Raw genomic sequence first — 57,671 nt, forward strand, 5'->3', positions numbered from 1 at the left:
TTTTGGTGAAAGCTTATCCACACCTTTATATTCAACTGCTTGTAAGGCAATCACGCATTCGATTGCAATGACACGTCGTGCATTTTCAATCATTTGGTAACCATGTCTTGAAGCAATTGTTCCCATTGAGACGTGATCTTCTTGGTTAGCTGAAGACGGTATAGAATCGACACTCGCTGGGTGGGCGAGGGTTTTATTTTCAGAAACGAGACTGGCTGCAGCATATTGCATAATCATCGCACCACTTTGTAAACCTGGCTCCGGACTTAAAAATGCTGGCAAATCACCATTCAATTGTGGATTAATCAAACGTTCTAAACGACGCTCAGCAACGTTTGCTAACTCACTGACGCCCAATTTCAAATGATCTAATGCGAGGGCGACAGGTTGACCATGGAAATTACCTCCTGAAATGACTAATGTCTCGTCATCTTCATCGAAAATGAGAGGATTATCATTCGCAGCGTTCATTTCAAATTCCAATTTCTCTCTTACATAATTGAAAACTTGGAAGCTTCGCCATGAATTTGTGGAATACAACGTAAACTGTATGCATCTTGAACACGTAATTCTGCTTGGCGTGTTGTAAGTTGTGAATCTTCAAGCCAATGTCGCATACGTGCCGCCACATCAACTTGCTCTTGAATATTACGTACTTTATGGACGTTGTGATTATAAGCGTCAGTGATTCCGTTTAAAGCTTGATGTGTAAGTGACGCAATCCACTCAACTTGATAGCCTAAGTCTTCCGCTTCAATGTAATTGATAACACCTTGAGCTGTCATGGCTTGTGTACCGTTGATAAGTGCCAAGCCTTCTTTCGCTTGTAGCTTTAATGGCTGACGTCCTAATTCATTTAATACGTGGCGACTATCGACTTGTTCATTTTCATAATAAACATCCCCTTCACCGATAAGCGCAAGCACTAAATGGGATAATGGCGCCAAATCACCAGAAGCTCCTAATGACCCTTGTTGCGGGATGACCGGAATAATGCGCTCATTAATAAAGAACTTCAATTGATCTACTAATTCTAAAGTTACTCCAGAGTGGCCTTTCAATAATGTATTTAAACGTAGTACCATCATCACTAATGCCACTTCTTCTGAAAATGGTTTCCCAATACCACATGCATGGGAACGAATGAGGTTAACTTGTAATTCGTTGTATTGACTTGGATCGATTAATACATCACTAAATAAACCGAAGCCTGTCGTTATTCCATAAATGGTCTCTTTGTTCTCTATAATGCGTTCAACAACTTGGCGACTCTTCTTCACACGTTCAATGGCATCTTCTGAAATATCAATTTGTAAATCTTGATTTAGAAGTTTCTTAATTTCTTTAATCGTTAATGATTCCCCGTTTAAGAATAATGTCATTTGAACAACCCCTTTGTTTAAATTTTAGCTCCATTACAGGAAAGTATACGTTTTCATTTTTATAATCACAACACTTTTTGAAATTTTTATAATGCATTATCAATTTAATATTTTAATTAGTTAAAGTATTTGGATGCGTTACTTTTATTTCTCAAAGAAAATTGGATTATGACATTTTTTAGATTTTAAACAGAGGGATGACTTCGTTTTTTTAATTCTGAAATACCTATTGACGAAAGTGATTTACAGGTATAGTATTTTCTATTGTATTTAAAAGAGAATGAGCAATTTTAATGGGTCTTCAACTTCTTGAAAATAACTGTACACATCGCGTTATAAAGTGATTTTAAGACGGTAGGGCGTCTTGTGTATGGTAAACGGGAAGTAACTTTTTAATGGAGGTTATGTCATTATGGAAACGTTAGATTCTGTTAATATTCCTATAAGAAAAGACGAAACACATAAAGGCGATTACGGTAAAATCTTGCTAATCGGCGGTTCTGCTAACATGGGCGGCGCAATCATGCTTGCTGCACGTGCATGTGTATATAGTGGAAGTGGTTTAATCACTGTTGCAACACATCCTACCAATCACGCAGCGTTACATTCTCGTTGTCCGGAAGCGATGGTCATTGATATCAATGATACGAAGATGTTAACGAAAATGATTGAAGCTACAGATAGTATCTTGATTGGTCCTGGTCTTGGTGTTGATTTCAAAGGTAATAATGCGATTACGTTCTTACTTCAAAATATTCAACCACATCAAAATCTCATTGTAGATGGCGATGCGATTACAATATTTAGTAAATTGAAACCGCAAATTCCAACGTGTCGTGTCATTTTCACGCCACATCAAAAAGAATGGGAGCGTTTAAGTGGTATTCCAATAGAAGAACAAACGTATGAACGTAATATAGAGGCGGTTAACCGTCTTGATGCGACAGTGGTCTTAAAGCAACATGGTACTGAGATTTACTTTAAAGATGATGCTTATAAATTAGCTATAGGTACACCAGCAATGGCTACTGGTGGTATGGGTGATACGCTTGCCGGCATGATTACGAGCTTTGTCGGTCAATTTGATAGTTTGAAAGACGCTGTTACAAGTGCCACTTACATTCATAGTTATATCGGAGAGAAATTATCTGATACTATGTACGTCGTGCCACCTTCTCGTTTAATTAGCGAGATTCCATATGTTATGAAACAATTAGAAGGTTAATCAAATCTTATATTGCTATAAAAAAATCAGGTTCTTACTCTATATAGAGCGAGAACCTGATTTTTTCATATATTATTATTCATTGTCGTCTTCGTTATCTGAAGCACTTTCAATATCTTCATTTACACGATCCATAAAGTCTTGACGCACATCGATTCTATCATCGTTGTCATCTGTTTCAACTTCGGATGTCTCTTCTTCTACTTCTGTATGAATCGCATTACCTGGTGTTTGGTCATCTACAACTTCTTCCGTTGCTGTTTCAGAAGAGGTTGTTTCATCTGAGTCCTCTTTGTCCTCATCATTTTCATCTTCTTCTTTGACTTTAGCAACTGTTGAAACAAATTGACCTTCGCCTAATTTCATCAAGCGAACACCTTGAGCGGCACGACCATTTTGAGAAATATCTTCCACATCAAGGCGAATGATAACACCTGCGTTTGTTACAACCATTAAGTCTTCTTCACCTGTCACTGTAGTGATACATACGATATTACCATTACGTTCAGTAATTGTTGCTGTTTTGATACCTTTACCGCCACGGTTTGATAATCTATATTCACTTACTGGTGTACGTTTACCGTAACCATTTTCAGTAACAACTAAGACTTCATCTTCACTTTCAGCATGAGCCACATCAAGTCCTACAACTACATCGCCTTCACGTAATGTAATACCTTTCACACCTGCAGCAGTACGACCTAATGGACGCAATGCTGATTCAGGGAAGCGAATTAGTGATGCATGAGACGTACCGATAAGGATGTCTTCATTACCTGTAGTTAAACGAACCGCAATTAATTCATCGTCTTCTTTAAAGCTGATTGCAATCTTACCGTTCTTATTAATACGTGAGAAGTTGCTAAGTGCTGAACGTTTAACAATACCACTTTTCGTAGCAAACACAAGATAATCATCTTCACTTTCAAGGTTTCGAACCGCAATCATCGTACTGATTGTTTCATCATTCTCAAGCTCAATGGCATTAACGATTGGAATACCTTTCGATTGACGAGAGAGCTCAGGTACTTCGTAACCTTTAAGTTTATACACACGACCTTTATTCGTGAAGAATAAAACATTATCATGTGTACTTAAAGTAACTAACTGACTCACAAAGTCTTCTTCAAGCGTATTCATACCTTGCACACCACGTCCACCACGGTTTTGTGAACGGTATGTAGAAACAGGTAATCGTTTAATGTAATTATTGTGGCTTAATGTAATCACAATTTGTTCTTCAGGGATTAAATCTTCATCTTCTAAATCATCTAATCCACCTAATTGAATTTCAGTGCGACGTTCATCTCCGAAGCGTTCTTTAATTTCTGAAAGTTCGTCACGAACTAATTGTAATAATACTTCTTCATCAGCAAGAATTTCTTCTAATTCTTTAATATATTCAAGAAGTTCGTTATATTCTGATTCAATTTTATCGCGTTCCAATCCTGTTAAACGTCTTAAACGCATATCTAAGATCGCTTGCGCTTGACGTTCAGATAGCTTAAAGCGTTCTTGCAAGCTTTCCATTGCGACTTTATCAGTTTCAGATTCACGAATTGTTGTAATAATTTCGTCAATGTGATCTAACGCAATTCGTAAACCTTCTAGAATATGTGCGCGATCTTTGGCCTTTCTTAAATTATATTCAGTGCGTCGTCTTACTACTACTTTCTGATGCTCTAAATAGTGAATTAACGCTTCTTTTAAATTAATTAATTTAGGTCTGCCATTGACTAAGGCAATCATATTCACACCAAATGATGTTTGTAATGGTGTTTGTTTATATAAATTGTTTAGAATTACGCTCGCATTGGCATCTTTACGTACATCAATAACGATTCTAACCCCTGTACGTAAACTTGTTTCATCACGTAAATCTGTAATTCCATCAATTTTCTTATCTCTTACAAGTTCTGCGATTTTCTCAATCATACGTGCTTTATTGACTTGGAAAGGTATTTCAGTCACGACGATACGTTGACGTCCGCCACCTCGTTCTTCAATTTCCGCACGTGAACGCATTTGAATTGAACCACGTCCTGTTTCATATGCGCGACGGATGCCACTTTTCCCTAAAATTAAACCTGCAGTTGGAAAATCTGGACCTTGAATATCTTCCATCAATTCATTAATCGTAATATCTGGATTCTTACTTAAACTTAATACACCATCAATTACTTCTGTTAAATTGTGAGGAGGAATGTTAGTCGCCATACCTACAGCAATCCCAGCAGCACCGTTCACTAAAAGGTTAGGGAAACGTGCAGGTAAGACTGACGGCTCTCTTTCATTACCATCATAGTTGTCGATAAAATCAATGGTATCTTTATTGATATCACGTAGAAGTTCTAACGTAATCTTAGTCATACGTGCCTCTGTGTAACGCATTGCTGCTGCGCCATCACCATCCATAGAACCAAAGTTACCTTGTCCATCTACAAGAGGGTAACGGTAACTGAAATCTTGGGCCATTCTAACCATCGCTTCGTAGATTGAAGAGTCACCATGTGGGTGATATTTACCCATAACGTCCCCAACGATACGCGCAGATTTCTTATACGGTTTATCTGGTGTCATGCCTTGTTCATTTAGACCATATAAGATACGACGATGTACAGGCTTTAATCCATCTCTAACGTCAGGTAATGCACGAGAAACAATAACACTCATGGCATAGTCTAAGAATGATTCACGCATTTCACTGGTTATATTTCGTTCATTAATTCTTGATTGAGGTAATTCAGCCATCAAGAGATCCTCCTTCAAAAGTTCAGTTCATAGTGCTTAGAAATCTAGGTTGGCGTAAACTGCATTATCTTCGATAAATTGTCTACGATTTTCTACAACGTCACCCATTAACATTTCAAATGTTTGGTCTGCATCAATTGCGTCTTCAAGTCTCACTTGCAACATTGAGCGGTGCTCTGGATTCATAGTCGTTTCCCATAATTGATCGGCATTCATCTCTCCAAGACCTTTGTAACGAGAGATAGACCATTTAGGTGTAGGATTTAATTCCGCTTTAAGTTTATCTAATTCTCTATCGTTGAATACGTAATACTTCTGCTTACCTTGTGTCAATTTATATAAAGGTGGCTGAGCAATGTAGACATATCCCGCTTCAATTAACGGTCTCATGAAACGATAGAAGAATGTAAGTAATAGTGTACGAATATGTGCACCATCGACATCCGCATCTGTCATAATAACAATTTTATGATAACGTGCTTTTGAAATATCGAATTCTCCACCGATACCTGTACCAAACGCAGTAATCATTTGACGGATTTCATTGTTATTTAGAATACGATCTAGACGTGCCTTTTCAACATTTAAGATTTTACCTCTTAACGGTAAAATCGCTTGCGTTCTTGAGTCACGACCTGATTTAGTAGACCCCCCGGCAGAGTCACCCTCTACTAAGAAGATCTCACTTTCATCAGGATTTTTACTAGAACAATCTGCTAATTTACCTGGTAAACTTGAAACATCTAATGCTGATTTACGACGTGTTACTTCACGTGCTTTTTTAGCTGCAACACGTGCTCTAGATGCCATAATACCCTTTTCAACAATAATACGACCCACAGAAGGATTCTCGTATAAAAAGCGTTCAAAGTGTTCTGAGAATAATTTATCTACGACTTGACGTACTTCAGAGTTACCTAACTTCGTCTTCGTTTGTCCTTCGAATTGAGGGTCACCATGTTTAATTGAGATAATAGCTGTTAAACCTTCACGCGTATCTTCACCTGAAAGTCTATCTTTATCTTCTTTGATAATTTTACTTTGAGTTCCATAACTATTTAATACACGTGTTAATGCACGTTTGAAGCCGTCTTCATGCGTACCGCCTTCGTAAGTGTGGATATTATTTGCGTAAGTTAATAAGTTTGTTGCATAGCCACTGTTATATTGGATGGCAATTTCTACTTCGATATCGTCTTTAGTTTGATGTATGTAGATAGGCTCTTGATGAATCGGTTCTTTGTTCTCATTTAGCAATTCTACATAAGACTTAATACCACCTTCATAGTGATAGGAGTCTTCGCGTACTTCTTCTTCACGCTCATCTCTTAAAGTGATTTGAATACCTTTATTTAAGAATGCAAGTTCACGTATACGTTGTTGTAACGTTTCGTAATTATAAACCGTTGTCTCAGTAAAGATATCGCCGTCAGCTTTAAAGCGGATAGCTGTACCTGTTTGATCCGTTTCACCAATTTCTTTCAAGTCAAATTGAGGTACACCTTTTTTGTAGGCTTGGTGATAAATCGTTTCATTTCGATATACGTATACTTCAAGATCTTGGGAAAGCGCATTAACTACGGATGAACCTACACCATGAAGTCCACCGGATACTTTATATCCGCCACCACCAAATTTACCTCCTGCATGGAGTACAGTTAAGATAACTTCGACAGCAGGACGTCCCATTTTCTCTTGAATATCAACAGGAATTCCACGACCATTGTCAGTAACTTTAATCCAATTGTCTTTCTCAATGATGACCTCTATTTGATCAGCATAACCTGCTAATGCTTCGTCAATACTATTATCAACAATTTCCCATACTAAATGGTGCAATCCTCTTTCGGAAGTTGAACCAATATACATACCTGGTCTTTTACGTACCGCTTCAAGACCTTCTAATACTTGTATCTGTCCAGCACCATAATTATCTGTGTTGTTTACATCTGACAATGTATTCACCATCACTTTCTTGTTACTTTAGTAATTCGCCTTGACTTATACGGTATAACTTAGCGTTATTCATGATTTCATGATCTATACCGTCCACAGACGTTGTAGTTACGAATGTTTGTACTTTATGTTGAATCGTACTTAAGAGATGCGTTTGTCGTGAATCATCAAGTTCACTAAGCACATCGTCTAATAGCAAAATTGGATATTCTCCAACCTCAATATTCATTAATTCAATTTCTGCTAGCTTAATTGACAATGCAGTGGTTCGTTGTTGGCCTTGTGAACCATATATTTGAGCATCCATGCCATTAACATTGAATCCTAAATCATCACGATGTGGTCCGTATAGACACACACCTCTCTCTTTTTCTCGCTTCAAGTTATCGTTTAATAACGTCATCACTTCATCTAGCAATTCTGACTCTTCTTTTTCATAGTCGCTTAACTTTAAGCTAGGTAAATATTTAAGTGCTAATTTCTCGCGCGCATTAGTAATGCCTGAATGAATGGGTTGTGCGAGTTCTTCTAGTTCCTTTATAAAATGCTCACGACGTAACGTAACCTTTAAAGCATATTGAGCAAATTGTTGGTTTAAAACTTCTAACATCGTCGTATCCGTCTTCTGTCCAATTTGTAATTGCTTCAAATAGTTATTCTTTTGTTTAAGAATACGTTGATATTGAGCTAAATCATTTAAGTAAACGGCTGAAATTTGTCCCAACTCCATATCTATGAAACGACGACGTATTTGCGGAGAACCTTTAACAATATTTAAATCCTCCGGTGCAAAAAGCACGACGTTCAAGTGTCCCACATATTGAGTCAGTCTACTTTGTTCAAGGTGATTCACTTTAACTTGTTTACCTTTTTTAGTTATAAACATTGTAAGTGGCATTGTGCCATGTCTATAACTCAGCTCACCTTCTATTTTAGCATAATCAGAGTTAAAACGTATGAGTTCCTTATCATTGGAAGTACGATGACTTTTAGCAAGTGATAGAGTATAAATTGATTCAAGTAAATTCGTCTTCCCTTGCGCATTCTCACCTATGAGAATATTCACTTCTGGATGACAATCTAATGTAACCTCTTCATAGTTACGATAATTCTCTAATTGGAGTGTATTGAGTTTCATTGTTCACCTTGATGAATGATTAGAAAAGAACCTGTATCCTCAGGTAAATCTGTGATATCAATTCTGTCGTTGTGTTCTAATTTCTTACCACGACGCGTTTCACGTTGGCCATTGATTAAAACTTGAAAATCTTGTAGAAACCATTTGGCTTGTCCACCAGATTCAATAATGCCTTCAGTTTTAAGAAATTGGCCTAAAGTAATGTTTCCTTCTACAACAACTTCTTGAACCAAAATGATCACTCCATTTCTTTATATGTCATTAATATATTATACCTTTTTTCGCCTTAGATTTCATGTAAAACAAAGAATGAAATCACTTAACTCGATATATATTTTTATTCCTAAAAAATTACGTTACCTCTCATACATTTTTAGCGGTTTATAAATTAGTGAAATTTTAATTACCTATGCATGTGTATTTTGATTTTTGAGAGGCATTTTACTTAATTTTAACAAATAGGATGATTACCTCTCGAATTTTATTATCGTTTCACAGAACGTCTCTCAGTATCCTTAAAATAAATCTAAACCAACTAAAAAGAGATTGTCACTCGGACAACCTCTACGTTAAATATATAACAGGTTTAGCTTTTCTATAATTATCTCATTCATTATAACAAACTAATATGTTCTGATAGGTAAAATTAATTGTGTTACAGAATCGTCATCTTTTGGTTTTAAAATAAATGGCTTCATCGTTCCAAAGAATTCAACTTCAACTTCATCATTATCGATTGCTTTTAGAGCATCCATCATATATTTAGAGTTGAAAGAAATTTTTAAGTTTCCACCTTCAACATCATTTGCATTAACTTCTTCTTTAACTGTACCAATTTCAGGAGATGTTGAAGATAATTCTACTAATTCATTTCCAGTACTTAGTTTGATGACATTATTTCCACCTTCACGCGCTAATAAAGAAGCACGATCGATTGCATGATAGAAATCACCGTTATTAATTCCTAATTTGATTTCATAGTTTTCTGGGAATAAACGAGTTGTATCAGGATAGTGACCTTCAAGTAAACGTGAAATAAAGTTAACATTTCCAACTCTGAATAGAACTTGGTTAGATGCAAAGAAGATATCAATATCTTCATCACTGTCACTCATAATCTTATTTAATTCAGATAATGCTTTACCTGGAATGATGACATTTTTATTTTCTGAAGCATCTTCCAATTGTAACTTTCTTACAGCCAAGCGGTGTGAGTCAGTCGCTGTGCATATTAATTCATTATCTTGTATAAGCCAGTTCACACCTGTTAATACTGGGCGTGTTTCTGAGGTGGACACTGCGAAGTTTGTTTGCGCGATAATGTTTTTTAGCACTTTAACTGATAATTGAATGGCATCATCTCTTGATACTTCTGGTAATAGTGGATATTGATCTGGATCTAATCCGCTTAAGTTAAATTCAGAATGTCCTGAAGTGATTAACGTTTGGAATTGTTCATTTGTAGATAATTTAACATCTTTACCAGGTAACTTTTTAATAATATCTACGAAGAAACGACCAGGGAGTACAACTGATCCTGTTTCTGAGATATCAACGATGTCTTCACCGTCAATTTGTTTAGGAATTGTAATTTCAATTGAGATTTCTGAATCTGAACCAGTTAAAATCACTTCATTATCTTTAGCATCGATTTTAATACCAGTTAAAATAGGTAGTGTCGTTCTTGGTGAAATTGCTTTAAGTGTGTCATTAAGTTGATTAATAAAATAATCTCTTTTAATTGTGAATTCCATCATTAATTTCTAAACTCCTTCCAGTCGTTTATATATAATTATATAGGTTTTAAATTCATAGTAATAGTAGTAGGGGCTGTGGATTGGTGGATAAGTCCTAAAAAGTTTGTAATCGCCCAGTTATTCACATGTGGATAAACTGTGTATGCTGTGTATTACTTTTAAACATTATCCACAATTTCTCAAATTATTAACTTCATGCCTCAACCTTTTCAAGAAATTTAATATGCTTTTTTTCGTTGTAATTATTCCCGAAATATATATTTTTAAATCTCTGTCTTAGTAATTTGCTACTTGTCACACTATTTCCCGCTACTGATTTCTAATTTCTTTTTCTAAATTTTCGACTTCTTGTTTAAATGTTGGATCTGCTTTAATGTCATTTACAATTTTTTCGTGTGCGTGAATCACAGTGGTATGGTCACGCCCCCCGAATTCTTCACCAATTTTTGGTAAAGAAAAATCAGTAAGTTCTCTAGATAAATACATTGCGATTTGACGAGGATACGCAATTGATTTTGTACGTTTTTTAGCGCTGAAATCTTCAATTCGCACACTGTAGTATTGACCTACGACTTTCTGGATATCTTGAATTGTAATTTTTTTAGATTTTGGTGCTTGAATAATATCTTTAAGTGCTTCTGCAGTTAATTCAGTTGTAATGGGTTTACCTTGTAATTTTGAATAAGCTAATAATCTTGTTAGCGCGCCTTCAAGTTCACGGATATTAGATTGAATTTGATTAGCGATGTAGTTAAGTGCTTCAGGCGGTATATCAAGATTTTCTTCTTCTATTTTCTTTTGCAAGATTGCCATTCTTGTTTCGTAATCTGGTGGTGTGATGTCAACGATGAGTCCCCATTCGAAACGTGAACGTAATCGATCTTCTAATTTAGCTATTTCTTTAGGTGGTCGATCACTTGAAATGACGATTTGCTTGTTATTTTGATGCAATTCATTAAATGTATGGAAGAATTCTTCTTGAGTTTGTTCTTTATTTTGAATGAATTGAATATCATCAATAAGTAGCACGTCTATGTTTCGATACTTTTCACGGAAAGCTTCAGTTTCATTATCACGAATTGATTTAATAAATTCATTAGTGAATTTCTCACTTGATGTATAAATGACTTTCGCATTCGGTTGGTTACTAAGGACATGGTGACCAATTGCATGCATTAAGTGAGTTTTACCTAAACCTACGCCTCCGTATATAAATAGAGGATTGTATGCTTCGGCTGGTGCTTCAGCTACTGCTAAACTTGCTGCGTGTGGGAAGCGGTTCCCCGGTCCAATTACGAAAGTATCGAATGTGTTATGCGTATTAAATTGTTCTTTTCCCCAATTATTTTCATCATGGGTTGGAGCAGCAGTTTGAGGTTCTTGAGTTGCGTGAGATGTCGCATTACTGTAGTTAGCAAGCTCATCTTCTGTAATAAAATGGGGTTTCACTTCATAACCAATGACATCATATATAATAGCCTGCATAATTTCGGAGTATCTTTGATTTAGCCAACTCGCATTAAATGGCAGACTTGTTAAAATAATGGCTTCGTCATTTTTAAGTGAGTAGAGTTGCGTATCTTTGATAAACGTATGATAGCTGGTATGTGAAATTCTTTCTTGGGCAATGTCTAAAACTTTGTCCCAAATTTCCTTCTCTGACATAAATAACTCCATCTTTCTTAAAATTTTAGACTTATACACAGAAATAACACCGGTGGATAAAAATAATCACAGCATGTTAATAATTATCCACAAGTTAATCACAGATAGTGGATAACTAATACAATACTATGATTTATTCACAGTGTTTATGTATATAAATTTGATAAATAAATCCTTATAAAATCACAATTTGAACGACTTATCCACATAATTATACTTTTTAACTTCGACAGATGTCAAATGGGTGTGAATATGTTTCTAAAAATTGTATAACCGTGTGAATGAAGAATACTTTATCCACAAAAAATACTAACATTTTTGTGAATAAGTGGATAACTTTATAAATTCTTCATTTTCTCTTAATAATCGTTTGGGAAATAATTTATAATACGTGTATGAAAAATGTATAATGCAGAAAATGAGAGTCATATTTTGAATGCTATTAATTTAAAATCACATAATGTAGGTGAAAGTTGTGCGATACGTCATAAAATCATCTTGCTTTATAAAAGGGATTTTGTTATATTGTAGTAGTTGCTTGAATTATGACTAGATAATAATGAGCTAAATAAGATATTTATTTATAGCAGACACAATAAGAGAGCAATTGCTCAAAAAAGTATCTCAGTACTATAGGCTGAGCATACTTTGATAATTTATCTATGTATATGAGCCAGTTTCTAGGTATGAAATTGGAGATATTAGATAATTGAATACAGATGGAGGTGTTTTGCATGGTAAAACGTACTTATCAACCAAATAAACGTAAACATAGTAAAGTTCATGGTTTCAGAAAACGCATGAGCACTAAAAATGGCCGTAAAGTTTTAGCGCGCCGTCGTCGTAAAGGCCGTAAAGTTTTATCAGCATAAGATCACTGACTCATCAGTGGTCTTTTTTTTCGTTTTAATATAGTGAAAGATTCATTTGAAATAAAAATATTCATATAATGGATAATTGAATAAGCGAGTGATGTTATGTGGAAAAAGCATATCGTATAAAGAAGAATTCAGATTTCCAAACGATATATAAAAAGGGAAAATCTGTCGCAAATAGACAATTTGTTGTATACACCTATAATAATAGTGAAAATAAACATTTTCGATTAGGCATTAGTGTTTCAAAAAAATTAGGAAATGCTGTAACACGAAATAGAATTAAAAGAGCGATTAGAGAAAATTTTAAAGTGCATAAAGATGACATTATTGCTAGAGACATTATTGTGATTGCTAGGCAGCCTGCAAAAGATATGACAACACTTGAAATACAAGGTAGCTTAGAACATGTCCTTAAAATAGCAAAAGTCTTCAATAAAAAGATTAAATAGGGTAGGGGACGGGTTTGTCAACACTAACCGAAGTCTTACCGCAGACAAACGTAAGACTAACCTACAATGATGTTTAAACAGTATATTAGCTTTTTATAATGAAACAATTTACAATGTTATAATGAATTTTTACTTGAATAAGGAGGCGAGACTCTTATGGATTTTGATACGATTACAAGTATTTCAACTCCTATGGGTGAAGGAGCTATTGGCATCGTACGCCTTTCAGGTCCACAAGCAATTGAAATTGGAGACACCCTTTATAAAGGAAAGAAAAAATTAGCAGAAGTGGATACACATACGATTAATTATGGGCACATTGTTGATCCTGAAACGAATGAAACAGTAGAAGAAGTAATGATTTCAGTATTACGTGCACCTAAAACATTTACTAGAGAAGATATTATTGAAATCAATTGTCATGGTGGTATCTTAACGATTAATCGTATTTTAGAACTAACGATGACATATGGTGCAAGAATGGCAGAACCTGGTGAATATACGAAGCGTGCATTCTTAAATGGTCGTATTGACTTATCACAAGCAGAGGCTGTCATGGATTTTATTCGTTCTAAAACAGACCGTGCATCTAAAGTAGCAATGAATCAAATTGAAGGTCGTTTAAGTGATTTAATCAAAGGTCAACGACAATCCATATTAGAGATTCTCGCTCAAGTCGAAGTAAATATTGATTATCCAGAGTACGATGATGTTGAAGATGCGACAACTGAGTTTCTACTCGAACAGTCTAAGAATATTAAAGAAGAAATTAATCGACTGTTAGAAACAGGCACGCAAGGTAAGATTATGCGTGAAGGACTATCTACTGTCATCGTTGGTCGTCCTAACGTAGGTAAATCTTCAATGTTGAATAATCTTATTCAAGATAATAAAGCAATCGTTACTGAAGTAGCTGGTACGACAAGAGACGTGCTTGAGGAATATGTCAATGTAAGAGGTGTACCACTTAGATTAGTCGATACGGCAGGTATTCGTGACACAGAAGATATTGTTGAAAAAATCGGTGTCGAACGCTCACGCAAAGCATTAAGTGAAGCGGATTTAATACTATTTGTGTTGAATAATAACGAACCTCTTACAGAGGATGATCAAACATTATATGAAGTGATTAAAAACGAAGATGTTATAGTCATTATTAATAAAACAGATTTAGAACAACGTTTAGATATGAATGAAGTAAAAGAAATGATTGGCGATATGCCATTAATTCAAACGTCTATGCTTAAACAAGAAGGTATAGATGAATTAGAAATTCAAATTCGAGATTTATTCTTTGGCGGAGAAGTACAAAATCAAGATATGACTTATGTGTCTAATTCACGTCACATTTCGTTGCTAAAACAAGCGAGACATTCAATTCAAGATGCTATTGATGCAGCTGAATCAGGTGTACCTATGGATATGGTTCAAATTGATTTGACACGTACTTGGGAAATACTTGGTGAAATCATTGGAGAATCAGCTAGTGATGAACTCATTGATCAGTTGTTTAGTCAATTCTGCTTAGGTAAATAATGATGTGAGAAACGTGATAAATAAGACGGTAGGAAGTCTTCATTTTCAAGGAAATAAGGATACAGAATACGAGGAGGTAAAAAAGTGGTTCAAGAATATGATGTAATTGTCATCGGTGCTGGGCATGCAGGTATCGAAGCAGGTTTAGCTTCGGCAAGACGTGGTGCGAAAACGTTAATGTTAACAATTAATTTAGATAATATCGCATTTATGCCATGTAACCCATCAGTGGGTGGTCCTGCTAAAGGTATTGTTGTACGTGAAATTGATGCGTTAGGTGGACAAATGGCGAAGACAATTGATAAGACACATATCCAAATGCGTATGTTGAATACTGGTAAAGGGCCAGCTGTAAGAGCATTGCGTGCACAAGCGGATAAAGTGTTATATCAACAAGAGATGAAACGTGTGATTGAGGACGAAGATAACTTAGATATTATGCAAGGCATGGTGGACGAGTTAATTATTGAAGATAATGAAGTTAAAGGTGTACGTACAAATATTGGAACGGAATACCGTGCTAAAGCCGTAGTTATCACAACAGGTACATTCCTACGCGGAGAAATCATCTTAGGAAATATGAAATATTCAAGTGGTCCAAATCATCAATTACCATCAATTACATTGGCAGATAACTTGAGAGAACTTGGCTTTGATGTAGTCAGATTTAAGACAGGTACGCCTCCACGTGTGAACGCGAAAACGATTGATTATTCTAAAACTGAAATCCAACCTGGTGATGATGTAGGTCGTGCATTTAGTTATGAAACGACTGAGTATATTCTAGATCAACTACCTTGTTGGTTAACGTATACGAATGGCGAAACGCATAAAGTGATTGATGACAATCTTCATTTATCTGCGATGTATTCAGGAATGATTAAAGGTACTGGACCTAGATATTGTCCTTCAATTGAAGACAAATTTGTTCGCTTTAACGATAAACCTAGACACCAACTTTTCCTAGAACCTGAAGGACGCAATACGAATGAGGTGTATGTTCAAGGGTTATCTACAAGTCTTCCTGAACATGTTCAACGTCAAATGTTAGAGACAATTCCAGGTCTCGAAAAGGCTGACATGATGCGCGCAGGCTATGCGATTGAATATGATGCGATTGTGCCTACGCAATTATGGCCAACACTTGAGACGAAAGCAATTAAAAATCTATATACTGCAGGTCAAATCAACGGTACATCAGGTTACGAAGAAGCAGCTGGACAAGGTATCATGGCAGGTATTAATGCAGCAGGTAATGTATTAGGTACTGGAGAGAAAATCTTAAGTCGTTCTGATGCATACATTGGTGTGTTAATCGATGACTTAGTGACTAAAGGTACGAATGAACCATATCGATTATTGACTTCTCGTGCTGAATATCGTTTATTATTACGTCATGATAATGCAGATTTACGTTTAACTGATGTAGGTTATGAATTAGGTATGATTTCTGAAGAACGTTATGCGCGCTTTAATGAGAAACGCCAACAAATTCAAGATGAAATTCAACGTTTAACAGATATTCGTATTAAACCGAATGATCATACACAATCAGTGATTGAATCTAAAGGCGGTTCACGCTTGAAAGATGGTATCTTAGCCATTGATTTATTACGCCGTCCAGAAATGACTTATGACACAATTCTAGAAATCTTAGAAGAAGAACATCGCTTACCTGAAGCGGTTGAAGAACAAGTTGAAATTCAAACGAAATATGAAGGTTATATCAATAAATCTTTACAACAAGTTGAAAAAGTTAAACGCATGGAAGAGAAGAAAATTCCTGAAGACTTGGATTACAGTAAAGTAGATAGTTTAGCTTCTGAAGCTAGAGAAAAATTAGCAGAAGTCAAACCTTTAAACATTGCTCAAGCATCTCGTATTTCAGGTGTAAATCCAGCTGATATTTCAATCTTACTTGTTTATTTAGAACAAGGAAAACTTCAAAGGGTGAATCAATCATGAGTGTAGAATGGCTATCTGAGAAATTAAGTGAACATGGTATCGAATTGTCTCAAACGCAAAAAGAACAATTCCAAACGTACTATCAATTACTTGTTGAGTGGAATGAAAAGATGAACTTAACAAGTATTACAGAAGAACATGATGTATACTTAAAACACTTCTATGATTCAATTACACCTAGTTTCTATTATGATTTCGATGGAGATAAGAGTATTTGCGATGTTGGAGCTGGTGCAGGCTTCCCAAGTATTCCTTTGAAAATTGTTTTTCCTGAATTAAAGGTAACGATTGTGGATTCATTGAATAAACGAATTCAGTTTCTCAATCATTTAGCTGCTGAGCTCGGTCTCCAAGATGTAAGTTTTGTACATGATCGTGCGGAATCATATGGCAAGGGAGACTACAGGGAGTCTTATGATATTGTTACAGCTCGTGCCGTTGCACGTCTCACAGTATTAAGTGAATTGTGCTTACCTTTAGTTAAAAAAGGTGGACAATTCATCGCACTTAAATCTTCAAAAGGTGAAGAAGAATTGCAAGAAGCGAAGTTTGCTATTAATATTTTAGGTGGAAATGTGAGAGAAACATATACATTTGAATTACCTGAAGATGCTGGCGAAAGACAAATGATTGTGATTGATAAACGTAGACAGACTTCTAAGAAATATCCTAGAAAACCAGGTACGCCAAATAAATCTCCACTACTTGAAAGTTAAGATTTAACATCATTCATATACAAATAATTGAGAGGGAGAGAATGGATATGAAGAAACCTTTTTCAAAATTATTTGGTTTAAAAAATAAAGATGACATCGTTGGTTATACTGAAGAAGAACGCAATAATAATGTAGAATCCATTCATATTGAACGTATCGTACCCAATCGTTATCAACCAAGACAAGTATTTGAGCCAAATAAGATAAAAGAATTAGCTGAATCAATTGAAGAACATGGTTTGTTACAACCTATTGTTGTACGCCCGATTGAAGAAGACATGTTTGAAATTATTGCTGGTGAGCGTCGATTCAGAGCATTGCAATCTTTGCATAAACCACAAGCTGAAGTAATCATTCGCCATATGAATGATGAAGAAACCGCAGTAGTTGCGTTAATTGAGAATATTCAACGTGAGAATTTATCTGTGGTAGAAGAAGCGGAAGCATACAAGAAATTGCTTGAAATTGGAGATACAACACAAAGTGAATTGGCTAAAAGTTTAGGTAAAAGCCAAAGTTTTATCGCTAATAAACTGCGCTTGTTAAAGCTTGCTCCTAATGTGATTAAACGATTACGAGAAGGTAAGATTACTGAAAGACATGCGCGTGCTGTCTTAGTCTTATCGGAAGAAGAGCAAGAGGAATTAATTGAGCAAGTTTTTATTCTAAAATTGAATGTGAAACAAACTGAAGATAAAGTACGTCAAAAGACAGGTCCTGAAAAGGTTAAGGCACAGACGTTCCAATTCTCTCAAGATGTGACTCAAGCGAGAGATGAAGTTGGTAAGAGTATTCAAGCCATCGAGCAGTCTGGCTTACGTGTTGAACATAAAGATAAAGACCATGATGACTATTATGAAATAAAGATTAGAATATATAAGAAATAGTAAGAAGAGAAAACGAGTTAATGCAATATAGGGTTGCACTTACTCGTTTTTTTGTGTTTATTGAAGGTTTTTATTTAATTTTTAAATCATTTAAAAGTTTAATTCAGTAACATTATTGATGATAAACGTTGGATCTTCGGATTTTAGTTCATCTTCGCTATGTGTGCCCCAAGTTACTGCACATGAGGATACGTTTGCGCTATTGGCCATTTGCATATCAAATATGGCATCACCGATATAGATCGTTTCTTTATTATTGAGGTGATACTTTTTTAAGATGTAGTTGATACCATCGGGAGCAGGTTTGTAATTGTCAACCTTGTCAGAACTAATGACTTCGGTGAAGAGATGATCTATTTTTAATATTTCTAGATTACGAATCAGTACATCTGTCTTTTTACTCGATACGACAAACAAACTTTTGTCTTCAGCAAGCATGCTAAGTTGTTTAGACATCCCTTTATAAAGTTGTAGATAAGATGCCTCTTCGTCTTTGTAATTCTTTCTAAATGTAGTGATGATTTCTTCTAATTGTAAATCGTCTAATGGTGTTGGACTCATTAATCTAAAGGACCTTTCAATAGGAATGCCCATATAATATTCAATATCTTTCACTGTAGGTTCTGTCATACCTTTATCTCGAAAGGTCTTCTGTGTAGCTACTACACTACATTGCTTAGAATCTGCAATTGTTCCGTCAAAATCAAAGATTAAATTCTTATACATAGATGATTAGCCTCACTTGTTTGAAATTAATTTGATAAAACTTTAACACAAAAATATTAAGTAATAAAATTCGCATCAATATATTTGAAATCACTCAATTTATTAGAGGGAAGGCAGTCTTAGGAGAATAGTATAAATGATTGTCCCCGTGTTATTACTTCTATCGTCAATAAGAAATATATTAATACAATTTATTACAAAAAAGAAGAAGTCGAGTTAATTTCTTATCTCTCAACTTCTTCTTATTTAATTTCTAAATTGATTTAGATTTTCGTCTTCGTCTGCCTAATAAAATAAGGCTACCCAATCCAGCGAATATTGTAGCGAACAATGTTTTATCGTTATTCTTATCAGAAATGCCAGTATCCGGAAGTGAAGCTACTTTATGCACCTCATTATATTTATTAAATTTAGTTTCTTTCATTAATTCAATTTCTTTATTATATTTCGCCTTTTTATCGTATTCAACTTTATGTTCAGATGTTTTTTGAGGTTTTGGCACAGGAACTTTATTTGGTGTTGGCGTTTTTACTGGCGTGAACGTATTATTAAACTCAATATCTGCTGGCAATTCAGTTTTACTTACTAAAATATGGCCTTCTTTTGTAATTGTGATTTTTACTTTAGCTTTCATATGATCGTAAGTAATATTTGAATCATTGCCTTGAAGTTCTTCTACTGTATAAGTATACGTACCAATATCGTTATTTTTGAAAGAAATATTATTGAAAATGACTTTACCATCAATCGTGTTTTTAGTACGCGCCACTTCTTTACCTTGTTCATCTTTAAGTACAAAGTCGAATTCATGAGCTTTTAGAGGTCGACCGATTAACTTTTTAGAGAAATCAAGACTTAAAGAAACGGGACTCACATAATAGTTATTAAATTCAGTGTCATTAGGATTAACAATCACAGCTTCGTAATTTCCAGAAAGATGATTTTTAACTACATTTACTGTAACAGTCGCCACCATAGGATCATAATCAATATTCGTATCTGTTCCTTGCAATTCTTTAATTGTGTACGTATGACTACCTTCAGAATCATAAGTTAAATGATCGAATATCACTTTACCATTTTGATTAGACACTGTTTGAAGCACGTGGTCACCTTCAGAAAGGGTAAATTGGAACTCGCCATTCGATAAAGGTTTACCAGTAAGAACATTATTAAATTCAAGTTTAGCTATTGCTGGTAAAGGAATATAAGTGTTATTGAACTCAGTATCCGCCGGCAATTCAGTTTTACTTTGCAGTATATGTCCTTCTTTTGTAATAGAAATTTTCACATTAGCCTTCATACTATCGTAGGTAATATTCGGATTATTTCTTTGTAGTTCTTCTACTGTATAAGTGTGCGTACCTACATCACTATTTTTGAAAGTAATGTTATTGAAAATAACTTTACCATCAATCGTATTTTTAGTACGTGCGACTTCCTTACCTTGTTCATTTTTCAGTACAAAGTCGAATTCATCAGCTTTTAAAGGTCGACCAAGTAATTCTTTTGAGAAATCAAAGCTTAAAGCAATTGGATTTACATAATAGTTAGTAAATTTAGTGTCATCAGGATTAACGATCACAGCCTCATAATTACCAGTAACTGGACTTTTAGTTACATTTACCGTAACAGTCGCCACCGCAGAATCATAATCAATATTCGTGTCTGTTCCTGGGACTTCTTTAACTATGTACGTATGGCTAACTTCAGAGTTATAAGTTAAATGATCGAAAGTGACTTTGCCATTCTGATTTGTCGCTGTTTGAAGTACATGGTCGCCTTCAGAAAGGGTGAATTGGAACTCGCCATCAGTTAAAGGTTTGCCAGTAAGAAGAATATTATTAAATTCAAGTTTAGCTGTTGCTGGTAATGGAATGTAAGTATTATTGAACTCAGTATCCGTTGGTAATTCAGTTTTACTTTGTAAAATATGGTCTTCTTTAGAAATTGAAATTTTCACAATAGCTTTCATATTATCGTAAGTAATGTTTGGATCATTACTTTGGAGTTCTTCTACTGTATAACTATGTGTACCCACGTCACTATTTTTGAAAGTAATATTGTTGAACATCACTTTACCATCAATCGTATTTTTAGTACGTGCGACTTCTACACCTTGTTCATTTTTCAATGTAAATTCGAATTCATCAGCTTTTAAAGGTCGATTAAGTAATTTTTTCGAGAAATCAAAGCTTAAAGCAATTGGACTTACAAAATAATTATTAAATTCAGTGTCATTAGGATTAACAATCGTAGCTTCGTAATTACCAGTAACTGGATTTTTAGTTACATTTACTGTAACAGTCGCCACCATCGGATCATAATCAATATTCGTATCTGTTCCCGGTACTTCTTTAACCGTATACGTATGACTACCAACAGAATTATAAGTTAAATGATCGAACGTGACTTTGCCATTCTGATTAGACACTGTTTGAAGCACGTGGTCACCTTCTGAGAGGGTAAATTGGAACTCACCATCAGTTAAAGGTTTGCCATCAAGAACATTAGTGAATTCAAGTTTGGCTGTTGCTGGTAATGGCGTGTAAGTATTATTAAATTCTGTATCTAATGGTGCGATTGATGTAACGGTAAGTGTATGTAGTTCTGTATTTTCAAATTTAAGTACATTAACGGAGATTACGGCTTTCATCGGATCACTTGTCATACGTTCCTCGTTACTCGGAACTTCTTCTACATTATATTTAAATGTATGTCCAACATCTGCATTGGTATACGTAGGGCGTTTACCGTCTAAGAAGGTGAAGTTAATTGCGCCTTGAGCATCATTGACACCTGTAGCAAGGACTTCTCCCTTATCATTTTTTAAAGCAAAATGAAACTCTCCATCTTTTAAATTACGTCCTGTTAAAGATTTAGTGAAAGGAATATTTAAATCAAAAGGTTGGGGTTCAACGTAATAATTTGTGAATGCCTGGTTACCATCATTATCCCCATCGTAACTATAAACCACATTTGCTTTTAACATCTCGTCTTCTTCAATAACAGTTATTGTAGCAGTTACTCGCAAGGGTTCAGCATCATAATTAGGATTTAAATTTGTTTTATTTTCAGTAATTGTATAAGTATAGGTACCTGGCTTAGTAAACGCAATTTTATCAAATGTTACTGAACCATCCTCTGCATTCGTTTTTGATTGTGAAGCATCTGGAATTGCTGGTGAATGAGGGCCTGCCTCTATATTAAAGGAGAATTCACCTGGAGTTTGATTATGATCGCCCTTAATTATATTATGCACTTTTAACGTTACTTCAACTGGATCAAGCGTAGTATAGTAATAGTCTGCTGGTTTGATTCTTGCTAAAAAGTTTTGTAAGTGGAAGTTACCTCCAGAACCAACTTGAACCCCGTTAATGACTTGTTTAGGTGCGAAAAGCATACCTGCAGCGTCACCTTCACTTGCTGGTTGTATTTTAAATGGTTTCGGATAACCAGGTATATCAATGTATTCGCCTAGATGTTCCATGTTTCTTTCGCCAGGCTTTAACGTTTCTGCATAAACTCTGACGTAGTTAGTAGTGTCCAGACCAGTTGATTTAGCGGATTCTGACATATGGTCGATGGATAGCGTCCAAATTTCAACACGCGTTGTGCCGTCTTCGCCTACTACCTCTTTGATACGTTTGATACCACCATTACTATTTGTAGCATCTACATATCTTAATCCTACTGGGTATGCAGATATCAATGTACCAGACATGTTATCAGGACTCACAGTTTGATATAATTTGTAGCCTTTAAATCTACGAACATTCGAAGCGGTGTATGTTTGTCCTCCCATACCTTGAATTGTATAATGAGCTAATTCTTGTTCAGTATGACCTGGCTCATAAGTTTGTGTATTGACGTCGTTTTTATCAGCTTGGAATGTAGGATTATTTTTATTTATTACACGATAGTGCGTTGTTAGAGAAGCGGTTATCGGAATAAAATACTGAGGATCAGGAGATGTATTTCCTTCATTCGCACTATTATAAACGTCAAAAATTCTTAGACTCGTACGTTGATTACCAAGATTACCATTTTTATCACTTTTGAATTGCACTTTAATCGCTGGCACAGTTTGTTTAAATTGATTTAGAGTATGTAGAAACGTGAAATCTAGTAAGGCATATTTAGCTTTGTTAGGGTCTTGAGTTGCTACAACATGTGCCAAACTATTTTCTCCAAACGTTACTACACCATCTGCGTTGATTGATTTTGTTTCAACAATAGAATTATTTACACCGTCTACCAATTGAATAGTGATATCATCAGAGTCGTCATACGGTTTTGATAAACGATAATAATATTTTGTATGGTATGTAGTATTAAAATTTGTAAGATCTGTGATAGCAATGGTGTATTGATTAGGGTCAGGATTTGCTTCAAATACTACATTTGGCGTTGGTGTTGTATTTGAATTTTTAGGCTGTGGAGTGACGACCTCTCTATTTTTAACTGTCGCACCATTTGGATTATCCATATTAGGCGTAGCGATAGTTGCGTGATCAGTTAATACACCTTCTGAAGTAATAGGTGACGTTGCAGAACGTCGTACACGAGTATGTACTTTTTGTTTGTTCGTAGTAGACGAAGATGCAGTTGTTTGTGCATTCGTATTATCTGTTATTTGTTTAGGTTTTTCGCTAGTAATGTGAGAATCAGTTTCTTTAGTGTTAGAAGTGTTTTCAGATTGAGTCGTGTTAGTTGTTGGAGTTTGGGTTGATATTTCTGAATTTGATGACTTAGTCACTTCATTTTCCAAAGGTTGTGGTTTAGAAGTCGTATCACCTAATTGAGTTGACGTGTTATTGTGGATTTCATCTGCATGAGCTACATCTTGAAAGCCTACGAATAAAAAGGCACCTAGTAATACAGAGCCTGTTCCTATTGAAAATTTTCTGATAGAGAATCGATATTTTGTTTTTAATTTCATAGCTTGATGTCCTTTCTTAGATGAATTAAATAATTTCTTTAATTTAATTATAAAATATATAAAATGGAAAACAACATTGTGTCTAAATTGTCATAAATATAATATAAATAGCAAAACGTGGTTTATAGATAATGAGATTTTGTTATTTATAATTAATTACTCTCTTTTTCTTCATGACGTTTTAGTGCATAATCGTTTTTCAGTAAGCCGAATTTCACGCATCTAAAAAAGTTCACAATACTACGTAAAATAAAGATAATTATTACTAACCTCAAAACTTTCAATTCGACGAACGCACTTTTAAACTTAGTAAATTTTCTTTCATATTCAATAATTTGAATCACTGTTTAACGTGAAACAATGAATATTTGTATTTTTAGAAAATTAGGTATTTTAAACGATATGTTTACAACAACCTTTAATCGATTTAAACTAAAAGTAAACGAAACGTTTCGTTTAATAATTAATTGATAAGAAGGGTTATTGTGTTTGGAATATCGATTTCTAGTGCTATTCTTCATTTCGTTATAGGTGGCCTCGCTGTCGCACTGGCATCAGTGATAGCAGACAAAGTTGGCGGTAAATTAGGTGGCATTATTGCAACTATGCCGGCAGTCTACCTGGCCGCTGTCATTGCTTTAGCTATAGACCATAGAGGACATCAACTTATTCAAATGTCTATACATTTAAGTACAGGCGCTGTAGTTGGAATTGTATCTTGTATCATTACTGTCTTTTTAACTTCTTTATTTATAGGTAAGAGAAATTATAAGAGCGGAACGATATTTGCAATTGTATGTTGGTTAGTCATATCTGTAGCAATATTTGTAGTCAAACATATTTAATGATGGAGGCATTTAAGTAATGAAATTAGTGTTAATAAAATTTCTTGTAGGTGGATTTGCGGTATTGATTAGTTATATCGTCTCAGTCGTATTACCGTGGAAAGAGTTTGGAGGTATTTTCGCAACCTTTCCAGCTGTGTTCTTAGTTTCAATGTTTATCACTGGTATGCAATTTGGCGATAAGGTTGCGATGCACGTGAGTAGAGGGGCAGTCTTTGGCATGATAGGCGTACTCTTTAGTATTTTAGCTACTTGGGGTCTTCTTCAAGCCACTCAAATGTGGTTAGTTAGTATTATTGGCGGATTTGTTGTATGGTTTGTAAGTGCATTAGTAATTTTTGAAATGGTTGAATTTATTTTCCGTAAAAGAAGGGATAAACATGGCTGGAAGACCGAAAGATCCAACGATAAATAAGAAAATTTATGATGAAATTAATCGTTTACTAGAAACAACGCACTTTAGAGACATTACAATTGACCAGATTTCGGAAAATACAGGCATCTCTAAAGCAACGATTTATCGCAGATGGAAAGATAAAGCTTCAATTATTATGGATATGTTTGTTGAACAATCTCACAAAATATTTATAGACGATAATGGCGATTTATATGAAGATTTGTTTCAATTTCTAGTGAAAATTAAAGATATTTATAAAACAAAATTAGGTAGCGCAGTTATTGAAATACTTGTCAGTCACCAACAAATCGAAGCACGTGAAATGTTCATGACGAATTATTTCAATAACAATCGTAAAACATTAAAAAAGATTATTAGCAATCATATTAAAGATGAAGAACAAGATTTATTTATAGATCTCATCTTCTCACCCATTTACTTTAATATATTAATTAAACCTGATTCTTTAGATGAAAATTACATTGAAAAGATGTTGAAAAAGATTATTCAGGCATATAAGCCAAATTAAAGAAGTTAGAGTTATAGGAATTTTGTGAGAAAGCATGAAGGTAAGTGAATTAGGATGTCAATCCTATGAAATGGAGTTAAAAAATGAGAGGGTATATTGAAAATTTAAATAATAATATTAGATATAAAATTTTAAAGAGTGATAGAGAAGTATATTTAATTGATTTACAACAATATTTAATCTCTTATTTTTTCCCAATGATTAATTGGTCAAATATCAATGGTTATAAATTAAGTGAAAAAGAATATAATGATTTAATTAATCCTAACCAATCAAAAAAAGCTAATAAAAAATATTCGCCTATTGTTGCAGGGTTGACGATACTCATTGCTGTATTATTGAGCCCTTTAATTCAAATTGCAGGAATACCTATTCATTTTATTTCTGCAATATCAATAGTTATTATCACATTTTCAATAATTACTCTATTGCATTATTTTCTAAGAAATAAAAATAAAATCAGAATGTTAAATACGAAAGAAAATAGTCATAAGATTTTGGTAACACCAACCTTTAAACATATATGTGCAATAGTCACTTTATATATTATTCTAACCTTAACTTTGTATATAGGAATAAATATGTTATTTATTCAAACGGAAATAAATTATATCGTTTACATGTTTTGGGTTTTGTTAATGGTTTTTCAAAGTTTTTTAAATACGATGACATTTAACCTTGGTAAAGTTAAATATAAAATTTATAAACAGCATGGTTGAGTTATAGTAATTCTAAATCAATGTTTAAATTTAAATAGAATTGGTGAGAACGAATGGAACAGGTATATACAATATATAAAAATCCTAGATATAAAATCATTCAAAAAGATAATCAATATTTAATGATCGATTTAGAACAAAATTGGTATTCTTACCTGTGTCCTATGCTGAATTGGTTTATACCTATTAAATACACAAAACTTACTTACCAAGAGTTTAATAATTTAAATATATTTTCAAATGGAAGTAATTCTAGTTATGGAATGATAGCTGGTGGTATAGGTGTCACAATTAGTGTACTTTTAAGAAGTATAGTGGGTTTAATGGACATTAATATTAGTCGAATATGGATGCTAGTCATGTTTTTAATTGGATTTTTTGCTGTGGTCGGGCTTCGTTTAGCTATACGAAAGAAGTTGAAACATCCATCGTTCAATAAGAACAGTAAACAAAAAGTAATACTGATTCCATCATTCAAAAATTTCGCGCTTGTGGTATTTTGTTATTTTATGACATTATTTTTGTCAATTGCACCTACTCAAATGATTTTTGATGACAGTCAAAATATTATAGGTTATGTAGGTTGGTTAGTCGTTTTCTTTATGTTTACTACTTTAAATATATTTTCAATTTTGGATAGAAAAGTGCATGTCAAAATAATGAATTGAATATGTAAGTCTAACTACAAAATTATATTAGAAGTAAAGTTCTAAACATATGAAAATAATAATCTAGAAAAAATTTAAAAATTTAGAGCCATGTAAATCTGAGACAATTAATTAGGCATTCCTTGTTAAGAAGGGGAGCATTTTTATGCGAGGAGTCTAGAAAGAAGTGTAATTAAAGGTATTTGTTACTCTAGTATCTAATGGTAATGTTTAAAATTAGTGAGAAATTAAAAATTTATTAGATTTATTAGAAATAGCGAAAAACTTTGGAGAAGCGGTATAAACCTAACTATAAGGGAAATATCCAATGAAATTGAAAATACAAAGAAAAAGTAGCAAATGAAGTTGGGCAGTCTGTTGATAAAGAAAAAATAGTGTTAATTCAATGGAATGGAGTTGGTGAAATGGTTCAAGGAACTATTCAATCGATAGGACAAATCCAATCGCTATAAATTAATTGTATATAGCGGTAGCTTTTATATTTTAGATATCGAAAAAAATATATTTACTTACTTTTTTCCATTTATTAATTATTTATTTCCTAGATGCCTTCGAGAAATAGAACAAATGACTGCAGAAAAATTAATGACTAAACAGAGATCCAAAGTAAAAAAGTCCAATTATGTTTTTCCTATATGTTTATCCATAATAATAAGTACTTTACTCAGAACGGTTGTACATCAGTTCGACATATCAGTTAACTCAATTTTTTTGTTATTTTCAGTTATAACATCGATTTTTTCAGTTTTGCTTTTGAGGCTATGGTTAAGTTATTTAACAATAAGCATATAGAAATTAAATATAGTAATCATAAAATTAAAGCTTTGTTAATTCCGCCACGTAAATACATTTTTAAAAGTATAGGAATATTTTGTTACTTTAGTATATTGTATTGTTTGGGAATGTATGCATTTATAGTATCTAATAAATTTAATTTACTAATACTAATAGCGGGAATGATATTAGTATTCATAATAACTTTAACAAATTATTTCTTGTATCCTATGGAGGAAGAAAATGTTGAAATCCATGAAATAAAATCTTCTTTTACTAAGTCACTAAAATAAGACGCTTTTGCAGTTTGCATTTGATTTTATTGTTAACTAATTAGCATGACGAAGGTCCATAGTCGTTAAGGGAATCTAAAAACGTTAAAAATAGCTCCGAATATAGTAGTAACAAAGCAAAAAAAGTCGAACATAATGTTGGAGAAGCCGTCAATAAAATCAAAAAAGTAGTAAATCCAATGAAATGGAGCGAACATATACATAATGGAACTGGTATATACAATCTATAAAAATCCTAGATATAAAATTATTCAAAAAGATAATCAATATTTAATGGTCGATTTAGAACAAAATTGGTGTTCTTATCTATTTCCTATGTTGAATTGGTTTATACCTATTAAATATACAAAACTTACTTACCAAGAATTTAATAATTTAGATATATTTTCAAATGGTAGTGGTGCTAGTCAAGGTATGATAACTGGTGGGATAGGTGTCATAATTAGTGTATTGTTAAGAAGTATAGTGGGTTTAATGGATATAAATATTAGTCGAATATGGACTCTAATCATGTTTTTAATTGGATTTGTTACTGTGGTTGGGCTTCGTTTAGCTTTAAGAAAGAAGTTGAAACATCCATCGTTCAATAAGAATAGTAAACAAAAAGTAAGACTGATTCCATCATTCAAAAATTTCGTGCTTATGGTATTTTGTTATGTTGTTGCAATTTACTTAATAGTGGGATTATTTTATATGATGGTTATTGATAATATACAAAATATTATGATTTATATTTGCTGGCTAGGAATATTTTTGGCATTTTCATTTATGAATATAGCTTCAATTTCTGATAGAAAAGTGCATGCCAAAATAATAAATTGAATGTGTAAATCTAACTACATAATAATATTAGAAGTAAAGTTCTAAACATATGAAAATAATAAACTAAAAAGAATTGTAGAGCTTTATGAACTTGAGACGATTAAGTAGACGTTCCTTATTGAGAAGGAGCGTTTTTTTATGCGGGTTGTCTAGAGGGGAGTGTAAGAACATTAAGTATCCGCGATGTCAAAGGATTTTAACAACAAAAAGGATGAAGTTGTAAAAGAACTTTGGTAGTTTTTATTTAAGACACACGTTTCAATTTAATTATCACTTTTAAATAAAGTGAATGATTTATGAAAGATCGTTATAAAAACAATTAGGGGTTAAAAATATGGATATTAGTAATCAAATTAAAAAATTTAGACAAAGAGATGGTTATTCACAAGAATTTCTGGCTGAAAAAATGTTTGTTTCAAGACAAACGATATCTAACTGGGAAAATAATAAGAGCTATCCTGATATTCATAATTTACTCATGATGTGTAACCTGTTTCATGTTTCTTTAGACGATCTTGTAAAAGGAGACGTGGAGAAATTGGAATTAACAAGAGATAAAAAGGAATTAAATTTTTGGTCGTGGATGATGATTCTATCATTTTTAGCTAGTGCAATTTTGATAGGTCCTCTTATTCATTATCTAAGTTGGTGGGGCTTAGGAATTGATTACTTTATAATTTTAATAGGTATATTTGCGTCTAGTAAAGTAGAGAGAATTAAGAAAAAAAATGATATAGAAACTTATGATAGAATAGTAGCTTTTATGAATGGTAAAGATCCAAATGAAATAAAATCTACGAAACTTAGAGATGTGTTTACATCATTTATGTCACTTATCTCTTTTGTGGGAGTCTTAGTATTAATAGGTTACTTAAGTATATTATTGACTGATAAATTTCTATAACATAGTTGAACTCCAGTAAGTTTTCAATTTACTGGAGTTCAACTCGTAGTTAGAATTATTTTTTCTTTTTCTCATTCAAGCTAATAATAATCGGTAACATACCACAACAAATGATTATCAATAATATTAATCCTGAGTTCATTTTTGTACCTCTTGTGATTATTTAGTGTTCATATTTGGCATTGATTGACCAGAAGCTCCACTTATTAATCCAAATCCAACTAATAAAACTAAAGCAACGATGCCTAATATGATTGATGTTTTCTTGGATAAACGACTTGTTGAATAGTAGACTACACCTGTTAAAAATGCTTTTAATACATTAGTTAAACTAATAGCCATAAGGTACTTATTATCTTTAGCAAAGATATTTAAGCTATCTAATTTATATTCAAAAATACTTAATCCAAATAATGCTTGAATAATAGTAATAATAAGTGAGAAAGTATCAATTATTATCGCGTATGAAAGTGCAGCAGAAAAAATACTACTACCTTTAGCATCAGATTTAAATATTTTAGAAATAACTAAGAAAATCACAAAAATTATTGCTGTATTAAAAAGAATACCGAAGAAACCGGTGAATAATGAAATTATCAAGTATAATCCTGAATTCATTTGACCGTTAGATTGTGATATTACAGTATCTTTCGTAGCCAAGTAACTTACGAATGCAGTTATTAATGCTAAAACTATTAGAATTAATAACTTCACTAACCACTTTGGATTTTCTCTTAATTTACTAAAGTGACTTACAAATGGAACGCTTGAATTCTCTAGTTGGTTATTTTCAATGTTTTGATTTTCCATATTATGTATATCTCCTTTGTTTAATTGTGATAGTAAAAGGTTAACATTTTATTCTATTTAATAAAATACGCAATTTAAATTTTTGATTAAAATTACTTGTAAGTACTAAATCATTTTAACTAAATAATGTTTTTTTAATTTTAACTATTCTAAGATTTTGTAAATTTCTCTTAAATAAAATATTACTAATATTACGAGTATGTTATCATTCCAATTGTAATTAATTATTAAGGAGAAATAGATATGAAAAAGAAAACATTGTGGATCATCATAGGAATTGCAATCATCCTATTATTAATTATCGCTGCTTTTATCGTGAAACAAGTGAATGGTTCAGGTAAAAAAGACAGTGAAGGTTACGATACATATACAGTTAAAAAAGAAACACCTATCAGTTTGGAGGGGAAAGCTTCTCCTAAATCTGTAAAAACATACAACAATAACAGTTCAATTGGAACATTCTTAAGTGCATCTGTAGATGATGGACAGAAGGTTAAACAAGGGGATCGTTTAATTAATTATGATACGAATGCTAGTAAACGTGAACAATTAGCCAATAAAGTGAATCAAGCACAAAGCCAAGTGAATGATGATTATCAAAAGATTAATCAAAGTCCGAATAATAGCCAATTACAATCTAAGCTTACGCAAGACCAAAGTTCATTAAATGAGGCTCAACAATCACTTGCACAACACGACAGACAAGTGAATGACAGTATGTATGCTACTTTCGATGGTAAAGTAAATATGAAAAATGATTCAGATGTCGGCGATGGACAACCGATTTTACAGTTGATTTCAGATAACCCTCAAATCAATGCGACTGTTACAGAATTTGATATTAATAAAATCAAAGAAGGCGATAAAGTCGATGTCACTGTAAATAGTACCGGTAAAAAAGGCGAAGGTAAGATTCTAAAAATCGATGAACTTCCTACAAGTTTTGATGCTGGTAGTGAAAGCGAGGCCTCTGGTGGTGCTCAAGCAGGTGGTGAAGAAGGTGAAGGCGCTCAAGCTTCTAATCCAACTGTAAACAATCCTTCAGGAGGTAAAGATGGCGACACATCTAAATATAAAGTTGTTATTGGAGATTTAGATATTCCTGTAAGATCAGGTTTCTCTATGGATGCGAAGATTCCTTTAAATACTAAGAAATTACCTAATAATGTGCTAACAAAAGATAATAATGTATTTGTCGTTGATAAAGATCACAAAGTGCATAAACGTGATATCAAAATTGAACGTAATAATGGACAAATCATTGTTAAGAAAGGCTTAAAATCAGGCGATAAAGTGATTAAAAACCCTAAAGGTAATTTAAATGATGGAGAAAAAGTTGAGGTGTCATCATGATTGAGTTGAAGAAAGTCAATCGACATTTCAAAAATGGTAATGAATCCAATCATATTTTAAAGGATATTGATATTCATATTGATGAAGGGGAATTTATCGCTATTATGGGACCTTCAGGTTCAGGTAAGAGTACGCTCATCAATATTTTAGGGTTTATCGATCGCGGATATGAAGGGGAATACCTTTTTAATAATGAAAATTATCAAAAAAGTTCAGACAACAAGTTGGCTGAAATTCGAAATCATACTGTAGGGTTTGTCTTTCAAAACTTCAAGTTAATTCAAAATAATACTATTCTTGAGAATGTTAGTATCCCTCTTATTTATAACGGAATGGGCAGTAAAGAGCGTAAAGATAAAGTTTTAGACGGTCTTCATGACGTCGGTCTAAAAGGTAAGGAAGATTTATTGCCGAATAAGTTGTCGGGCGGCCAACAACAACGTGTGGCTATTGCCCGGGCAATTATTAATAATCCTAAATTTGTCATTGCCGATGAACCGACAGGCGCGCTTGATTCTAAGACGTCTCAAGATATTATGGACCTCTTTGTCAAATTAAATAAAGAAAAGAAAACAACCATGATTATGGTGACACACGACCGTGACGTCGCAGATAAAGCTGACCGTATTATTCATATACTTGATGGACGTGTGCAAGAGGAAGAGGTGTTAACGCATGAATAACTTTTCTAATGTTATTGCAGTTGCCTTTCGCTCTATTCTTAAGAACAAACGTCGTAATATCTTCACAATGATTGGTATCATCATTGGTATCGCAGCTGTGATTACCATTATGTCTCTTGGTAATGGTTTTAAGAAATCTACGAATGAACAATTTGATGAAGCTGGTGCAGGTAAAGATCAGGCTTCGATTTCATTTATGACTGAAAATATGGACGCACCAAAAAACAATCCGTTTAAACAAGAAGATATCAGTGTGGTGAAACAAATTAACGGTGTGAAAAGTGCCAAAGTAAAAGATAGTGAAGATAGTACATATTCAGCTAAAATTACGAATACGCATGGTAGCGGTGATACAAGTCTGAAAAAAGTCAATGAATTAACTGATCCAGAAAAAGGTAAGGGGTTCACTAAAGATGATAATGACACAGAAGAGAAAGTTGCTGTTATTGATAGTAAAATAGCTAAAAAAGTGTTCAATAATCATGCGTTAGGGAAGTCCCTCTATATCAATGGTGAAGGATTTAAAGTTGTGGGAGTATCTGAAAGTTCAGGGATGGACGCCGGAGGTATGGGAATGCCTGAAGAATCTACAGTGCAACTCCCTACTAAGACATTTAATAAATATATGGGAAATTTAACTCAAGGTATGCCTCAATTATTAGTATCTGTTGAAAAAGGCGCTGATAAAAAAGAGATAGGTAAAAAAGTTGAAAAAGAGTTAAATAAAAAAGGTACTGGCACATCTGAAGGTCAATATAGTTATCAAGACAATGAAGCAATGATGAAAGGTATTGGTAAAGTCTTAGACACCATTACTTACTTTGTTGCGGCTGTGGCAGGTATTTCCCTATTTATCGCTGGTATAGGTGTTATGAACGTGATGTACATTTCAGTTACTGAGCGTACTGAAGAAATTGCGATTCGACGTGCATTTGGTGCCAAGGGTCGAGATATCGAAATACAATTCTTAGTCGAAAGTGTTGTACTATGTCTTATTGGTGGTATTATCGGTCTGATACTCGGAATTATCATTGCGACCCTCATAGATGCAGTGACGCCAGAGATGGTTAAGAGTTCCGTCAGTCTAGGTTCCGTCATTTTAGCAGTAGGCGTATCGACCCTCATCGGAATCGTCTTCGGTTGGATACCGGCACGTGCTGCTTCTAAGAAAGAATTAATTGATATTATTAAGTAATTAAGATTTAAATTTTTGAAACAAGTAAGTAATTAACCTCGTGGTAGTTACTTACTTGTTTAATATTGTTTAGAGGTGTAATAAGACATTTTTATATTGATTTAGGAGGAGAGAAAGATGTCTATCAAAGAAATGTTTCACGAGTTGATTAATAAAAAATGGACAGGTGAAGATTTGTGGACTATTGTTTTATCAATTGTATGTGCAAGCTTCTTAACCACACCTATATTGGGCATTCCTATAGGAATAGCAGTGTACTTTTTATTCTTTTATAAGCAAGAAGGTAGTAATGTGTTTGATAAATATCGAGATTATTTTGATAAGAAAGAGAAAGAGAAATAGAGGAGAAAACGAATTTAATTAATAAAAAAGATTTTTTGATGAGACTGCGTGTAGTGAGAAAGGCATTAAATTTTAAATAATTTTATACGAAGAGAAACTGGAAAGTTGTTATTTAATTGAGGCTTTCCAGTTTTTAATTTGTCTTATTTTGAAACGATACAATATGTAAGGCCAGTTAAAGTCAATGTAAGAATAATTGTCAAAACCAATGTAGTAATTATTCTTTCTACAAGAGAGACATGGCGTAATCCTATAAAAACTGTAACAGTAAAGAACACAAAGGCACAGATTAAGTATAGGATAAACGCAATCAATACGAATGTATTAGGGCTGTCTAAGAATTGTTGATAGTTCTCCATTGATATAACCTCGCAAATGTTGACCTTTATATAATATATCAAAAAGTAGTAAGTGTATCGAATAAAAATTGATAAAGATATAACTGTTTATTCTTTGACAAAAAATACATATTTAATATTTTAAATGAAAACAAAAAATTTAATACTAAATCTCAAAAACATAAAATTAACTAAATTTTAATAAAAATAGTTAAATAAGTTAAAGAATTCTATGTTATTGTGAAAATAGCAGTTATATTTTTCAATCTTTATAAAGGAAAAAACTTATAGAGGTGATTATTTTTGGAAAATTACAAAGAAAAAAACAGATTTAGTATCAGAAAGTACGCAGTCGGAGCAATATCAATTATTACGGGTGTAGCAATTTTTATTGGGGGACATCAAGCACAAGCTGCTGAAGATACGCATCAAAACGTTGATAAGCCTACGCAAACTCAAGAATTAACGCAAAGTGTTCAAAAAGAAAATCAATCAACTGAAGCTTCGGAGTCTTCTACTGAAAAGACACAAGTACAATCTCCGAATCAACAGGCTCAAGTTACTACGAAACATAATGATGAACAGATGAAAGAAGCTTCAAATCAAAATCTTAATGAAGCGGGCAATCTTAAACAAATCGATTCTAAAAAAGAAGAGCCAGCTACTCATCAAGACGCCGTTACGTCTAAAAAAACTGACGATGCTACGCACCAAAAAGAGCCATCTGCAAATCATCAATCCCAAGAACCACCTGAAAATGAATATTCAGTTCAAAAGAATGTAAGTGATAACACAGAATCAAATAAAAATAATCAAGATTCACAAACACAACAAGCAACGAATTCAGGTAAAAATACATATTCTAAAGAGCCTGAACAAAGTCAAGATACAACTCAACAAAAAGCAAATGAACAGGAATCTCAAAATGATTCTAAGAAAAAAGAAAAACAAGTTGATAAAGGTGAAAAACAGCCATCACAAGATTTACAACAATCGAATAAAAATGACGAATCAAAAGTAGACAAGCCTAAAAAAGGTGAACAAACTCAAACGAAATCCTCAAATACGAACCACAATTCACTGAACCAAAATAAAGAGAAAGAAAAACATCAACAAACGATCCAATCAACAAACAACAGAGAAGAAATTCCAAAACCATCTAAACAAACTACAAAAGCTAACAAAAAATCAGCTTCACAATCTTCACAATCATTACAATCAAAACAATCTAATAAACTTCCTAAAAAAGCTGCTCAAGCTCAATATAAAAATCAATATCCAGTCATATTCGTACATGGGTTTGTTGGTTTAGTTGGAGAAGATTCATTTGATTTATATCCAAATTATTGGGGCGGCAAAAAATATAATGTAAAAGAAAAATTGACAGAACAAGGCTATCGTGTTCATGAAGCCAATGTCGGCGCATTTAGCAGTAACTATGATCGTGCAGTAGAACTGTATTACTATATTAAAGGCGGTCGCGTTGATTATGGCGCAGCTCATGCCGCTAAATATGGTCACAACCGTTATGGAAGAACTTACAAAGGTATTATTCCTGATTGGGAACCTGGCAAGAAAGTACATCTCGTTGGCCACAGTATGGGTGGACAGACGATTCGTTTGATGGAACACTTTTTAAGAAATGGGAATCAAGAAGAAATAGATTACCAACGTGAGCATGGAGGAACGCTATCTGATCTGTTCAAAGGTGGAAAAGATAATATGATATCTTCCATTACCACTCTTGGGACACCACATAATGGTACGCCTGCTGCAGATAAACTAGGCACACGCAAATTTGTCAAAAACACAATTAATCGTATAGGACGTATTGGTGGTAGTAAAGCACTTAATTTAAACCTAGGATTCGCTCAATGGGGCTTCAAGCAAAAGCCTAATGAAAGTTACGCGGAATATGCCAAACGTATTGCTAATAGTAAAGTTTGGGATACTGAAGACCAAGCGATTACTGATTTAACTAGTCCAGGAGCAGAAAAGTTAAATCAAATGACGACACTCAATCCTAATATTGTATATACGTCTTATACAGGTGCTGCGACACATACAGGGCCTCTCGGAAATGAAGTACCTAACGTAAGACAATTCTTCTTATTCGATTTAACAAGTCGTGTAATTGGTAGTGATGAAAATAAAGATCGCAGAGTTAACGATGGTATTGTACCTGTGACATCTTCACTACATCCTACTAACCAAGCATTTAAAAAGGTAGGATTAATGAATCCAGCGACAGATAAAGGAATTTGGCAAGTGAGACCTGTACAATATAATTGGGACCATTTAGACTTCGTAGGATTAGATGATACTGATTATAAACGCGATGGAAAAGAACTAGGTGAGTTCTATCAAAGTTTGATTAATAATATGATGAGAGTCGAAGAAAAAGACGGCGTAGCTAAAAAATAAATATAGTCGCTATGTAAAAAATTTACCCTCATAGATAGAGGTCTAAATGACTTCTTCTATGAGGGTTTTCTAGTTCAAACTCTACAATTATTTATTTTCTTTTTCTTCACGACGTTTCAAATAATACGCGCCACCTAATAACCCGATAGGTACACCTGCGATTGGTGTAATGATATTACTTAAAATGAATACAGCAGCAACTAATACTAGAATATTGAACCAATTAATAGTTAAGTTTTTTAAATCCTCATATGATTGTTTGATTAAATCTTTAATTTTCATTATAAATACCATCCTTTTAATAAATTTTTTGAAAAATCATTTTAAATTGAGCGCTTAATGACACGATTTGAGTGAATAAATGCTATAAGTGCAAAGATAAGATAAATGACTGCGTAAGCAATCATTACTATGAATATCGGCATCATTGTTACATTGCCCATAATCTTCATAAAGGCAAGTGATGCAAATAGTGCATGTAGTAAAGCAACTATTAAAGGCAATCCGAAGTTGAATAGAATTTTGAGTAATAAGCCTTTAGACATGTCAGAATTTGTGAATCCGATGCGTCGAAGTATTTTAAAGTTATCAATTTCATCTTCAGTTTCATCCATTTGTTTAATGTAAATAATACATCCAGCAGCGATTAAGAATGCTAATCCTAAGAATGAAGTTACAAATATGAGAATACCATTCGATGCATCTATTATTTTTTTCAATTCATCTTTAGACACAACATTTGGATCAACTTTTGATGCGATGTGTTCAGCTTTTTTCATATCACTAGGATGTTTGATGTTAAATCCATAAACTCGCACAGTATTTTTATCAGTTTTTAATGAGTTGTATACTTTAGGGCTTACTTCCACCATAGGAGCAGCATATGAAAGTTCAGATGGGTAAACTTTGGAATCATCTTTATCTGTGACTTTCACAGTTTCTTTAGACTTACCTTTAACTGTGATTTGTTTATTCATGTTAAATTTCATTATTCCGAGAGCGGTTTTTGTATTTGTTAATCGAGCGTCATTACCTTTAAGATGTTTATTAACAATCATTGACGTATTCTCTGAAATACTCTCAGAATCATTTTGGAAAGTCATTACTTCGTCTTTTACTGTTTTAGGATTAATAGACTCATAAGTAATTTTATTATGCTTAATATTATTTTTATCTAATTGTTGTTCAAATTTATGAGCTTGTTTACCTTTTGAAAAGTCAAAATCTTGTGGTGTTGATGATTCAATATTATAATCCGAATTTGCTTTCGTAATAGCCGCAAAACAAAGAATCGTCACTGTAATTGCTGAAATAATTGCGATAACTGTTAATGACATCGCATTTTTCTTCATTCTGTGCATGATAGATGAGGTGCAGACCACATCCGTAATAGAGACACGTCCATTTTTAGCACGTTTAATAGATTTAAATATGAGTGAAACAGAACTTCTAAAGAATAAGTATGCACCGACAATAGTTAGGAATAATATGATGAATGGTGACATCATTGCCATGGTTAAAGGGTTAAATACGCCGAACATCTCAGTCGCCATATAGTATCCGAAAGCTATCATTAGAATTCCTAACACGCCACCAATGATTTCGAGTACAGTGATGCGCGCTTTAGTCGCTTCTGTCTGAGAACTATCCTTCATCATTGTTAAGATGCTTCTTCTTTTGAGGAAAAGGAAATTCTGAATAAGTATTAATACAAAAGCGATGACTAACATCACGATTGTGACAAGTAATGCCTGTGGTTCGAAACCAATTGAAAGGTGAACCTTTAACTTCATCAATTTAGAAGCGATGGCAAGCAAAAGTTGTGAACCAAAAATTCCAATGATTACGCCAAGAATACCTGTTACTACAAATATGGCAAATTGTTCAATGCTTAACATTCTTAGAATATTGCCTCTTGTTAATCCGATAAGTTGAAAAAGTGCAAACTCTTTCGTACGTCTTTTAATAAATAAGTGATTGGCATACATTAGGAAAATGATAATGATGATGAATAGAATTGTTGAGCCAACACTTGAACCTTTTTGAATTATTTTGAGAGAACCTGAATTATTGATGCTGTGTGAATACTTTAAAGTTGTAAAACTAAAGTAAAGTACGATACTTAATAATAAAGAAAATAGGAACATGCCATAATGTTTAATATTTTGTCTTAAATTTTTAAGGGTGATTTGATTAAACGTCATGTGTGACACCACCTAATGCCGATTGCAGTTTAATGATTTCTTGATAGAAGTCTTGTTTAGAATCTTCTCCTTGGTAAATTTCAGAGTGAATATCACCATCTTTCAACATAATGACTCTTTCAGCGAAACTTGCTGCTGAGGGATCGTGAGTGACCATAATAATGGTTGAATTAAACTGCTTATTCATATCTTCTAAACGATTAAGTAAATCTTGTGCGCTTTTAGAATCTAAAGCGCCTGTAGGCTCATCGGCAAAGATGATTGTCGGTTTATGAACGAATGCACGTGCTGCTGCCGTACGTTGTTGTTGACCACCAGAAATTTCGCTAGGATATTTATTTCCCAGGTCATAAATGCCGAGTGCTTCTGTGACTTCTTTATAATTTTGTTCCATTTCATATTTTTGAACTTTCTGAACTGAAAGTGGAAGCATGATATTTTCCTTAACGGTCAGAGTTGGCAACACACTGTAATCTTGGAAAATGAATCCGAGTTGTTTTTTACGAAAATTCGCAAGTTGTTTATTACTGAGTTTATTAATTTCATTGCCGTCAACTTCTACAGAACCTCCGGAAATAGTATCGATCGAACTGAGTACGTTAAGTAAGGTCGTCTTACCTGAACCAGAAGGTCCCATGATAGCGACGAATTCTCCTTTTTCTACCGAGAAACTGATATCTTTAAGTGCTTGATACTTTTGTTTATCACCATAGACCTTAGATAGATTGTTAACTTTTAAAATAGACATCTTTTTCACTCCTCAAGTTGTTTATACTTAAATTGTAGAGTCTTGCCGTCATCACTGCCTTTATCTAACCTTACAAAATCGCTGTCCAAACTTACATGTATGTAAGATTAGTAAATTTTGTAAAATAAAAACCACAATCCATTAAAAAGATTGTGGAAAAATTTAATTTAAATTTTTATTCGCATTTTTAGGTATATCATTTGTCTTAACTTCTGAATAATTCAAAACTTGACCTTGTTTTATTGTGAGTTTGAGATAATGATTGGTTTTTAACTTCTTAGTAGCCGTATAAGTAATTTTATTACCATCACCTTGTTCATCATAGCCTACCGTCTTGTAAGTGTAATTGTAAAAATCTTTATCTAATTTTTCTTTATTCACAGGTTGATTCGTTTTAACAAAATACGCTTCTTTAGGAATCATTGGATTATATTTATTCAAGCCTTGTACTACGGAATCGTTTGGATGATGTTCACCGTAAATTTTCCCTACTAACATGAGCGCGCCAATTACAAGAATAAAAACACCCAGTGTAATTAATAGTTTCTTTAACATTTGAGTGATCACTCTCCATTTATTTTTCTAATTTACTCATGGCTTTCTTAGGGATATTGTCTTTATTAACTTCTTCATAACTTTTTACGGTGTCTAATTTTTCTTTGATTTTTAAATAGTGATTTGGTTTGAGTTTTTTCATTCCCATATATGTGATTTTTTTACTATTACCATTATCATCATAGCCAGTTGTTTTATAAATGTTGCTTTCATCTTCATAATCCTTAGGGGTATGTTTCAGTGGTTTAGTCGTTTTTACATAATATTCTTTTGTGGGTTCGAATGGGTTAGACATATTTAAACTTTTAACATCTTTATTATTTGGGTGATGATCACCATAAACTTTTAATCCGAAAAGTAATCCTATTATTAATAAAATAATGACTATTATAGTGGTTAATGAAATTTTTAAAGCTTTCATGAATCTTTCACTCCTTTAATTTGTTTACAATTTAATTGTAGGAGCTTTGTTGGTAAGTTGCCTTTATCTAATCTTACAAATTGGCTTTTCAAACTTACACGGTTGAAAGTTTTGAAAAATAAGACGCCCGGAATACTTAATAAGAAAATTTTTATTGTACATAAAGTTTGTTATGCTACAAGTAACATATATTATTGTAGGGGGTTCATGATGTCGTTTTTAATTGTTCTAATCGTTGGGGCTATATTAGGAATCTATTTTTATAAACGTGAAGAACCAATACACGTTAGCAGTTGGATTAAAGGTATTTTAGTTATTGTAGCAGTACTATTTATAGTAGATTTTATAAATCATTTTGATCAAATTAAAGATGGTTTTCTAAATGGATCAAAAGATATAGACAAGAATAATCCATTTGAATAGGAGAGGTTGGAGTATGAAAATTGCATGGATTTTATGGTGGATTGCTACAATTTTCTGGGGAGTCGTCGCGATAGGCCTATTCGTATTTGCATTAATGAATGGATTGAATAGTGAAATGGAATGGTATAAATTCACTTTTCTCATGATAGGGATATTTTTAGTGCCAATCATCTGCCAAGTAGTGTGGTTAATTATCAATCTCATTGTGAGTAAAAATTTTAGGGAAAATCAATATAATTAAATTTCTAGTGTTGAGAATCATTGAAAGATGAACTCTCAACATTTTTTTTGTGAATTTTTAAAAGTGATTTGTATTACATAATTAATTTATGAGATGATGAAGTTAATCAACATTATAAAGCATTAAGTTTATTTAAATCTTAATAGAATTTTAAAAAATGATTGTTATAATTCATGTGAAACTTTGAATCATTGGTAAAGGAGTATGTTTATGAAAAGGTTAATACTATTAGTAAGTGTATTAGGTTTATCTTTTATTTTAACAGCGTGTGGGGGTTCTGGAGAGCAAAAAGAACCGTCGAAAGAAAGTCAGAAATCTGATAAATATGAATACGAATATTATGAAGTATTAAATGATGGTAAAGAGGAAACTCCTAATGTCGAGATTAAATATAAAGATAAAAATGGAAATTCTCATTTAGAAAGAACGGATTTAAAACATGTTTATGAACACATCCTAAGTGATGGTAATAAAAAGCCATACATTGTTAAAGATGGAAGCAAGGTACACGTTTATCGTCCACCATATATGATGTACGGCGATGATGATGTTGAAGGTAAAGCAGTTTCAAAAGATGAAGTATCTAAATAAGAAAAGGTGAGTAGATGAAACGTAAAATATTTAAATTTATAAGTTTAATGATTGTTATCACTACAGCCTCACTTGGTATGTTATCGACGGAATTAGATGCTGCAACATCAGGAGGGTCTAGTAGTTCAAGCTCAAGTAGTTCAAGCAGTAGTTCATCAAGTGCCTCTTCGTCGGCTTCAAGAGGCTCAACATCGTCAAGTTCATCAATGAGTCGTTCAAGTGCAGCGAATGCATCTCGGACTGCTCAACAATCGAGTCAACGTGCAGCGCAACAGGCGGCCAGATCAAGTAGTATGAAATCTAGTGCAAATGCTTCAAAGTATAGACAGAGTACTCAAAATATGAGATCACAGTCTCGTTCATTGATGGCTCCAAGACGTCCGTATAGTTCTGGCGCGCCTTATACATCACAATATATGGCGACTTCTTACTATAATAATTGGTTATATTTCTATATCATTGCACCTTCATCACATAATCAACAGGCGAAGAAAGATAGTGTGAGATACCAAATGAATATGTTAAAACAGCAGATGAAATCAAATGAAAAGTTATATACTGTGACGGTTCAAACTAAAAGGGTAAGCGTGTCATTGTAGTACCTAAAAAACAATACGATAAAATTAAGACAGGTAAGAATGTAAAAATTAAAAATGGTATAGTACAATAATGAGCATTAAAGGAGAATTAAATCTTTGATGAAAGCATTTATTAATAAAGAGAAGAAGAGTGGATACCTGGGTATCTTATTTACACTCGTATTTGGTTTCGTATTCAGTACAATGTTCACACCATTTATCGGCATCCCTGTAGCTTTATTTGCTGGTTACATCATTCATAATGTTGAAGATAATGAAGAAGAATAATTTAAAGAATCAAGGAGTCTAAATCATGAAAAAAGAGATATTAGAATGGATTATTGCTATCGCTGTTGCGCTCATCATTGTAGGGTTAGTACAGAAATTCCTGTTTACTTCCTATACCGTCTCAGGAGAGTCTATGCACCCTACTTTTGAAGATAGAGATAAAGTTATGGTGAGTCGAATTTCTAAAACATTAAACCATATTAATTCTGGTGATGTAGTTATTTTCCATGCGACAAAGAAAGATGACTATATTAAACGTTTAATCGGTAAACCCGGAGATACAGTTGAGTATAAGAAAGACCAATTGTATTTAAATAATAAGAAGGTTTCAGAACCTTATTTAAATTACAATAAGAAACATAAAGTTAATGAGTATTTAACTGAGAACTTTAAATCGAAGAACCTTAAAGGTGCCAATGGACATATGAAAATTCCTAAAGATAAATATTTAGTCTTAGGTGATAACCGACAAAACAGTATTGATAGCCGTTATGATGTGGGCTTAATCGATAAAGATCAACTTGTTGGTAAAGTGTTATTTAGATATTGGCCGTTGAATCAATGGAAAGGTGGATTTAATCCAGGAACTTTCCCTAATTAATATAAAAATGCCTCTTAGCAATTAGACTACCCTCAACTCAGGGAGGTCTTGCTAAGAGGCTTTTTTAATGGCTATCATCTATTCGGTTTCTACATTCTTGCCAACAGCTTCCCATCTTAAAGCAGTCGTGATAATTAAACCAACGAGCGGTACGATAGCTAGAATTAACATAGTATTAGTTAAACCTACAGCTGCAAGTATAATTGGGAATACGAAAGTTCCGATGATACTACCCGTACGACTCACAGATTCTACGAAACCGGTAGCTTGCGAACGTAGATATGTAGGAAATGATAAAGCAGCAATCGTCTTACCTTGTGTACCTGGACCACCAGAATGTCCGAATAAGAATAGAGCGATGAAGAACGTGTTAATGATCATTGGTAAGCTGTGATAGAACACGCCTGTCATGACCATAGCAATCAAGACGAGACTGAAACCAATCATGGTTAAGCGACGTGTGCCTACTTTGTAAGTGAGTTGCGATCCTACGTAAGCTCCGATAATACCTGCTATGTTGACAATGGCTGTTCCTAGTAAGACGCCCAATTTATCTTTACTTATAATGTAAGTTGCAATAATTGGTATGTATAATCCTACGCCATAGTATTGCATCCCTTGCAATGTTGAAATTGAAGTTGCTAAGACAATTCTTTTTAAATATTTAGGCTTAAATAGTTCAGTTGTTGATGGTTTTGAAGATTTATTTTCGGAAAATGAAGTTCCGTTACCCTCTAACTTAAGATTTACATCATAATTATTTCTTACATATTCAGTAGCTTCTTCCAATGAATGATGATTAATGATCCATGTTGGACTCTCTTTCAAATATTTGATACGTAAAATGTAAAGCACGAGAGCAATGAATGCACCAAAGCCTACTGCAAATCTCCATAAATGTTCGCCTGTACCCATAACAAAGAATGCGATAACCACAAGTGCAGACACGACAATCGCTACGTACCAAACAACTTGCCAGTAGTTGACGTTACGGCCTTTCTGCCATTTATTACTGATTTCTGCGATAAAAGTGAAGGCAACAGGACTGTCCATGCCGATAGCGAAGCCCATAATGAAGCGGCATGTAAGTAAAATAAAGAGATTTGGAGCAAGTGATGCGCCTAAAGAAGTAATCACGAGAATAAGTAAAGATACGGATAAAATACGTTTACGACCAAATTTATGTGCGAGGGAGCCACCGAGAATTGCACCAAAAAGTGCCCCGATAGGTAAAGAGGTCATGACAACTGAAAGCATTGTTGGAGACAAATGAAATTGTTTCGTGAGTTGATCGGTCATAGTTCCTAGAATTGTGATGTCATAAGCATCTAAAAAGATCGTTCCCAATATCATGAAAAGTAGAATTTTAGATGTGTGTTTCTGATCTGCATGATCAATAATTCTAAATAAATCATTTTTAGATTTTACGATTTCCATATTATCATTCCCTTACATTTTTTGTCTTTTTAAGCGTAATTGAGTGTCATTAAGTTAAAATTAACCTAAGTTTAAAATTTTATTAACATTACTCACACAATCAGTTAAAAATTGTGGATAACTTTATGGACAGATATTGTATAACCCACATTTATCAACGTTTAAAGGTAAATTAGGAGTTATCCACATAATATGATAAGGTGTTGATAATTTCCAGAATTGTGCGAAAAATACATCAAATGTCTATTCATAACTAAGAAATGAAGAATGGATCCAGGGCGTATTCTTAGATAGTTATGTTTATGATTTATTCAAGAAAGAGTATCTACAATTAAAAAGAGAGGGTCATTAAAAAAAGACAGGATTTGTACATCCTGTCTTTTTAGTAATTTAGAATTGAATGAGGAATCATTTTATTTAGTTATTGTTTGAACGAAATTTTCATATTTATTGAAATTAAAGTTCTTTCTTATTAAAGATACTTATAGATAATTTATAGGTCAAAGCAAAAGTTGCTAATCCTAAAATGCCAAAGACAACGAACACAAGTAAACTTCTTGTATTACTTAACATTTCTACCATTGAATTATCATAATGTGCGGCTATAATAACTGCAAGGATGTAGAAAATAAAGTATATGATAATCATAAAGAAGACAGTTACCATGATGATTGTGTTGGAATTTTCAGGACCAAATTTGAATGTTAATGGGAACATGGCGGAATAAATACCAGTACATCCAAGAGAAACAAGTGCGGAAATCAACGCCATATTGAAACTATGTGTAATGATTAATACAATCGGAAAACTAACCACCAATGCAATGATTATGACAATACAAAAAAGAAAATAGTAGCTCTTAACATAATCAGATCGTTTTATAGGTAGTGTAGAAACGTAATTCATCCATTTAGAATCTTTTTCTCGTTTAAAGTTATCTGCAATTGAAGAGATTAATAATGCAATTAAAATAAAACCGCTCATAGGTGGGCTTGCAAAAGTCATTACTACTGTAGCAATGATTCCAATAATTAAATAAGTAATTAATGGTTTCTTTGTTTCATAGAGAGTACTTAATACTAAACCTTTCATTATTTGTCACCTCGCATAACAATTTTAGTAGCATCATCAATATTGTTGATTTGTTTAGCTCCAGGCACTTCTTGATAATTGTTTACTAAGCTTATTCTGTTATGGTTGCGTTCTCTTGATGCGACCAGATATTCATTACAAATATTAAATGATTCCAATGGTTGCTCTACAATTCCATAATTTTTAAGTAATGCTTCTTTGTTTTCTTTTAAAATGATTTCCCCGTCTCTCATGAATACTAATTTATTTGCGAGTTGTTCAATATCTTCTGAAATATGTGATGAAATTAATATTCCATTACCTTCATTTATATAATCTTCAAGAATTTCAATCACTTGTTCTCGACCTGAAACATCCATTCCAGCAGTTGCTTCATCAAGAATAAGTAATTTAGAATCATGAGCCATCGCTATTGATAAAGCCGTTTTCATTCTCATGCCTCGTGAAAAGGTGTTAACTTTATTCTGCGTTGGTAATTCAAATTCTTTAATTAGTGAAAAGAATTTCTCACTATTCCAAGTGCGATATATATTTGCAAACACTTTATCTATAGATGTGAGCGTTAATTTATTAGGTACTCTTAAATCATCAAAGACGACGCCAATGTGCTCTTTATATGTATTATCTTCTTCGGCAACTTCTTCGTCGAAAAAGCTGATTTTACCGTTATCTTTATGTCTATTTCCTACAATTGTATTAATGAGTGTAGACTTACCTGAGCCGTTCTTACCAATTAAACCGACAACTTCCCCAGGCTTAATTGAGAAAGAAATGTTTGAAAGATGAAATTCTGACTGATTATAAGACTTATTTAGATGATTAATTTCTAAAAGCTTTTCCATTCATATTTCCCCCTTATTAAATGACAATTTAACTGTGTTTATAGAAACGAATAAGTTTAGAAAAATAAGTATCTTCCTACTTTCATAAGTCTCCCTCCTCAATAATAAAAATATTTTCTACTGGTTCGTTAAAAATTTTGGCTATTTTTATAGCGGTTAAAATAGATGGAGTGAAATCATTACGCTCAATTAATGAGACAGTTTGTCTGGAAATGCCTGCTTTTTTAGCAAGTTGTGTCTGGTTATATCCATCTCTTGCACGTAATTCTTTAAGTCGATTTCGCAATTTCTATCAACTCCTTACACACATAACATATATTACTTTTGTCATTTTGACAAGTATATTAGTCAAAATGACGTAAATTAATGTCAAATATCTTCAGATAAGTTTAATCAAATGTAGAGAATCTTATCTAGAAAGCGGAATGATAAAAGATTAAAATGCTGGTTATAGAAGCGTTCTTAAATTAAATTCACCGATGAATCATTTGTAAATTGAGGCTATCTCATTATTTAGATAAATTGAAACAAATGTATTTTGGAAATGTATATATTTTGTTAATATATCTATTGTTATGAAATCCGGGAGGTGCAAGTGGTGAGTTTTTATAACTTCATGAAAAACTATGAAGGTGAGAAGAGTCATTTTGGTGACTTATTTGAAGGTATGAAAGATATCGATTTTCCTAAAGATGTCTCTAGTCCTAGAGATATTATTGATAGATTTCAACATTGGCTTGAAGAACCGAGCTTACATGATACGATTCATCAAGCTATTGAGTCATATGAGCAACAGTAACAATTTTAATCGTAATTTATATTTATCATTCGGGCTAATATTCCATCATTAGAACGCTAATGTAAGGGAAAAGGCGTCAACATTAATATAAAAGACTTTCAGGGAGTGTTGATCATGAACAATCTACACAATATTAGAGTGAAAAATAACTTAGAAATTAAAGAGCTTGTAGAAGACATAAATAAAAAATTTGGTACTCAATATGAAGTGCATCATATTTGGGAATGGGAAAATGGTGAAAATGAACCCAAAATGGAAGATGCACTTGTGTTAGGTAAATATTTTGATGTTCCACACCAAGAATTTCTAGATAGCGAAATGAAAAAGTTAAAAGATTCATTTGATGATGTATCCATCAATAAATAATTAAACAAATATAAAGGAAAGTAAGTATCCCTCTCAATTCATAATAAGAATCAAAAAAATATTTCTCACCTTTGTATTCATAACATCGTAAAGGAAACCAAGACGAAGTAGTTATATCAGTGATTAACAATGCGGTCAGTCTACCCGGCCTAGTTAAACTGAACTATTTCATCTTGGTTTCCTCTTTTTATATCATTTTCAATCAATTAAGTATCAATGTCCTCATTCACTCGATTTCAAATCTCACCGTCAAAGGGTCAGTCTAAATGTGAATCATCACATGATTAGGTATAGATTAAACACAATTATTTGTCGATACATGTGTTGTCTCTGGAAAAATTAATTATAATTTTGTACTATTGTCAGTAATGAGTGGGCACGCGCTAAGTATGATAAACATGCTTATACGACGTTCTCAAAGACGGTTAATGATATATAACTTTTTAATACAGAAAGATGTTACCGTTTCATTTATAAGGGGAAGATGCATGTTAACGACATGTGGTTCGACCCCCATTTTCATAAGGATAAAAAAAGAAAATAAGGAGATGAATAGATATGACACGAGTAGTTCTAGCAGAAGCATACCGCACACCTATAGGCGTATTTGGAGGTGCCTTTAAAGATATCCCTGCTTATGACTTGGGCGCAAAAGTAATTAAACACATTGTAAAAAGTAGTGGCATCGACCCAAAAGAGGTCAATGAGGTTATTCTAGGCAATGTCTTACAAGCAGGACAAGGTCAAAATCCTGCACGCATTGCTTCCATTAAAGGCGGATTATCTGAGGCCACGCCATCATTCACAATCAATAAAGTCTGTGGTTCTGGAATGAAGGCTATTCAACTTGCCTACCAATCTATCGTAGCTGGCGATAATGAGATTGTGATTGCAGGTGGTATGGAAAGTATGTCTCAATCTCCAATGCTATTAAAAAATAGTCGATTTGGATTTAAAATGGGCAATCAAGCGTTAGAAGACAGCATGGTAAGTGATGGATTAACAGATAAATTTAACGACTATCATATGGGAATTACGGCAGAGAATTTAGTTGAAAAATATGGTATCACTCGAGAAGAGCAAGATCAGTTTGCTGCGCACTCTCAACAAAAGGCTGAACACGCACAAGAAACAGGTGGATTCGATGCGGAAATTGTGCCAGTAGAAGTGCCTCAACGTAAAGGGGAGCCAGTGGTTGTGTCACAAGATGAAGGGATTCGTCCAGGTACGACAGCTGACAAGTTAAGTCATTTACGTCCTGCATTTAAAAAAGATGGTTCTGTTACAGCTGGAAATGCATCAGGTATTAATGATGGTGCTGCAGCAATGTTAGTTATGACTGAAGAGAAAGCGAAAGCACTTGGTGTGAAGCCGATTGCGGTGTTAGAGAGTTTCGGAACAAGTGGTGTAGATCCATCCGTTATGGGAATTGGTCCTGTTGAAGCGGTACGTCAAGCATTGAAACGTTCAGGTAAAACGGCGTCTGATATCGACGTGTTTGAACTTAATGAAGCCTTTGCTTCTCAATCATTAGCAGTTGACCGAGAATTACAATTGCCACAAGATAAGGTGAATGTTAAAGGTGGCGCGATCGCATTAGGCCATCCTATTGGTGCATCTGGTGCTCGTATATTAGTTACTTTATTACATCAACTGAATGAGACGACTCAAAATGGTCTTGCTTCATTATGTATCGGTGGTGGTCAAGGTATTGCTACTCTCGTATCTCATTATGACGCGAAATAATAAAACAAGCTGTAAGTGTATGTCAACGCGACATCGCTTACAGCTTGTTTGCTTTATTTATGAAATTAGGAAGGTTTAATAATGCGATGACGTAATGAATGGCTCTTCCATTAACGATCGCTACAGGTAAAAGACTTTGTTCACCCTTTTAAATGCATTTTTATACATTCATTTCTTTGGCAAGCCGGCTCAAAGCTTACCAAAGTTGTGGGGTAGTTGAGGGTTACATGCGTCACGTTGATGTACTTGATAATTGAAAAATTTGATTTGGTTGCTTAAATGATTGCTCATTTATGGTTTGATTGCGAATGCTCTGACAGGAAATCCTGGGGCATCTTTAGGTTTTGGACTAATCGCATAGATAATTGCGCCACGCGTAGGTAATTGATCTAAGTTTGTTAATAATTCTAACTAGAAAGTATCTTTGCCTAGAATGTAACGTTCACCTACAATATCTCCGTTTTTAGCGGTATCCACAGAAGCATCGGTATCAAATGTTTCATGACCGATGGATTTTACGCCACGTTCTTCGATAAGAAATTTCAAGGCATCTAGACCCCAGCCAGGTAAGTGTTGATTGCCATTGGCGTCTTTATTTTCAAATTGGTCAATATCTGGCCAGCGTTTAGACCAGTCTGTGCGTAGAGCTACAAATGTACCAGATTCAATTTGACCATTGTGACTTTCCCATTCTTCAAGGTGCTGTCTAGTTACGATGAAATCGGCATTCTCTGAAGCCTCTTTAGAGTAGTCTAGGACGATGAGTGGTAAGACCAATTCTTTCAAGTCTAACTCTTCTAAGTATCTTCGATTTTCCACAAAATGAATCGGCGCGTCGATATGCGTACCATATTGTGTAACGATACTCCATCGTTGAACGTAGAAACCATGTTCTTTGACGTTAAAGAGTGTCGATACTTCACCTTTTCAAATTCACTAAAGCGAGGAATCTCAGGATCGAAAGTATGTGTTAAGTCGACCCATTGTGCCTCTTTAAGTTGATTCAGTTGGTCCCATAAAGGATAGTTTGTCATAAGCATCACCTCTAAATGATATTATGCTGTTGTTACGCCATTTTCTTGACGTTTCTTCTTCACTGCGTTAACTAAAACAGTTAAGGCATCTTTTACTTCGTCTTCTTTACGCGTTTTAAGGCCACAGTCTGGATTAACCCAGAAGAGTGAGCGGTCAATTTGTTGTAAAGAACGATTGATAGCTGTAGTAATCTCTGCTTCAGTTGGAATACGTGGACTGTGAATATCATAAACGCCTAATCCAATACCTAAATCGTAATTGATATCTTCAAAGTCTTTAATTAAATCACCGTGACTACGTGATGTTTCGATTGAAATAACATCTGCATCTAAGTCATGGATAGCATGAATGATTTGTCCAAATTGAGAATAGCACATATGTGTATGAATTTGTGTTTCATCATGTACGGATGATGTTGCTAACTTAAATGAGTTAACCGCGTCTTTCAGGTATTGTTCATGGTATTCAGAACGTAATGGTAATCCTTCACGTAATGCTGGCTCATCTACTTGGATGACTTTAATACCTGCTTCTTCAAGCGCTAACACTTCTTCATCGATCGCTAATGCGATTTGGTCTTGAACGACTTTACGTGGGACGTCTACACGTTCGAAGGACCAGTTTAGGATTGTGACTGGACCAGTGAGCATCCCTTTTACAGGTTTGTCAGTTAAACTTTGTGCGTAAACCGTTTCTTTCACTGTTAATGGTGCTGTCCATTTTACGTCGCCATATATCACTGGTGGTTTAACGGCACGTGAACCGTATGATTGTACCCAACCAAACTTAGTTACTAAGAAGCCTTGAAGCTTTTCGCCGAAGAATTCAACCATGTCATTACGTTCAAATTCTCCATGTACGAGTACGTCTAAACCGATGTCTTCTTGTATTTTAATCCAACGGGCAATTTCATTTTGTAAGAAGTCTTGATATTCAGCATCTGTAATACGATGATTCTTCCAATCTGCACGGTATTTACGTACTTCACGTGTTTGAGGGAATGAACCTATTGTTGTTGTTGGTAAATCTGGTAAATTTAAGCGCTCATATTGTTTTTGTTTACGTACTGAGAAAGGTGACTTACGACTTGTAGGAACGCTATCGAAGTCGTATTCAAGATTTTTAAATGATTGGCTTTGGAAACGTTCGTAACGCGCTTTAAGTTCGTCATATTTAGCGCTATCACCATTATTGAATAAACGGCGTAAGGCATCTAATTCATCTAACTTTTCAGTAGCAAAACTTAATCCTTCTGCAATAGATTCGTCTAATGTTTCATCATCTAAAGAGACTGGCACGTGTAATAAAGATGATGATGGTTGAATGACTAATTGGTTTGTATGTTGTTGTAACGTTTCGATTAATTGCTTTTTAGATTCAATGTCTGCAGCCCACACATTACGACCATCAATAATGCCTGCATAAAGTGTCTTGCGTGAATCGAAGTCTCCAGCTTTAATTTGTTTTAAGTTATAACCATTATCATGAACAAAGTCTAAACCTAAGCCGCCAACTGGCAATGTGCTTAAGAATTTTAAATGTACACGTTCAAAGTATGTTTGGATGACTAACTTTTCACCTAAACCAGCTTGAGCGAAGTAATCATAAGCTTCTTTAGTGATATTCTCATAGCTTTCACTATCATCAGTGACTAAGATAGGTTCATCGATTTGAATGTATTCGGCACCGGCATGAATCAGTGATTCTAGTACTTCTTTATAAAGTGGAAGCAAAGTTTGAACTTTCTCTTCAAATGATTGGTTGCCACCTTTAGAAAGTTTGACGAAAGTAATTGGGCCAACGATAACTGGATGGGCATTGACATTGATAGATTGGGCGTATTTAAAGCGTTCGAGTAATGTGTTTTTCTCTACTTTAGGTTCTACATTATCCCATTCAGGCACGATATAGTGATAGTTAGTGTTAAACCATTTGATGAGTGCACTCGCTACATGTTCTTTATTACCGCGGGCGATATCGAACAATAAATCATCATTCACTTCACGACCTTGGAAACGTTCTGGAATAATATTAAATAATAAAGATGTATCAAGAATGTGGTCATATAATGAGAAATCTCCAACAGGTATACTGTCTAAATTGTAATTCTTTTGAAGTAAGAGGTTCTCTTTGTGTAAATCAGTCAGTGTTTGATCTAATTCAGCCTTATCGATTTTGTGAGACCAGTAGCTTTCAATCGCTTTTTTCCATTCTCTTTTTCTACCTAATCTTGGGAATCCTAAGTTTGAAGTTTTAATTTTTGTCATAATATTGCCTCCTTGTTAGCAGTAATAGATTTAGAATATGCTGCGAGTTCTAATGAATAATCTACCTTTTGAAAAGGTGTGATAATGTACAAACCGTTAAAGTATTCATGTACTGTATCGATGAGTTCTTTAGAGAGTCTTAAACTTAATTCTTTCGTTTTTTCCTTATCATCTTTAACAGCTTTAAATTGGTTAAGTACATCTTCTGACATTTTTATGCCTGGCACTTCGTTATGTAGAAAAAGTGCATTGTTATAACTGGCTATAGGCATAATGCCAATGAAGAACGGTGTATTTAGATGTTTCGTTTCTTCATAAACTTGTTTAATTTTTTCTTTGCTATAAACGGGTTGAGTAATGAAATAGCTCATACCGCTTGCAACTTTTTTCTCAAGTCGTTTAACGGCACCGTCAAGTTTTCGTACGTTTGGATCAAACGCACCAGCGATGTTGAAGTTGGTATGTTTCTTCAGCGCATCACCATCCGTGTTAATACCTTGGTTAAATCTCAGTGCAAGTTCTGTTAGACCTTTCGAATTCACGTCATACACGTTGGTTGCACCTGGTAAATGGCCCACTTTAGAAGGGTCACCAGTAATGGCTAGAATTTCATTAACCCCGATGAGTGAGAGACCTAAGAGGTGAGATTGAAGCCCTATAAGGTTTCTATCACGACATGTGACATGAACGAGTGGTTCAATATCATAACGTTGTTTGATTAAACTTGCTGCTGCGATATTACTGACTCGAACTGTTGCAAGGGAATTATCAGCCAACGTAACCGCGTCAATACCTGCTTCATCTAATTTTCCGACGTTGTCGAAGAAAGTATCTGTGTCTAAATGTTTCGGCGTATCTAGTTCGACAATCACAGTTGGTCCATTTTTAACTTTGGTAGTAAGATTTTGTTTCATCATGCTCGTTGGTTTACGATTTGATTTCTTCGTGATGGGAATCACTTTTTTATCTTTTACAGGTGTTAAACCTTGAACAGCTGATTTAATATAGCGGATGTGCTCAGGTGTCGTACCGCAACAGCCACCGATAAGTCTCACGCCTTCGTTGATAAGTTCTTGTGCAACATCGCCGAAATATTGCGCATTGTCACTATATTTAAATTCACTATTTTCAATGTCTAGTAGACTTGCATTTGGATAACATGATAAATATGCCTGTTCAGGCAGCTCTATATGTGAAAATGAACGCTGCATATGGTGTGGACCATGGTGACAGTTAAGACCAACAACGTCAGCACCACACTCAACGAGTTGTTTAAGTGCCTCGTTAATTTCAGTGCCATCGACTAAATAATTGGTGTTGGAAGCGGTCAATTGCGCAATAATAGGAATGTCATATTTCCTACGTGTTGCGACTACAATATTTTTCAATTCGTCTAAGTCGTAATAAGTTTCAAATAATAGAGCGTCTACGCCTTCATTGATTAAGGTATCGATTTGAAGTTCTGTATGATATTGAATCGTTGATAAACTTATTTCTTCTTGTCTCACACCTCTAAAGCCACCTACAGTACCAAGAATAAATGTGTCCTCATTGGCAGCGCGTTTAGCAATTTGTACAGCTGCTTTATGTATTTCTCTGACACGATGTTCTAAGCCGAAGTTTTTAAGCTTTTCGAAATTAGCACCGTATGTGTTGGTTTGGATCACGTCCGCACCAGCTTCGATATATGAGCGATGGATGTGTTCTACCTTGTCTGGATGAGTAAGGTTGTACGCTTCAGGGCAAGTGTCGAGCCCTTCTGAGTAAAGTATTGTGCCGATAGCTCCATCAGCTACCAAAACGTTGTTCTGTAAATGTTTCAGAAATTGACTCATTGAAAGCCTCCTTTAAAGCGTAGTTAAAATCTGCGATGATTTCTTCAGGATCTTCAAGCCCCACACTTAAGCGGAATAAACCGAAAGTAATTCCTCTTTCTTGTCTTACAGCTTCTGGAACAGCTGCATGTGACATTGTTGCTGGGTGAGAAAGAATGGTTTCAACACCACCAAGACTGACTGATACAAGTGGTAATGTGAGTGATTCTACAAATGCTTGTGCTTTAGATTCATCTTTCAATCTAAATCCGATAACCGCTCCACCTGTGGAAGCTTGTCTTAAATGGATCGGGTTATTTCCTGGGTAATAAACTTCTGCGATTTCTTCACGCTGATTTAAGAATTCAACTAAGCGTTCAGCATTCGACACAGATTGTTTAAATCTTACCGGTAATGTTTTGAGATGCTTCGCCAGAGCCCAGCTATCATGTGCAGAGAGTGCTGTGCCAGTGCCGTTTTGTAATAAATAAAGTGCTTCTGCAATATCTTTACGATTTGTGATTGCTGCACCTGCAATGAGATCGCTATGACCACCTAAGAATTTAGTTGCGCTATGAACCACGATATCTGCGCCTAAGGCTAATGGTGATTGACCAAGAGGTGTCATAAATGTATTATCCACTGCTAAGCGTAGGTTATTTTGTTTAGCGATTCTTGCTACTGCTCGTATATCTGTAATTTTGAAAAGTGGATTCGATGGCGTTTCTACGTAAATAAGTTTAGTATTCGTTTGAATGGCATTTTCAATTTCAAGATTATTTGTAGCGTTTACCGTTGTAAATTCGATATTAAAACGATTTAAAATTTGTTCAGTGAGTCGAAATGTACCACCGTATACGTCATCAGGAAGGATAACGTGATCGCCTGACTGAAGCGTCAGTAATACTGCAGTAATTGCTGCTATTCCAGATGCGTATGCAAAAGCATAGTTCCCGCCTTCTAGACGTGCGAGTTTTTCTTCTAAAAGAGTGCGATTTGGATTTCCACTTCTTGCGTAATCATATTGAGTATCGCCACCTAGTACTTTTTGGTGAAAGGTTGACGAATCATATAATGGTGGATTAGCTGAGTGATATTCTTGTCCTCTGCGTGAATCAAAAATGACTTCTGTTTCTATAGATAAACTCATGAAATCACTCCTACTTTAGAATTTTCTAATGCTTGAATAATATCTGTTTCGATATCGTTATAATCTTCAATACCTACAGAAAGACGAATAAGATGTTCATCGATGCCTCGTTTATCCTTTTCTGCATCAGGCATGTCTACATGTGTTTGTGTGTAAGGGAAGGTAATGAACGTTTCTGTTCCGCCTAGACTTTCTGCGAATATGCAGACGTTTATATTTTCCAGAAATTTAGCAACACTATAGGCTTTATTCAGTCTTAAACTTAGCATTCCAGTGCGACCGCTATAGAGTACTTCGTCAATGGATTCAGTGTGACGACATCTTTCAGCGAGTCGTTGCGCATTTTCTTGAGAACGATCAATACGAAGGTGTAGGGTCTTTAGTCCTCTTTGAAGCAGGTAACTATCTAGAGGAGACAGTGTTGCGCCTATCATGTTATGAAATTGACCAAGTTGTTCTGCTAAATGTTCATCTTTTACTGTGACGACGCCGGCTAGTACATCATTATGTCCACCGATGTATTTCGTTGCCGAGTGGAGTACGATATCTGCGCCTTCTTCAAGTGGCGTTGAAAGATATGGCGTTAAAAAAGTATTGTCTATGATTGTTAATAATTTATGTTTCTTACTTAGTACGTAATAAGGATCGACGTCTATTTCTATCATTTGTGGATTTGAAATGGGTTCAATGAATAATGCTTTTGTTTGTGGTGTGAGATTTTTTTCAACATCTTCATAATCTAAGAAATCTACATATTTAAATTTCACACCGTATTGTTGTTCGTAGAAATCGAAGAGTCGGAATGTACCTCCATATAAATCAAATGCTACGAGAACTTCATCACCAGGTTTGAAGATGTTACATACAAGTTGAATTGCTGCCATACCACTAGAAGTGGCGAAAGAGGCGATGCCCTTTTCAAGTTTTGCAAATGCTTCTTCAAATGCAGTGCGTGTAGGATTCTTTGTACGTGTGTAATCGTATCCTGTTGACTGACCTAGATGAGGATGTTGGTATGCGGTAGATAAATAAATTGGATTGGCAATAGCGCCAGTATGGTCGTGTGTTAGAGCGATTTGAGCTAATTCAGTATCCTTCATTACTAGACCCTCCTAATATAAAAAATAAAAAAAGCTTCCGTCCTTTAAACCCGAGTAAATCGGATGTAAAGGACGAAAGCTTCGGTTTCGCGGTACCACCTTTGTTCGTCACTTTATTGCTAAAGTGACCTCTATCAGTACGCCATCATGTAGGAAATGGTTACATGTTTGGAAGTGCCAATACATTCACAATCTTAATCGCTACGTTAAATCATTGAGCCTAATAAAAACTCATTTAGTCTTTTGAAAGATTAAATGAGTATTAACGATTAGTTGTGACGGTAGTAATTCCAGTACGCCATTC

The 57,671-nt window shown here is 34.1% G+C and carries 51 protein-coding genes, 3 pseudogenes and 1 other annotated feature (1 of these 55 running past the window's edge); of the genes and pseudogenes, 29 read left to right on the forward strand and 25 right to left on the reverse strand.

The window, feature by feature from the left end:
- Positions 1-1,382 (reverse strand): annotated as a pseudogene (gene hutH, locus HMPREF3264_RS00140) (histidine ammonia-lyase); the annotation flags it as partial.
- 412 nt (positions 1,383-1,794) lie between these two features.
- Here hutH and HMPREF3264_RS00145 point away from each other — a divergent pair.
- On the forward strand, positions 1,795-2,607 hold the full coding sequence (locus tag HMPREF3264_RS00145; RefSeq protein ID WP_070871531.1) for an NAD(P)H-hydrate dehydratase: 813 nt from the start codon (positions 1,795-1,797) through the stop codon (positions 2,605-2,607).
- Between the two features lie 75 nt (positions 2,608-2,682).
- On the opposite strand, the gene gyrA is transcribed toward HMPREF3264_RS00145, so the two are convergent.
- From gyrA to dnaA, 6 genes are all read right to left on the reverse strand, one after another.
- Positions 2,683-5,358 carry a DNA gyrase subunit A gene (gene gyrA / locus HMPREF3264_RS00150; RefSeq protein WP_070871532.1) on the reverse strand — a complete coding sequence of 892 codons (2,676 nt, stop codon included), beginning with the start codon at positions 5,356-5,358 and terminating at the stop codon, positions 2,683-2,685.
- Positions 5,359-5,394: 36 nt separating this feature from the next.
- A complete protein-coding gene (gene gyrB, locus HMPREF3264_RS00155) occupies positions 5,395-7,326 on the reverse strand; it encodes a DNA topoisomerase (ATP-hydrolyzing) subunit B (RefSeq protein WP_002445044.1) in 1,932 nt (643 codons plus the stop codon).
- A 10-nt stretch (positions 7,327-7,336) separates the two neighbouring features.
- Complete coding sequence (gene recF, locus HMPREF3264_RS00160; protein ID WP_070871533.1) at positions 7,337-8,452, reverse strand: DNA replication/repair protein RecF; 1,116 nt, start codon at positions 8,450-8,452, stop codon at positions 7,337-7,339.
- Positions 8,449-8,694, reverse strand: coding sequence for a S4 domain-containing protein YaaA (yaaA, locus tag HMPREF3264_RS00165; protein ID WP_002445048.1), 246 nt, complete (start codon positions 8,692-8,694; stop codon positions 8,449-8,451). Before yaaA ends, recF begins: the two co-directional genes overlap by 4 nt.
- Before the next feature lie 381 nt (positions 8,695-9,075).
- Positions 9,076-10,209 carry a DNA polymerase III subunit beta gene (gene dnaN / locus HMPREF3264_RS00170; RefSeq protein WP_044466540.1) on the reverse strand — a complete coding sequence of 378 codons (1,134 nt, stop codon included), beginning with the start codon at positions 10,207-10,209 and terminating at the stop codon, positions 9,076-9,078.
- Between the two features lie 309 nt (positions 10,210-10,518).
- A complete protein-coding gene (dnaA, locus tag HMPREF3264_RS00175; RefSeq protein WP_044466541.1) occupies positions 10,519-11,874 on the reverse strand; it encodes a chromosomal replication initiator protein DnaA in 1,356 nt (451 codons plus the stop codon).
- A gap of 734 nt (positions 11,875-12,608) precedes the next feature.
- Between dnaA and rpmH the strand changes: the two genes are divergently transcribed.
- The 6 genes from rpmH to HMPREF3264_RS00205 all read left to right on the forward strand — a co-directional run bounded on the left by rpmH (position 12,609) and on the right by HMPREF3264_RS00205 (position 18,305).
- A complete protein-coding gene (gene rpmH, locus HMPREF3264_RS00180; protein WP_000240855.1) occupies positions 12,609-12,746 on the forward strand; it encodes a 50S ribosomal protein L34 in 138 nt (45 codons plus the stop codon).
- A 107-nt stretch (positions 12,747-12,853) separates the two neighbouring features.
- Positions 12,854-13,201, forward strand: a complete 348-nt coding sequence (gene rnpA, locus HMPREF3264_RS00185) for a ribonuclease P protein component (RefSeq protein WP_002445054.1) — start codon at positions 12,854-12,856, stop codon at positions 13,199-13,201.
- Between the two features lie 156 nt (positions 13,202-13,357).
- On the forward strand, positions 13,358-14,737 hold the full coding sequence (gene mnmE, locus HMPREF3264_RS00190; protein WP_044466543.1) for a tRNA uridine-5-carboxymethylaminomethyl(34) synthesis GTPase MnmE: 1,380 nt from the start codon (positions 13,358-13,360) through the stop codon (positions 14,735-14,737).
- Between the two features lie 84 nt (positions 14,738-14,821).
- Positions 14,822-16,702, forward strand: coding sequence for a tRNA uridine-5-carboxymethylaminomethyl(34) synthesis enzyme MnmG (mnmG, locus tag HMPREF3264_RS00195; RefSeq protein WP_044466544.1), 1,881 nt, complete (start codon positions 14,822-14,824; stop codon positions 16,700-16,702).
- On the forward strand, positions 16,699-17,418 hold the full coding sequence (rsmG, locus tag HMPREF3264_RS00200) for a 16S rRNA (guanine(527)-N(7))-methyltransferase RsmG (RefSeq protein ID WP_070871534.1): 720 nt from the start codon (positions 16,699-16,701) through the stop codon (positions 17,416-17,418). Before mnmG ends, rsmG begins: the two co-directional genes overlap by 4 nt.
- A gap of 47 nt (positions 17,419-17,465) precedes the next feature.
- The gene (locus HMPREF3264_RS00205; protein WP_070871603.1) at positions 17,466-18,305 is read left to right on the forward strand and encodes a ParB/RepB/Spo0J family partition protein; all 840 of its coding nucleotides are present in this window, start codon (positions 17,466-17,468) and stop codon (positions 18,303-18,305) included.
- 90 nt (positions 18,306-18,395) lie between these two features.
- Here the strand turns inward: HMPREF3264_RS00205 and HMPREF3264_RS00210 are convergent, their stop codons facing one another.
- Both HMPREF3264_RS00210 and HMPREF3264_RS00215 read right to left on the reverse strand, forming a co-directional pair.
- Positions 18,396-19,031, reverse strand: a complete 636-nt coding sequence (locus HMPREF3264_RS00210; RefSeq protein WP_070871535.1) for an HAD family hydrolase — start codon at positions 19,029-19,031, stop codon at positions 18,396-18,398.
- A gap of 253 nt (positions 19,032-19,284) precedes the next feature.
- Positions 19,285-23,973: a Spy0128 family protein gene (locus HMPREF3264_RS00215; protein ID WP_070871536.1), complete on the reverse strand. Its 4,689-nt coding sequence runs from the start codon at positions 23,971-23,973 to the stop codon at positions 19,285-19,287.
- Positions 23,974-24,458: 485 nt separating this feature from the next.
- On the opposite strand from HMPREF3264_RS00215, the gene HMPREF3264_RS00220 reads away from it, so the two are divergent.
- The 8 genes from HMPREF3264_RS00220 to HMPREF3264_RS00250 all read left to right on the forward strand — a co-directional run bounded on the left by HMPREF3264_RS00220 (position 24,459) and on the right by HMPREF3264_RS00250 (position 29,924).
- On the forward strand, positions 24,459-24,818 hold the full coding sequence (locus HMPREF3264_RS00220) for a DUF3147 family protein (RefSeq protein ID WP_002445070.1): 360 nt from the start codon (positions 24,459-24,461) through the stop codon (positions 24,816-24,818).
- 19 nt (positions 24,819-24,837) lie between these two features.
- Positions 24,838-25,233: a DUF3147 family protein gene (locus HMPREF3264_RS00225; protein ID WP_002445072.1), complete on the forward strand. Its 396-nt coding sequence runs from the start codon at positions 24,838-24,840 to the stop codon at positions 25,231-25,233.
- Positions 25,199-25,744 (forward strand): TetR/AcrR family transcriptional regulator, encoded by a 546-nt coding sequence (locus tag HMPREF3264_RS00230; protein ID WP_002445074.1) that lies wholly within the window; start codon positions 25,199-25,201, stop codon positions 25,742-25,744. The genes HMPREF3264_RS00225 and HMPREF3264_RS00230 overlap by 35 nt, the downstream gene beginning before the upstream one ends.
- An 83-nt stretch (positions 25,745-25,827) precedes the next feature.
- Positions 25,828-26,463 (forward strand): DUF443 family protein, encoded by a 636-nt coding sequence (locus HMPREF3264_RS00235; protein ID WP_070871537.1) that lies wholly within the window; start codon positions 25,828-25,830, stop codon positions 26,461-26,463.
- A 53-nt stretch (positions 26,464-26,516) separates the two neighbouring features.
- Positions 26,517-27,131 carry a DUF443 family protein gene (locus tag HMPREF3264_RS00240; protein WP_070871538.1) on the forward strand — a complete coding sequence of 205 codons (615 nt, stop codon included), beginning with the start codon at positions 26,517-26,519 and terminating at the stop codon, positions 27,129-27,131.
- Between the two features lie 456 nt (positions 27,132-27,587).
- Positions 27,588-27,923, forward strand: a complete 336-nt coding sequence (locus tag HMPREF3264_RS13080) for a DUF443 family protein (RefSeq protein WP_083327762.1) — start codon at positions 27,588-27,590, stop codon at positions 27,921-27,923.
- A 479-nt stretch (positions 27,924-28,402) separates the two neighbouring features.
- The gene (locus tag HMPREF3264_RS00245) at positions 28,403-29,020 is read left to right on the forward strand and encodes a DUF443 family protein (RefSeq protein WP_070871539.1); all 618 of its coding nucleotides are present in this window, start codon (positions 28,403-28,405) and stop codon (positions 29,018-29,020) included.
- Between the two features lie 334 nt (positions 29,021-29,354).
- Positions 29,355-29,924, forward strand: a complete 570-nt coding sequence (locus HMPREF3264_RS00250; RefSeq protein WP_070871540.1) for a helix-turn-helix domain-containing protein — start codon at positions 29,355-29,357, stop codon at positions 29,922-29,924.
- Between the two features lie 159 nt (positions 29,925-30,083).
- Here the strand turns inward: HMPREF3264_RS00250 and HMPREF3264_RS00255 are convergent, their stop codons facing one another.
- On the reverse strand, positions 30,084-30,734 hold the full coding sequence (locus HMPREF3264_RS00255) for a YIP1 family protein (protein ID WP_002445081.1): 651 nt from the start codon (positions 30,732-30,734) through the stop codon (positions 30,084-30,086).
- A gap of 243 nt (positions 30,735-30,977) precedes the next feature.
- Between HMPREF3264_RS00255 and HMPREF3264_RS00260 the strand changes: the two genes are divergently transcribed.
- The 4 genes from HMPREF3264_RS00260 (at position 30,978) to HMPREF3264_RS00275 (ending at position 34,307) form a co-directional block, all read left to right on the forward strand.
- Positions 30,978-32,087: an efflux RND transporter periplasmic adaptor subunit gene (locus tag HMPREF3264_RS00260; protein WP_002445083.1), complete on the forward strand. Its 1,110-nt coding sequence runs from the start codon at positions 30,978-30,980 to the stop codon at positions 32,085-32,087.
- On the forward strand, positions 32,084-32,770 hold the full coding sequence (locus HMPREF3264_RS00265) for an ABC transporter ATP-binding protein (protein ID WP_070871541.1): 687 nt from the start codon (positions 32,084-32,086) through the stop codon (positions 32,768-32,770). The genes HMPREF3264_RS00260 and HMPREF3264_RS00265 overlap by 4 nt, the downstream gene beginning before the upstream one ends.
- Positions 32,763-33,965: an ABC transporter permease gene (locus tag HMPREF3264_RS00270; protein WP_070871542.1), complete on the forward strand. Its 1,203-nt coding sequence runs from the start codon at positions 32,763-32,765 to the stop codon at positions 33,963-33,965. Before HMPREF3264_RS00265 ends, HMPREF3264_RS00270 begins: the two co-directional genes overlap by 8 nt.
- Before the next feature lie 117 nt (positions 33,966-34,082).
- Complete coding sequence (locus HMPREF3264_RS00275; RefSeq protein WP_002445088.1) at positions 34,083-34,307, forward strand: VraH family peptide resistance protein; 225 nt, start codon at positions 34,083-34,085, stop codon at positions 34,305-34,307.
- Between the two features lie 143 nt (positions 34,308-34,450).
- Here the strand turns inward: HMPREF3264_RS00275 and HMPREF3264_RS12310 are convergent, their stop codons facing one another.
- The gene (locus HMPREF3264_RS12310) at positions 34,451-34,666 is read right to left on the reverse strand and encodes a hypothetical protein (protein WP_083321662.1); all 216 of its coding nucleotides are present in this window, start codon (positions 34,664-34,666) and stop codon (positions 34,451-34,453) included.
- 282 nt (positions 34,667-34,948) lie between these two features.
- On the opposite strand from HMPREF3264_RS12310, the gene lip reads away from it, so the two are divergent.
- Positions 34,949-37,069 carry a YSIRK-targeted triacylglycerol lipase gene (lip, locus tag HMPREF3264_RS00280; RefSeq protein WP_070871543.1) on the forward strand — a complete coding sequence of 707 codons (2,121 nt, stop codon included), beginning with the start codon at positions 34,949-34,951 and terminating at the stop codon, positions 37,067-37,069.
- A gap of 87 nt (positions 37,070-37,156) precedes the next feature.
- Here lip and HMPREF3264_RS00285 read toward each other — a convergent pair whose 3' ends face one another.
- The 5 genes from HMPREF3264_RS00285 to HMPREF3264_RS00305 all read right to left on the reverse strand — a co-directional run bounded on the left by HMPREF3264_RS00285 (position 37,157) and on the right by HMPREF3264_RS00305 (position 40,997).
- Entirely contained in the window at positions 37,157-37,351 is a 195-nt protein-coding gene (locus tag HMPREF3264_RS00285; protein ID WP_037541783.1) for a VraH family peptide resistance protein, read from the reverse strand.
- A gap of 41 nt (positions 37,352-37,392) precedes the next feature.
- Positions 37,393-39,273: an FtsX-like permease family protein gene (locus tag HMPREF3264_RS00290; protein ID WP_070871544.1), complete on the reverse strand. Its 1,881-nt coding sequence runs from the start codon at positions 39,271-39,273 to the stop codon at positions 37,393-37,395.
- Positions 39,263-40,021 (reverse strand): ABC transporter ATP-binding protein, encoded by a 759-nt coding sequence (locus tag HMPREF3264_RS00295; RefSeq protein ID WP_044466570.1) that lies wholly within the window; start codon positions 40,019-40,021, stop codon positions 39,263-39,265. Before HMPREF3264_RS00295 ends, HMPREF3264_RS00290 begins: the two co-directional genes overlap by 11 nt.
- 162 nt (positions 40,022-40,183) lie before the next feature.
- A complete protein-coding gene (locus HMPREF3264_RS00300; protein WP_070871545.1) occupies positions 40,184-40,576 on the reverse strand; it encodes a YxeA family protein in 393 nt (130 codons plus the stop codon).
- A gap of 19 nt (positions 40,577-40,595) precedes the next feature.
- Positions 40,596-40,997, reverse strand: a complete 402-nt coding sequence (locus tag HMPREF3264_RS00305) for a YxeA family protein (RefSeq protein WP_070871546.1) — start codon at positions 40,995-40,997, stop codon at positions 40,596-40,598.
- Between the two features lie 210 nt (positions 40,998-41,207).
- Here HMPREF3264_RS00305 and HMPREF3264_RS00310 point away from each other — a divergent pair, with 210 nt between their 5' ends.
- From HMPREF3264_RS00310 to lepB, 6 genes and pseudogenes are all read left to right on the forward strand, one after another.
- Entirely contained in the window at positions 41,208-41,420 is a 213-nt protein-coding gene (locus HMPREF3264_RS00310; RefSeq protein ID WP_070871547.1) for a hypothetical protein, read from the forward strand.
- A gap of 13 nt (positions 41,421-41,433) precedes the next feature.
- A complete protein-coding gene (locus tag HMPREF3264_RS00315) occupies positions 41,434-41,661 on the forward strand; it encodes a hypothetical protein (RefSeq protein ID WP_070871548.1) in 228 nt (75 codons plus the stop codon).
- A 210-nt stretch (positions 41,662-41,871) separates the two neighbouring features.
- Positions 41,872-42,252, forward strand: coding sequence for an LptM family lipoprotein (locus HMPREF3264_RS00320; RefSeq protein WP_037541785.1), 381 nt, complete (start codon positions 41,872-41,874; stop codon positions 42,250-42,252).
- A 14-nt stretch (positions 42,253-42,266) separates the two neighbouring features.
- Positions 42,267-42,922 (forward strand): annotated as a pseudogene (locus HMPREF3264_RS00325) (hypothetical protein).
- Positions 42,923-42,950: 28 nt separating this feature from the next.
- A complete protein-coding gene (locus tag HMPREF3264_RS12540; RefSeq protein WP_253286510.1) occupies positions 42,951-43,118 on the forward strand; it encodes a VraH family peptide resistance protein in 168 nt (55 codons plus the stop codon).
- A 25-nt stretch (positions 43,119-43,143) separates the two neighbouring features.
- Entirely contained in the window at positions 43,144-43,719 is a 576-nt protein-coding gene (gene lepB / locus HMPREF3264_RS00330; RefSeq protein WP_070830632.1) for a signal peptidase I, read from the forward strand.
- A 78-nt stretch (positions 43,720-43,797) separates the two neighbouring features.
- On the opposite strand, the gene HMPREF3264_RS00335 is transcribed toward lepB, so the two are convergent.
- The 4 genes from HMPREF3264_RS00335 to HMPREF3264_RS00350 all read right to left on the reverse strand — a co-directional run bounded on the left by HMPREF3264_RS00335 (position 43,798) and on the right by HMPREF3264_RS00350 (position 47,376).
- The gene (locus tag HMPREF3264_RS00335; RefSeq protein ID WP_070871549.1) at positions 43,798-45,156 is read right to left on the reverse strand and encodes an MFS transporter; all 1,359 of its coding nucleotides are present in this window, start codon (positions 45,154-45,156) and stop codon (positions 43,798-43,800) included.
- 456 nt (positions 45,157-45,612) lie between these two features.
- Positions 45,613-46,248, reverse strand: coding sequence for an ABC-2 transporter permease (locus HMPREF3264_RS00340; protein WP_070871550.1), 636 nt, complete (start codon positions 46,246-46,248; stop codon positions 45,613-45,615).
- Entirely contained in the window at positions 46,248-47,090 is an 843-nt protein-coding gene (locus HMPREF3264_RS00345; protein ID WP_070871551.1) for an ABC transporter ATP-binding protein, read from the reverse strand. Before HMPREF3264_RS00345 ends, HMPREF3264_RS00340 begins: the two co-directional genes overlap by 1 nt.
- An 82-nt stretch (positions 47,091-47,172) precedes the next feature.
- Positions 47,173-47,376, reverse strand: a complete 204-nt coding sequence (locus HMPREF3264_RS00350) for a helix-turn-helix transcriptional regulator (protein WP_002445112.1) — start codon at positions 47,374-47,376, stop codon at positions 47,173-47,175.
- A 312-nt stretch (positions 47,377-47,688) separates the two neighbouring features.
- On the opposite strand from HMPREF3264_RS00350, the gene HMPREF3264_RS00355 reads away from it, so the two are divergent.
- The 3 genes from HMPREF3264_RS00355 (at position 47,689) to HMPREF3264_RS00365 (ending at position 50,001) form a co-directional block, all read left to right on the forward strand.
- Positions 47,689-47,889: a YozE family protein gene (locus HMPREF3264_RS00355; protein ID WP_037541787.1), complete on the forward strand. Its 201-nt coding sequence runs from the start codon at positions 47,689-47,691 to the stop codon at positions 47,887-47,889.
- Between the two features lie 114 nt (positions 47,890-48,003).
- Positions 48,004-48,255 carry a helix-turn-helix domain-containing protein gene (locus tag HMPREF3264_RS00360; protein WP_002445118.1) on the forward strand — a complete coding sequence of 84 codons (252 nt, stop codon included), beginning with the start codon at positions 48,004-48,006 and terminating at the stop codon, positions 48,253-48,255.
- A gap of 558 nt (positions 48,256-48,813) precedes the next feature.
- Positions 48,814-50,001, forward strand: a complete 1,188-nt coding sequence (locus HMPREF3264_RS00365; RefSeq protein WP_070871552.1) for an acetyl-CoA C-acetyltransferase — start codon at positions 48,814-48,816, stop codon at positions 49,999-50,001.
- A gap of 291 nt (positions 50,002-50,292) precedes the next feature.
- On the opposite strand, the pseudogene HMPREF3264_RS00370 reads toward HMPREF3264_RS00365, so the two are convergent.
- The 5 genes and pseudogenes from HMPREF3264_RS00370 to HMPREF3264_RS00390 all read right to left on the reverse strand — a co-directional run bounded on the left by HMPREF3264_RS00370 (position 50,293) and on the right by HMPREF3264_RS00390 (position 57,367).
- Positions 50,293-51,035: pseudogene (locus HMPREF3264_RS00370) on the reverse strand (cyclase family protein).
- A gap of 21 nt (positions 51,036-51,056) precedes the next feature.
- Complete coding sequence (gene metE / locus HMPREF3264_RS00375; protein ID WP_070871553.1) at positions 51,057-53,303, reverse strand: 5-methyltetrahydropteroyltriglutamate--homocysteine S-methyltransferase; 2,247 nt, start codon at positions 53,301-53,303, stop codon at positions 51,057-51,059.
- Positions 53,300-55,138, reverse strand: coding sequence for a bifunctional homocysteine S-methyltransferase/methylenetetrahydrofolate reductase (locus tag HMPREF3264_RS00380; RefSeq protein WP_070871554.1), 1,839 nt, complete (start codon positions 55,136-55,138; stop codon positions 53,300-53,302). The genes metE and HMPREF3264_RS00380 overlap by 4 nt, the downstream gene beginning before the upstream one ends.
- Positions 55,092-56,267 (reverse strand): cystathionine beta-lyase MetC, encoded by a 1,176-nt coding sequence (metC, locus tag HMPREF3264_RS00385; RefSeq protein WP_070871555.1) that lies wholly within the window; start codon positions 56,265-56,267, stop codon positions 55,092-55,094. The genes HMPREF3264_RS00380 and metC overlap by 47 nt, the downstream gene beginning before the upstream one ends.
- Entirely contained in the window at positions 56,264-57,367 is a 1,104-nt protein-coding gene (locus HMPREF3264_RS00390) for a PLP-dependent transferase (protein WP_070871556.1), read from the reverse strand. Before HMPREF3264_RS00390 ends, metC begins: the two co-directional genes overlap by 4 nt.
- Before the next feature lie 65 nt (positions 57,368-57,432).
- Positions 57,433-57,671 (reverse strand) — a binding site (T-box leader); it runs 169 nt beyond the window's last position.

The organism is Staphylococcus sp. HMSC62A08 (genome assembly GCF_001839105.1).
In the GTDB taxonomy this organism is placed as follows: Bacteria; Bacillota; Bacilli; order Staphylococcales; family Staphylococcaceae; genus Staphylococcus; species Staphylococcus caprae.

Excerpts from the sequence above, each read along its gene's own strand:
- HMPREF3264_RS00295 (WP_044466570.1), bottom strand. The coding sequence starts at position 40,021 with ATGTCTATTTTAAAAGTTAACAATCTATCTAAGGTCTATGGTGATAAA.
- HMPREF3264_RS00380 (WP_070871554.1), bottom strand. The coding sequence starts at position 55,138 with ATGAGTCAATTTCTGAAACATTTACAGAACAACGTTTTGGTAGCTGAT.
- rsmG (WP_070871534.1), top strand. The coding sequence starts at position 16,699 with ATGAGTGTAGAATGGCTATCTGAGAAATTAAGTGAACATGGTATCGAA.
- lepB (WP_070830632.1), top strand. The coding sequence starts at position 43,144 with ATGAAAAAAGAGATATTAGAATGGATTATTGCTATCGCTGTTGCGCTC.
- HMPREF3264_RS00265 (WP_070871541.1), top strand. The coding sequence starts at position 32,084 with ATGATTGAGTTGAAGAAAGTCAATCGACATTTCAAAAATGGTAATGAA.
- HMPREF3264_RS00300 (WP_070871545.1), bottom strand. The coding sequence starts at position 40,576 with ATGTTAAAGAAACTATTAATTACACTGGGTGTTTTTATTCTTGTAATT.
- HMPREF3264_RS00275 (WP_002445088.1), top strand. The coding sequence starts at position 34,083 with ATGTCTATCAAAGAAATGTTTCACGAGTTGATTAATAAAAAATGGACA.
- metE (WP_070871553.1), bottom strand. The coding sequence starts at position 53,303 with ATGACAAAAATTAAAACTTCAAACTTAGGATTCCCAAGATTAGGTAGA.
- dnaN (WP_044466540.1), bottom strand. The coding sequence starts at position 10,209 with ATGATGGAATTCACAATTAAAAGAGATTATTTTATTAATCAACTTAAT.
- HMPREF3264_RS00225 (WP_002445072.1), top strand. The coding sequence starts at position 24,838 with ATGAAATTAGTGTTAATAAAATTTCTTGTAGGTGGATTTGCGGTATTG.
- HMPREF3264_RS00345 (WP_070871551.1), bottom strand. The coding sequence starts at position 47,090 with ATGGAAAAGCTTTTAGAAATTAATCATCTAAATAAGTCTTATAATCAG.
- HMPREF3264_RS00235 (WP_070871537.1), top strand. The coding sequence starts at position 25,828 with ATGAGAGGGTATATTGAAAATTTAAATAATAATATTAGATATAAAATT.
- HMPREF3264_RS00335 (WP_070871549.1), bottom strand. The coding sequence starts at position 45,156 with ATGGAAATCGTAAAATCTAAAAATGATTTATTTAGAATTATTGATCAT.
- rpmH (WP_000240855.1), top strand. The coding sequence starts at position 12,609 with ATGGTAAAACGTACTTATCAACCAAATAAACGTAAACATAGTAAAGTT.
- HMPREF3264_RS00205 (WP_070871603.1), top strand. The coding sequence starts at position 17,466 with ATGAAGAAACCTTTTTCAAAATTATTTGGTTTAAAAAATAAAGATGAC.
- HMPREF3264_RS00245 (WP_070871539.1), top strand. The coding sequence starts at position 28,403 with ATGGAACTGGTATATACAATCTATAAAAATCCTAGATATAAAATTATT.
- mnmE (WP_044466543.1), top strand. The coding sequence starts at position 13,358 with ATGGATTTTGATACGATTACAAGTATTTCAACTCCTATGGGTGAAGGA.
- HMPREF3264_RS00360 (WP_002445118.1), top strand. The coding sequence starts at position 48,004 with ATGAACAATCTACACAATATTAGAGTGAAAAATAACTTAGAAATTAAA.
- HMPREF3264_RS00210 (WP_070871535.1), bottom strand. The coding sequence starts at position 19,031 with ATGTATAAGAATTTAATCTTTGATTTTGACGGAACAATTGCAGATTCT.
- HMPREF3264_RS00365 (WP_070871552.1), top strand. The coding sequence starts at position 48,814 with ATGACACGAGTAGTTCTAGCAGAAGCATACCGCACACCTATAGGCGTA.
- HMPREF3264_RS00260 (WP_002445083.1), top strand. The coding sequence starts at position 30,978 with ATGAAAAAGAAAACATTGTGGATCATCATAGGAATTGCAATCATCCTA.
- HMPREF3264_RS00230 (WP_002445074.1), top strand. The coding sequence starts at position 25,199 with ATGGCTGGAAGACCGAAAGATCCAACGATAAATAAGAAAATTTATGAT.
- HMPREF3264_RS12540 (WP_253286510.1), top strand. The coding sequence starts at position 42,951 with ATGAAAGCATTTATTAATAAAGAGAAGAAGAGTGGATACCTGGGTATC.
- HMPREF3264_RS00310 (WP_070871547.1), top strand. The coding sequence starts at position 41,208 with ATGTCGTTTTTAATTGTTCTAATCGTTGGGGCTATATTAGGAATCTAT.
- HMPREF3264_RS12310 (WP_083321662.1), bottom strand. The coding sequence starts at position 34,666 with ATGGAGAACTATCAACAATTCTTAGACAGCCCTAATACATTCGTATTG.
- gyrB (WP_002445044.1), bottom strand. The coding sequence starts at position 7,326 with ATGGTGAATACATTGTCAGATGTAAACAACACAGATAATTATGGTGCT.
- HMPREF3264_RS00290 (WP_070871544.1), bottom strand. The coding sequence starts at position 39,273 with ATGACGTTTAATCAAATCACCCTTAAAAATTTAAGACAAAATATTAAA.
- HMPREF3264_RS00315 (WP_070871548.1), top strand. The coding sequence starts at position 41,434 with ATGAAAATTGCATGGATTTTATGGTGGATTGCTACAATTTTCTGGGGA.
- HMPREF3264_RS00250 (WP_070871540.1), top strand. The coding sequence starts at position 29,355 with ATGGATATTAGTAATCAAATTAAAAAATTTAGACAAAGAGATGGTTAT.
- HMPREF3264_RS00285 (WP_037541783.1), bottom strand. The coding sequence starts at position 37,351 with ATGAAAATTAAAGATTTAATCAAACAATCATATGAGGATTTAAAAAAC.
- dnaA (WP_044466541.1), bottom strand. The coding sequence starts at position 11,874 with ATGTCAGAGAAGGAAATTTGGGACAAAGTTTTAGACATTGCCCAAGAA.
- recF (WP_070871533.1), bottom strand. The coding sequence starts at position 8,452 with ATGAAACTCAATACACTCCAATTAGAGAATTATCGTAACTATGAAGAG.
- HMPREF3264_RS00270 (WP_070871542.1), top strand. The coding sequence starts at position 32,763 with ATGAATAACTTTTCTAATGTTATTGCAGTTGCCTTTCGCTCTATTCTT.
- HMPREF3264_RS00145 (WP_070871531.1), top strand. The coding sequence starts at position 1,795 with ATGGAAACGTTAGATTCTGTTAATATTCCTATAAGAAAAGACGAAACA.
- HMPREF3264_RS00305 (WP_070871546.1), bottom strand. The coding sequence starts at position 40,997 with ATGAAAGCTTTAAAAATTTCATTAACCACTATAATAGTCATTATTTTA.
- HMPREF3264_RS00240 (WP_070871538.1), top strand. The coding sequence starts at position 26,517 with ATGGAACAGGTATATACAATATATAAAAATCCTAGATATAAAATCATT.
- HMPREF3264_RS00320 (WP_037541785.1), top strand. The coding sequence starts at position 41,872 with ATGAAAAGGTTAATACTATTAGTAAGTGTATTAGGTTTATCTTTTATT.
- HMPREF3264_RS00215 (WP_070871536.1), bottom strand. The coding sequence starts at position 23,973 with ATGAAATTAAAAACAAAATATCGATTCTCTATCAGAAAATTTTCAATA.
- HMPREF3264_RS00255 (WP_002445081.1), bottom strand. The coding sequence starts at position 30,734 with ATGGAAAATCAAAACATTGAAAATAACCAACTAGAGAATTCAAGCGTT.
- HMPREF3264_RS00390 (WP_070871556.1), bottom strand. The coding sequence starts at position 57,367 with ATGAAGGATACTGAATTAGCTCAAATCGCTCTAACACACGACCATACT.
- metC (WP_070871555.1), bottom strand. The coding sequence starts at position 56,267 with ATGAGTTTATCTATAGAAACAGAAGTCATTTTTGATTCACGCAGAGGA.
- HMPREF3264_RS00340 (WP_070871550.1), bottom strand. The coding sequence starts at position 46,248 with ATGAAAGGTTTAGTATTAAGTACTCTCTATGAAACAAAGAAACCATTA.
- gyrA (WP_070871532.1), bottom strand. The coding sequence starts at position 5,358 with ATGGCTGAATTACCTCAATCAAGAATTAATGAACGAAATATAACCAGT.